The sequence below is a fragment of the Magnetospirillum fulvum genome (genome assembly GCF_900108475.1).
Taxonomy (GTDB): domain Bacteria; phylum Pseudomonadota; class Alphaproteobacteria; order Rhodospirillales; family Magnetospirillaceae; genus Phaeospirillum; species Phaeospirillum fulvum_A.
The window spans coordinates 1-57467 of sequence record NZ_FNWO01000002.1 but is presented as its reverse complement, the minus strand read 5'-3'; the positions used below and the strand labels follow the sequence as shown (position 1 = coordinate 57467).

Genomic DNA, 57467 nt, shown 5'->3' with positions numbered 1-57467 from the left:
AGCCGCCCGAACGGCGGCATCAGCGCGGCCCGGCGCATCTCGGCCTCGCGCTCCATAAAGCCGTCACGGTCGCCCGCGACCAGCGCCCGCATCACCGGATGGTCGGGTTGCCAGGTCTGGAGCAGCACCCGGCCGGGCCGCTCGGCGCGTCCGGCGCGGCCCGACACCTGGGACAATAGTTGAAAGGTCCGTTCGGCGGCGCGCAGGTCGCCGCCCTCTAACCCCAGATCGGCATCGACGATTCCGACCAGGGTCAGGCGGGGGAAGTGATAGCCCTTGGCGACGATCTGGGTGCCGACCAGCAGGTCGAGACGACCCTCGGCCATTGCGCCGACCAAGGCGGCGGCGGCGGTGGGACCGCCGCAGGTATCCGAGGTCATCACCGCCTGACGCAGGTCGGGGAACAGCAGGGAGGCTTCCTCGGCGACCCGCTCGACGCCGGGACCGCAGGCGGTGAAGCCTTCTTCCGAGCCGCATTCGGGGCAGGAGTCCGGCCGTCGCACCGCATAGCCGCAATGGTGGCAGATCAGCCGCCCCGCGCCGCGATGCTCGACCAGCCACGCGGTGCAATTGGGACAGCGCAGTCGGAATCCGCACACCCGGCACAATGTCAGCGGGGCATAGCCGCGCCGGTTCAGATAGAGCATCGCCTGCTCACCGGCGGCGACGGTCTCGGTCAAAGCGGCGACCAGACCGGGGCTGAGCCAGCGGCCGCGCGGCGGCGGATGGCGGCGCAGATCGATTGTGGCGATCGCGGGCAGCGTCGCTCCGGCATGGCGGTCGGGCAGCACCAGCTTGCGATAGCGCCCGGCCTGGACGTTGGTCACCGTCTCCAGCGCCGGGGTGGCCGAGGCCAGAACCACCGGAATTCCCCCCAGCCGCGCCCGCACCACCGCCATGTCGCGGGCGTGGTAGCAGACTCCGTCTTCCTGCTTGAAGGCGCCGTCGTGCTCTTCATCGACGACGATCAGGCCGAGATCGGGAAAGGGCAGGAACAGGGCCGAGCGGGCTCCGACCACGACCGAGGCGCGTCCGCTCGCCACCGCGCGCCAGGTATCGCGGCGGCGGGCGTCGCTCAATTCGGAATGCCATTCCGAGGGGGGGCAGCCGAAGCGGGCGGCGAAGCGGTCGAGCCATTGCGTCGATAAGGCGATTTCCGGCAGCAGCACCAGAACCTGCCGCCCGGCGGCCAGCGCCGCCGCCACCGCCTCGAAATAGACTTCGGTCTTGCCCGATCCGGTGACGCCGTCGAGCAAGGTGACCGAAAAGCCGCCGTTCAGCGATTGGGCCAGCGCCGTCGCCGCCTTGGCCTGATCCGGCGACAGCGACGGTCCCGGCCGCAGGGCGTCGGGGATCGGAACCGGCGGCGGCAGGGCGGAGGGCGCGACGACCAGCGCGCCTGCCTTGATCAGTCCGCTCACCACTCCCGGACTGACCCCGGATTCGCGGGCAAGATCGGTCGCGGTGAGGGGCGGCAGTCGAGCCGCGCAGTCGAGCACTCGGGCGCGGGCGGCGCTGGGGCGCAGCTCGGGCGGGGCAGAGTCGGCCAGATGGCAGAGCAGGGGGCCGCGCACCGGCTCCAGCGCCGCCGGAACGCTCATCGCCATCTTCAGCACCGCGCCGGGTGGGGCCAGGGTATAGGCGGCGACCCAATCAATCAGGGCGCGCAACGGATCGGGCAGCGGGGCCGCCGCCTCCATCCGTCCGGCGATGGCGCGCAGCCGGTCGGGGGCGACGTCGCCGCCGCCCGCTCCCCACACCACGCCGACCGCCTCGCGCTTGCCGAGCGGCACCCGGACGAAATCGCCCGCCGCGACCGGCTCGGCGCCGACGCGGTAATCGTAGGGACCGGCCAGCGGAAGTGGTAGCAGCACCGCGATACGACTGCCGGGCGAAAATTCGGGACGGGGGGGGGTGGCGGAGGCGGCGGGCATAGAGTAGAGTCTAGCCGATCAAGGCTCTGGGCAACAGATGTTGGAGCCTTTGGGGTCTATGCCTTTTATCGTTCCCACAGGTCGAGAAGGGGTTTTCGGCATGGCGCGCAAGCGCGACGATGCGATCGCCGATGTGACACTGCCTGACGAGCGGCAGGTCGATGCGTTTCTGCGGGCTCATCCCGATTATCTGATCCGTCACCCCGATCTGCTGCTGACCTTGTCGCCGCCATCGCGCTGGTCCAGGGACGACGGCATCCTCGATATGCAGATGTTCATGATCGACCGCCTGCACGACGAACTTGACCGGGTTCGCGGTGCCGCCGAACATCTGATCCACACCAGCCGAAGCAACATGTCGATCCAGACCCGCACCCACCGCGCGGTTCTGGCGATTATCGCCGCCGACGATATGGCCGGGCTGGCCGAGGCGGTCAGCGACGATCTGCCCGCCTTGCTCGACGTCGATGTCGCCACCCTTTGTTTCGAGCCGCCCCAGGCTCCGATTCTCGCCCTGACCGCTCCCGGCCTGCTGACCCTGGAACCCGGCACCGTGGTCCGGATGATGGGTGGCAGCGATCGCGATTGCGCCCTGACCGAGGATATGCCGGGCGATCCGGCCTTGTTCGGCGACGGGGCCGGACTGGTCCAATCCTCGGCGGTGGTCCGCATCTCTCCCGGCGGCACCTGTCCCGATGGGATGATGGCGCTGGGCTCGCGCCACAGCCACACCTTCCACGCCGGTCAGGCGACCGAACTGGTCACCTTCCTCGCCCGCGTGCTCGAAGTCTGTGTCGCGCGCCTGATTTAACGGTCCCGCTTTGGTCGGGCTGTCGCCCGAACCCGCTTGCGGGCGAAGCCCGCAAACACCCCTTTTGTTTCTGAATCAATAAATAGGGAGGGTCCGGGAGGCTTGCCTCCCGGTTGGGATTTGGGGCAAGGCCCCAAATCGCATCAAGTCGGTGCGGCCGATCCGGTCAACCGACGCGGCCGATCCGCGACAGCGAGGCGTCGAGGCGGGCGTCGGCCTCGGCGATCTGGCGCAGGGCGTCGCGGGTGAAATCGATATGGGTTTCGGCGGCGGTACGGGCGGCGGCTTCGTCTCCGGCCAGCACCGCTTCGAGGATGGCGCGATGCTGGTCGAGCAGCAGGTCGCGCACCGCCTGGCGGCGATACAGCATCGCCCGGCTGTAGAACACGTCGTGACAGAGCAGGTCCGACAGCGCCCGCATCACATGCAGCATCACCAGATTGTGCGACGCCTCGTAGATGGCGAGATGGAATTCGGCCCCGGCCTCGGCCTCGGCGGCGTGATCGGCGGCGGCGTTGGCGGCTTCCATCGCCTCGAACCGGCGCTTGAGACAGGAATGGTCGATCTCGGTCGCGCGCAACGCGGCCATCCCGGTGGCGGCCCCTTCGACCAGACGGCGGAATTCGAGGTAATCCAGCACCGTCTCGGGCCGGGTATTGAGGATGTCGCGGATCGGCCCGGTGAAAGCCTCGCCCAGCAAGGGGGCGACCCGAGTCGCCCCGCCACGCTCCGACACCAGCAGACCACGGGTTTCCAGCTTGTCGAGCGCCTCGCGCAGCGACGGGCGCGACACGTCGAAGCGGGCGGCCAGTTCCCGTTCCGGCAGCAAGCGCTCTCCCGGACGCAAACTTCCCTCCAGGATCAGCCGTTCAAGATGGTGGGCGATGCTGTCCGCCAGTTTTGGAGGTCTGATCCGCTCTGTCATGCCAGCCTTTGGTGTATCTTGCCCTGCCGAAATCGGCCGAACGATCTAGGTACGCTAAAAGACCTTCGTTAGGCAAGTGCAAGAACCCTGTTTACAAGTGCGGTAAAGAGATTTATCCGTCTCCCCACAGCCGTTCAAAAGGATGACCCATGACCGTCGCCATCCCCTGCCGCCTTCCGCTCCACAAGCTGCTCGTCGCCAATCGCGGCGAGATCGCGATCCGCATCTGCCGGGCCGCGACCGAACTGGGGATGTCGACCGTTGCCGTCTATTCGACCGAGGATCGGTTCGCGCTGCATCGGTTCAAGGCCGACGAATCCTATTTGATCGGCAAGGGCAAGGGGCCGATCGAAGCCTATCTCGCCATCGACGAGATCGTGCGGGTGGCCAAGGAAACCGGCTGCGACGCGGTTCATCCCGGCTATGGCTTCCTGGCGGAAAATCCCGATTTCGCCGATGCGGTGCGTGATGCCGGTCTGGTCTTCGTCGGCCCGTCCTCCGAGGTGATGCGGCTGTTGGGCAACAAGGTTGCCGCCCGCAATCTCGCCATTTCCGCCGGGGTGCCGGTGATGCCCGCGACCGGGCCGCTGCCCGCCGATCCCGAGGAATGCCGCCGTCAGGCCGCCCAGATCGGCTATCCGCTGATGCTGAAGGCCAGCTGGGGCGGCGGCGGGCGTGGGATGCGGGTGGTCGAAGGACCGGACGAACTGCCCGAACTGATCGCGGTGGCAAAGCGCGAGGCCAAGGCCGCGTTCGGCAATGACGAGGTCTATCTCGAAAAGCTGGTCCGCCGCGCCCGCCATGTCGAGGTCCAGATCCTGGGCGATGCCGAGGGCAATCTGATCCATCTGTTCGAGCGCGATTGCTCGGTTCAGCGCCGCAATCAAAAGGTGGTCGAGCGCGCGCCCGCTCCCTATCTCGACGAAGCGGGCCGCGCCTCTCTGTGCGAGTCGGCGCTGATCCTGGCCCGCGCGGCGGGCTACCGCAACGCCGGGACCGTCGAGTTCCTGATGGATGTCGATAGCGGCGCGTTCTATTTCATCGAGGTCAATCCCCGCGTCCAGGTCGAGCATACCGTCACCGAAGTCGTCACCGGGGTCGATATCGTCAAGGCGCAGATCCGCGTCGCCGCCGGGGCGGTGATCGGCGACCGTTGCGCCGAATTGCCGCGCCAGGACGAAGTGCGGCTGAACGGCCACGCCATCCAGTGCCGGATCACCACCGAAGATCCCTCGAACGCCTTCATCCCCGATTACGGCCGGATCACCGCCTATCGCGGCGCGGCCGGGTTCGGCATTCGTCTCGATGGCGGCACCGCTTTCTCGGGGGCGCTGATCACCCGCCATTACGATTCGCTGCTGGAAAAGGTCACCGCCTGGGCGCCCACCCCGGACGAGGCGATCGCCCGGATGGACCGCGCCTTGCGCGAGTTCCGTATCCGCGGCGTCGCCACCAACCTGACCTTCCTCGAATCGGTGATCAGCCATCCCAGCTTCATCGCCTGCGAGTACACCACCCGCTTCATCGACGAGACGCCGGAACTGTTCGCCCGCCAGGAGCGGCGCGACCGCGCCAGCCGCCTGCTTCGCTTCGTCGGCGAGGTGATGGTCAACGGCAATCCGGAAGTCGCCGGTCTGGGGCGGCCGAAGGTGATCGCGATGCCCGAGGCGCCGTCCTATCCGCCGATTGCCCCGCCCGAAGGCTCGAAGCAATTGCTCGAGCGTCTGGGGGCCGAGGGGCTGGCCCAGTGGATGCGCGAGCAGCCGCAGGTTCTGATCACCGACACCACCTTCCGCGACGCCCACCAATCGCTGATCGCGACCCGGATGCGGACCTACGATCTGGCCGCCGCCGCCCCGGCCTATGCCCGCCGTCTGCCCGGCCTGTTCTCGGTCGAATGCTGGGGCGGCGCGACCTTCGACGTCGCGATGCGCTTCTTGAAGGAAGACCCGTGGGAGCGGTTGCGCCTGTTCCGGCGCGAGATGCCGAACCTGCTGCTCCAGATGCTGCTGCGCTCGGCCAACGCCGTCGGCTACACCAATTATCCCGACAATGTGGTGCGCCAGTTCGTCGCCCAGGCGGCGGAAAACGGTGTCGATATCTTCCGGGTGTTCGATTCGCTGAACTGGGTCGATAACATGCGGGTGGCGATCGACGCGGTGCGCGAGACCGGCGCGGTGTGCGAAGGCACCATCTGCTACACCGGCGATATCGACGATCCGGCGCGCTCGAAGTACGACCTTAAATATTATGTCGCGATGGCCCGCGAGCTGGAAGCGGCCGGGGCGCATATTCTGGGGATCAAGGACATGGCCGGTCTGGCCCGGCCCAAGGCGATTGCCCGGCTGGTCACCGCGCTGAAGCAGGAAGTCGGGCTGCCGATCCACTTCCACACCCACGACACCTCGGGTCTGTCGGCGGCCAGCGTGCTGGCGGCGGTCGATGCCGGAGTCGATGCCGTCGATGCGGCGATGGATGCGATGAGCGGCCTGACCTCGCAGCCGCCGTTGGGCTCGATCTGCGCCGCCCTGGCCCATCACCCCCGCGATCCCGGCCTCGACCATGGCGCGCTCAACGACCTGTCGCGCTATTGGGAAGGGGTGCGGGCGCTGTATTCGCCGTTCGAGGCCGATATCCGCTCGGGCACCGCCGACGTCTATCGCCACGAAATGCCGGGCGGCCAGTATACCAACCTGCGCGCCCAGGCCCGTTCGCTCGGTGTCGAACAGCATTGGGACTGGGTCGCTCAGGCCTATGCCGACGTCAATCTGATGTTCGGCGACGTCGTCAAGGTCACCCCCACCAGCAAGGTGGTCGGCGACATGGCGCTGATGATGGTCACCAGCAATCTGACCCCGGCCGACGTGCTTGATCCGGACAAGGAAATCGCCTTCCCCGAATCGGTGGTGTCGTTCTTCAAGGGCGATCTCGGCCAGCCGGTCGGCGGCTTCCCCGAGGCGTTGCAGAAGAAGGTGCTGGGCGGGGCCGAGCCGATCCGGGTCCGTCCCGGCGCGGTGTTGCCGCCCGCCGATCTGGCTGCCGAACGCGCCGCCGCCGAGGCCAAGGCCGGTCGCGCCATCAGCGACGCCGAACTGGCCTCCTACCTGATGTATCCGAAGGTGTTCACCGATTACGCCCTCCACGAGCGCAATTTCGGCGACGTCTCGGCGCTGCCGACCGACGTGTTCTTCTACGGGATGACCCCCGGCCAGGAGATCGCGATCGACCTCGAGCGCGGCAAGAGCCTGATCGTCCGCTTCCTGGCGATCGGCGAGGCCGACGAGGACGGCGAGCGCAAGGTGTTCTTCGAGCTGAACGGCCAGCCGCGCATCGTCCGCATCGCCGACAGCAAGGTCGCTCACGTCCGCGTCGCCCGCCCCAAGGCCGAGCCGGGCAATTCCGCCCATGTCGGCGCGCCGATGCCGGGTCTGGTGGTCAGCGTCGCCGTCCGCCCCGGTCAGGCGGTGGAAAAGGGCGATCTGCTGGTGGCGATCGAGGCGATGAAGATGGAAACGGCGGTGCGGGCCGACCGCGCCGGAACCGTCGCCCAGGTGGCGGTGACCCCCGGCACCCAGGTCGAGGCCAAGGATCTGCTGGTGGTGTTGGATTAGGGAGGGCGCGGGGGCCACGCGTCCGATAGAAGACGCGGCCCCCGCCCAGGGTAAGACGAAGGATAAGAGCGGGCTTTCGGGCCCGCCCCGACCGGGGCCGGAAAAGCCCCGGCTCTCCCCCCCGGCTTTTCCGGGAGGCTTTGCCGGGGGGGAGGCTGCAAATCCCCGCTCTGGCGAGGCTTGCATTCGCCCGGGGGCGGCGGTATAAGCGTCCCCTTCTCCGCGCGGACAAGGCCGTCAGGGCTGCCTTGCCGCGCGCTTATCTATAAACGCTTTAGATCAAGGAAAGCGAAAATGCCCAAGATGAAGACCAAGAGTGCGGCCAAGAAGCGGTTCCGCATCACCGGCAGCGGCAAGGTTAAGGGCAACGTCGCCTTCAAGCGGCACTGCCTCTCCGCCAAGTCCCAGAAGATGAAGCGCCAGGCGCGCGGCACCTTCGTCCTGTTCAAGTCGGACGGGGACAATGTCAAGAAGTTCTACCTGCCGAACGGAGTCTAACCCATGGCGCACGTCAAGAGAGGCGTGACGACCCACGCTCGTCACCGCAAGATTCTGAAGCTCGCCAAGGGCTACCGTGGCCGCGCCAGCACCTGCTTCCGCGTCGCGATCGAAAAGGTCGAGAAGGCGCTGAGTTACGCCTACCGCGACCGTCGCGCCAAGAAGCGCAATTTCCGCGCTTTGTGGATTCAGCGTATCAACGCCGGGTCGCGCGCCTATGGCCTGCCCTATTCGCGCTTCATGGATGGTCTGAAGAAGGCCGGCATCGCCCTTGACCGCAAGGTGCTGTCGGACATCGCCATCCGCGAGCCCGAGGCGTTCCGCTCGCTGGTGGAAAAGGCTCAGGCCGCCCTCCGGTAGGGTTCCCCATGGGGAGCGATGGTTAGGAGAGGGGCCCGCCCATTGGGGTGCGGCCCCTCTTCGCGTCTTAAGCAGAGGAAACGGACCGATGCACGATCTGGATCGACTGCGCGCCGAGGCGCTTGCCGCCATCGCGGCGGCAACGAGCCTGGAGCAGCTTGAGGCCGCCCGCGTCGCGGCGCTCGGCAAGAAAGGCAGCATTTCCGGGCTGATGAAGTCGTTGGGCGCGATGAGCCCGGACGAGCGCAAGACCGCTGGCGCGGTGCTGAACGTCGCCCGCGACGAGGTCGCGGCCGCTCTGGAGAGCGCTCGTGCCGCCCTGGAAGCCCAGGCGCTGAACGAACGGCTGGCGCGGGAACGGATCGACGTCACCCTGCCGCCCCGTCCCGAGAGCCAGGGCCGCGTCCACCCGATCAGCCAGACGATCGAGGAGATCACCCAGATCTTCGCCCAGATGGGCTTCGCGATCGCCGAAGGTCCGGATATCGAGGACGATTTCCACAATTTCACCGCGCTCAACATCCCGCCCGAGCATCCCGCCCGGCAGATGCATGACACCTTCTATTTCGGCGAGCGCGAAGACGGCGGCCGCCATCTGCTGCGGACCCATACCTCGCCGGTGCAGATCCGCACCATGCTGAGCGAGAAGCCGCCGATCCGGGTCATCGTTCCCGGCCGGACCTATCGGTGCGATTCCGATATGACCCACACCCCGATGTTCCATCAGGTCGAGGGTCTGGTGATCGACAAGACCACCCATATGGGCCATCTGAAGGGCTGTCTGATCGAATTCGTCCGCGCCTTCTTCGAGGTCGATGACGTTCCGGTCCGCTTCCGTCCCAGCTTCTTCCCCTTCACCGAGCCGTCGGCCGAGGTCGATATCGGCTGCTCGCGCGAAGGCGGTGAACTTCGGATCGGCCCCGGCGCGGGCTGGCTCGAAGTGCTGGGCAGCGGGATGGTTCATCCCAACGTGCTGCGGAATTGCGGCATCGACCCCGACGAGTACCAGGGCTTCGCCTTCGGCATGGGGGTCGAGCGGCTGGCGATGCTGAAATACGGCATTCCCGATCTGCGCACCTTCTTCGATTCCGATTTGCGCTGGCTGCGCCATTACGGCTTCCTGCCGCTCGACGTTCCCACGCTTTCGGGGGGGCTGACCCGATGAAATTCTCGCTGTCCTGGCTGAAGTCCCATCTCGCGACCGACGCGAGCCTGGATGAGATCGTTGCGACGCTGACCGCGATCGGTCTTGAGGTCGAAGCGGTCGAAGACCCTGCCCGCCGTCTGTCCGGCTTCATCGTCGGCCATATCCTGTCGGCCGAGCGTCATCCCAACGCCGACCGGCTGCAAATCTGCACCGTCGCCACCGGGTCGGCGACGATCCAGGTGGTGTGCGGCGCCCCCAACGCGCGGGCCGGGATCAAGGTGATCCTGGCCCAGCCCGGCATCCTGATTCCGGTCACCGGCGAGCCCTTGAAGAAGGGCAATGTCCGCGGCGTCGAAAGCCAGGGCATGATGTGCTCGTGGCGCGAACTGGCGCTGGGCGAAGAGCATGACGGCATTGCCGAACTCGACGAGGCGTTCGAGGTCGGGGCGGCGCTGCTCGATGTGATGTCGTTCGATCCGGTGATCGACATCTCGGTCACCCCCAACCGGGCCGATTGCCTGGGCGTGCGCGGCATCGCCCGCGATCTCGCCGCCGCCGGTCTGGGGCGGCTGGTGCCGCTGTCGGTCGAGCCGGTGGCGGGCAGCTTCGCCAGCCCGATCGGGGTCAGCCTTGATTTCGCTCCCGAAACGGCTTCGGCCTGCCCGCTGTTCGCCGGTCGCTTTATTCGCGGCGTCACCAATGGCGACAGCCCGCAATGGCTGAAGGATCGTCTGGCCGCGATCGGGATTCGCTCGATCTCGACCCTGGTCGATATCACCAATTTCTTCACCTACGACCTCAACCGGCCGCTGCATGTGTTCGACGCCGACCGGATCAAGGGCAACATCTCGGCCCGGATGGCCCGGCCCGGCGAGACGCTGGCGACGCTGAACGGCAAGACCTATACGCTCGACGAGACGATGACGGTGATCGCCGACGAATCCGGCGCGCTTGGTCTGGCCGGGGTGATCGGCGGCGAGCCGACCGGCTGCGCCGATACCACCAGTTCCGTTTTCCTCGAAGCGGCGTGGTTCGATCCGGCCCGGACCGCGACCACCGGTCGTCGCCTCGACATCCTGTCCGACGCCCGCTTCCGCTTCGAACGCGGGGTCGATCCTGCCTTCGTCGTTCCGGCGATGGAACTCGCCACCCGGATGATTCTCGATCTGTGCGGCGGCGAGGCGTCCGAGCCGGTGATCGCCGGAACCGAGCCCGATTGGCAGAAATCGATCGTGCTGCGTCCCGGCCGCGTTGCCGCCCTGGGCGGGGTCGAGGTCACGATCGAGCGGCAGGAAGCGATCCTGCACGCGCTGGGCTGCGCCGTCGCCGAACATGACGACGGGCTGCTGGTCAATCCGCCGTCCTGGCGGGCCGATATCGGTGGCGAGCAGGATCTGGTCGAGGAAATCGTCCGTATCACCGGCTTCGACTCCATTCCGGCGGTGCCGTTGCCGCGCAACCCGATGCCGAAGCCGATCCTGACCCCGGCCCAGCGCCGGGTCGGTTGGGTGCGGCGTCAGTTGGCCTCGCGCGGGCTGATCGAGACCGTCACCTGGTCGTTCCTGCCCCAGGCCCAGGCCGCCTGGTTCGGTGGTGGCAGCGACGCGCTGCAACTGGCCAATCCGATTTCGGCCGACCTTGACGCGATGCGTCCCTCGGTGCTGCCCAATCTGGTCGCGGCGGTGGGGCGCAACCTCGATCGGGGCTTGCGCGATTTCGGTCTGTTCGAGATCGGGCCGCAATTCGACGGGCCGGAACCGGGTCAGCAGCGGCTGGTCGCGGGCGGCCTGCGGGTCGGCAAAACCGCCGCCCGCCACTGGACCGGCGCGCCGCGCGCGGTCGATGCCTTCGACGCCAAGGCCGATTTGCTGGCGGCGATCGCGGCAACCGGGCTCAGCCCCGACGGCTTCCAGACCATCGCCGAAGCGCCGTCCTGGTATCATCCCGGCCGGGCGGGAACATTACGCCTTGGCAACAAGCCGGTTGGCTTTTTCGGCGAACTGCATCCGGCGGTGTTGGCCGCGCTTGACGTCAAGGGTCCGCTGGTCGGGTTCGAATTGTTCGTCGAGGCGTTGCCGCCCGCCAAGGCCAAGCCCAGCCGGGCGCGGCCTTTGCTGAAGGCGTCGGCGTTCCAGCCGCTCGAGCGCGATTTCGCCTTCATCCTCGACAGCAAAGTCGCCGCCGAGCAGGTGGTTCGCGCCGCCCGCAATGCCGACAAGGCTTTGGTTGCCGACGTGATCGTGTTCGATCTGTACGAAGGGACTCACCTCCCCGAGGGCAAGAAGTCGCTGGCGATCAGCGTCACCTTGCAGCCGACCGAACGGACCCTGACCGACGAGGAGATCGAGGCGGTCTCGACCCGGATCGTCCAGGCCGTCGTCAAGGCCACTGGCGGCGAGTTGCGCGGATGACCAAGGCGGCGGGGCCGACCATCCTGTTGATCCGTCACGGCGAGACTCTGTCCAACCGGGAGGGCCGGGTGCAGGGGCATCGCGATTCGCCCCTGACCCCGGACGGAGTCGAACAGGCCCGCCGGGCCGGTCGCACCATCGCCCGTCTGATCGGCGATGGCACCGGCTGGCGGGTGACCTCAAGTCCGCTTGGGCGTTGCGTCCGGACCACCGGGATCATTGCCGAGATTGCCGGGCTCGATTTCCGCACCATCACCTTCGATCCCCGGCTGGCCGAGATCGATACCGGATCGTTCTCCGGGCTGACCAAGGCCGAACTGACCGCCCGCGATCCCGTTTTGACGCGGGGACGCGGCCTCGATCACTGGGCTTTCAAGGCTCCGGGCGGCGAAACCCACGCCGCCCTGTCGGCCCGGTTGTCCGATTGGTTGGCGTCGGTTGGGCCGGAGGAAAAGGTGGTGGCGATCAGCCACGGCATCGCCGGTCGTGTCCTGCGCGGGCTGTATCTTGGACAGGACCCAGACGAGGCGATGCAGGGCGAATCGCCCCAGAACGCTTTGTTCCGGTTAAGCAACGGAACCGTCGAGCGGATTTCCTGCGGGTAGGGCAGGGTCCGCTTCGGCGGTGCCGCCGGTGTCTAAACCGTCGTTCGTGAAAAAGTCCTTCGGCCTTTGGCCTCAGTGTACTTTTCCCCGGTTCAAAAAGAATCCCCGTGCTCAATCAAGCTTTCCGCGCGGGGATGGATTTGGTTCCCTCCGAGGCCGATGGGCGACGCCCACGGCTTCGGAGGCTGGATTTCACCAGCTTTGCGCGCTTAAGCGGCGCAAGGCTGGTGAAGCAGACAACACGAAAAATGGGCGCTGGGCCGCCCCTAGCCCATTTTTCTCCTTATTAATCCAACGGGAAAAAGTACACCGAGCGATAGCGAGGGACTTTTTCACGGGAGACTAAACCGGCACCGCCAGCGGCAGGAACTCGGCCACCACCTGATCGTACAGCGGCCGCTTGAACGGAACGATCAGGTCGGGAACCTCGCCCAGCGGAATCCAGCGCCACGCGTCGAATTCCGGGTGTTCGGTGGCGAGGTCGATCTCGGCATCGGACCCGGTGAAGCGGGCACAGAACCAGATCTGCTTCTGGCCGCGATACTTGCCCTTCCAGCAACGGTCGGCCAGATCGAACGGCAAGTCATAGCTGATCCATCCGGCAGTCCGGGCGATGATCTTGGCCGAATCGGTGCCGATTTCCTCTTTCATCTCGCGCAGCAGGGTGGTTTCGGGGGCTTCGCCCTCGTCGATGCCGCCTTGGGGGAACTGCCACGAATCCGGGGTGTCCAGTCTGCGGGCGATAAAGGCCAGCCCGGCCCGGTTCAGCAGCACCAGACCGATGCAGGGGCGATAGGGGCGGTCGTGATAGGGGAGCGGCGTCATCGGTTGGGTCTTTCCGTTCGAATCAGGGCTTGGCGGGAGGGGCGGGCGGCGGCGTCACCAGGGCGGAGACGGGGGTCAACACGACGCCGTTGGCGGACAGGGTGCCCAGCCAACCGGCGAGACGCTCGAACGACAGCGGTCGGGGCTGCACCAACGCGACCGCCCGGCCCTGGACGCGGGCGGAGACAACGGCTTGGTTAAGGCGGATGTCGATCGCTTCGCGGTAAAGGTCGCGGTCGATGAGTGTGGTGATGCGGGCCAGCGCCGGGGTGCGGGCCGGAGCGGCGGCTCCGGGGCCAACGAACAGCAATCCGTGTTCGCGGACGGCGGCGAACACGCCCGAGATTTGCGGTGCGGCGGCGAAGGTCTCGCCCATCATCACCAGTCCGGCCGCTCCCGGTCCGCGGGCCATCACCGTTTCCAGGCGACCAAGATTGGCCTCGGGCGTGGCGGCGGCGACCAGACCGAACGGGCCGGGATCGGGCGCGGCGGGCCCTTCGGATTCGGTGGGGACGACCATCAACACTTCGTGGCCGTGGTCGCGGGCCTTTCGGATCCACTTGTCGAGATTGGCGGCATAGGGGCTGAAGGCGAGGGTAACCTCGGGCGGCAGGCGCAAAATCGCCGCGTCGGTGGCAACGCGGTCGAGACCAAGATCAATCACCACCACCGCCACCTTGCCCCGATTGGCGGGATCGGCCCAGGGTCGGGCATAGACCTGCCAGGGCTGGCGGCCATCGGGTCCGGGGACAGGAAGGTCGCCCGCCTGACTTTTCTTCAGCATGTCCCGCAACGGGGCCGAGGCGAGCGGCTTGGGGTCGCCCTTGATTTCCGGCAGCGAATCGTAGCTGGGCGGCTTGTCGGCGGTGCGGGGCGAGGGCTGGGGCGGGATCGCGTTGGGATCGGCTCGGCTGGCGCTGCGACCGGGGGGCGATGACGGGGCCGGGGGTGTCGCGGGCGTGGCAAGCGGAGCCGGGGGCGCTGCCATCGTCGGGGCGGCGGCGGGGGCGGGGACCGAAGCGGTCGGAGGCGGAGCCGAATTCGTTACGGATGCGGACGGATCGGCGGAGGCCGTCTCGTCTCGGGCGGGGGCGCCGGGCGGGGTCAGCAAACCGCCGCCGGAGGGCGCGGGGCGGGGCACCTCGCCCGGTCCGGGCAATTGCATCGACAGACGCGGGCCGGTATCGCCGATATCAAGCAGACCGATCAGGGAGCGGGCGTCGTACTGGTAGGAGGTGAGGAGGTAAAGTCCTGTCCCCAAGCCGCCGCCCAGAGCCAGCACCAGCGATCCGATCAGCAGCGGGCGCAGAGGAAGCCGCCGTCGCGGCGGCGGGGCCGCGACCGGGATGGAGGTCGAGAGAACGTCCTCGTCATCCTCGTCATCCAGATCGTCATAACGGCGTTTGGCCATTGGTGCGTCCGTTCCGTGCGCCTAGGGCGATATCCGACCGCGTCGAATATCGCCCTAGGAATCGTTTGGTCCCTCTGTTTCGGCCGCCGCCGCGGATGGTCAGTCCGGTCGGGTCAAGCGTCCTTACCGCGTGGCGGGGGGACGATAGACCGACAGGCCGCGCAGCAGGTCGAGCGCCCGGGACAATTGGTAATCCTGGGCCGGGTCGCCCAGCTTGACCGGGGCGGGCGGAGTCTCGGGCTTCGCATCCGGCTTGGCATCCGGCTTCGCATCCGGCTTGGCCTCGGGCTTGGTATCCGGCTTGGCGTCGGGCTTCGCTGCGGGCGCGGGCTTGGCGTCCTTCTCCTTGTCTTTCTCTTTGTCCTTGTCGGGCGAGGGGGTGCCGTTGGGGTTGGGCAGCGCCTTGCGCAACGACGCCTCGCTGCGGCGGTCGCGTTCGGCACCGCCGATCGGCTCGACCTTCGAGGGGTAGACCTTGATGTCGGGTTCGATGCCGACCGCCTGGATCGAGCGGCCCGAGGGCGTGTAATAGCGGGCGGTGGTCAGGCGGATCGAGCCATGACCCGGCAGCGGGATCAGGGTCTGGACCGAGCCCTTGCCGAACGAGCGGGTGCCGAGGATCACCGCCCGTTTGTGATCCTGGAGCGCGCCTGCGACGATTTCCGAGGCCGAAGCCGACCCGTCATTGATCAGCACCACCAGCGGCAGGCCGTCGGTGATGTCGCCCGAGCGGGCGTTGTAGCGCTGGGTGTCCTCGGGACGGCGCGACCGGGTCGAGACGATCTCGCCTTGTTCGAGGAAGTCGTCGGAGACCGACACCGCCTGATCGAGCAGACCGCCCGGATTGTTGCGCAGATCAATCACGAAGCCGGTGGCGGGCTTGCCCATTTCCTTGCGGACCTGGGTCAGCACCCGGCGCAGGTCGGATTCGGTGGTGGCGCTGAATTGCGAGATGCGGATATAGCCGATTTCGCCGAACGCCAGTCCCTTGACGGTCTGAACCTTGATCACGGCGCGGGTCAGCTTGACGTCGAACGGGTCGAGCCCGGCGCGGCGAACGGTGACCTTGATATCGGTGCCGGGCGGGCCGCGCATCCGATCGACCGCGTCGGTCAGCGACAGGCCCTGGACCGGCTCGCCGTCGAGATGGGTCAGGAAGTCGCCCGGCTGCAATCCGGCGCGGAAGGCCGGGGTGTCGTCGATCGGCGACACCACCTTGACCCAGCCGTTTTCCATCGTCACTTCCAGCCCGAGCCCGCCGAACTCGCCGCGGGTCTGGATATCCATGTCCTTGGAATTCTTCGGATTGAGATAGCCGGAATGGGGGTCGAGCGACGACAGCATCCCGTTCAGCGCCGCCTCGATCAGTTCCTCGTCATTGACGGGCTCGACATATTCGGTGCGAACTTTGTCGAAGACTTCGGCGAAGAGGTCGAGAAGTCGATAGGTCTCCTTGCGTTCCGCCGCGTCGGCGGCCACCGGAACCAGAGCGGTCGAGGACAGCAGGGCGACGGTTCCCGCCGCCACCAGAATCTTGCGAATCATCCACTAGCCTTATTATTTCGTGCCATGAGCCAAGGCAACGGGTTGACCGGCTGGCCATGGTGGCGCAGCTCGAGATAGAGGGCGGGTTTGGCGTCGTCTTGTCCCATCACGCCGACGGGTTCGCCCGCGGTCAGCCGCTGGCCGACGGTGGAGTCGACCCGGGCCAGTCCCGCGAGCAGGGTATGATAGCCTTCGCTGTGTTCCAGGATCAAGAGCAGGCCATAGCCGCGAAACGGTCCGGCGAACACAACCTGCCCATCGTGGGGGGCGATCACCTGTGCCCCCTTGCGGGTCTGGATCGAAATGCCCTTGGTCTGGTGGCCGACCTCGTTGGTCTGGCCATAGGCTTCGACGACCTTGCCGCGGGCGGGGAAGGGCAGATGCCCCTGCATCTGGCTGAACGGCTTGCCGGTGCGGGTCAGGCGGGAGGCAGCGGCCTCGCGTGAGGCCTGCTCGGCCTCGACCGTCGCTTTTTGCGCCATCAACTGCTTTTCCCGCGCCTCGGCCTGGGCGGCGATCTCGGCCTCGCGGGCGACGCGGGCCTGGGCCTTTTCGCGTTCTTTCGCCTCGGCGGCGGCCTGCTGCTCGGCCCGGCGTGCGGCCAGTTCGGCTTCGCGGGCGGCTTTCTGTGCGGCCAGTTCGGCCTCGCGCGCGGCTTTTTGCGCGGCCAGTTCGGCCTCGCGCGCGGCTTTTTCGGCGGCGGCCTTTTCGGCGGCCTCGACGATGCGGCGCTCGCGCTCCTGCTCCAGCCGGGCCAGCAGGTCGCGCAGATCCTCGGCCTGGGCGGCAAGATCGCGCATCCGCAATTCGGCCGAGCGGCGCTCTTCCTCGGTGGCGCGCTGGACCTGACTTTTGCGCTCGACCATGTCCTTGAGGCGGTCGTGCTCCTGCTCCAGCCGGGTCGCGGTTGCGGCGATCCGCTTTTTCTGTTCGCCGATCTCGGCCCGCAGCCGGGTGACCGAATCGATTTCGCCGCGCAGATCGTGGGCCGATTGCTCGATCTGCGGCACGGCGGCGCGGAGCAGGATCGCCGAGCGGACGGTGTCGGCGGGGCTTTGCGGCTGGGCGATCAGCGCCTCGGTCGGACGCCAGGCCAGCCGTTGGAGCGCGGTCAGCACGCCGACCATCTGCTGCGAGCGCCGCTTCAGCGCTTCGGAGCGGCTTTCCTCGCGCTCGCGCAAATCGTCGAGCTGGAATTCGAGTTCGGACAGCAGATCTTCGCTCTCCTGGGCGGCGCGGGCGGTCTTGACCATGTCGGCGCGCAGCCGCCCGGTTTCCTCGGCCAGATTGGCGGCCTTGGAGCGGATTTCATCATGGGCGGCGCGAGAGCGGTCCAACTCGGCTTCCAACTCGCGCAGGCGCAGGCCGGGGTCGAGGGGAGGAAGGTCTTGCGCCAACGCCGCTCCCGCCCCGGTCAGGAGCAGCAGCAGCGCGGGCGCGAAGGGTGGGCTAGGCCGAAACAAGCAACGACTGCCCGGTCATTTCGGGCGGACGCGGCAAGCCCAGCAGGGCCAGCAGGGTCGGCGCGACGTCGGCCAGCCGTCCATCGACCAGACCGGTGATCCCGGCGGGGGGCGCGACCAGCACCACCGGGACCGGTCCGGTGGTGTGGGCGGTGTGGGGCTGCCCGGTGATGGGATCCTTCATCTGCTCGGCGTTGCCGTGGTCGGCGGTGACGAGAAGGGCACCGCCGGCCGCCTCGATCGCGTGTTCCAGCCGTCCTAGGCAGACATCGACCGCTTCGACCGCGTGGATCGCGGCGTCGAGGAAGCCGGTATGCCCGACCATGTCGCCATTGGCGAAATTGATCACGATCAGGTCGAAGCGGCCGCTGCCGATCGCCTCGACGGCGTGGTCGGCAACGCCGAAGGCCGACATCTCGGGCTTCAGGTCATAGGTGGCGACCTTGGGGCTGGGAACCAGAATCCGTTCCTCGCCGGGGAAGACCAGTTCGCGCCCGCCATTGAAGAAGAAAGTGACGTGGGCGTACTTCTCGGTCTCGGCCAACCGCAACTGGGTCATCCCCGCCGCTGACACCACTTCGCCCAGGATGCCGGTCAGGGTCTCGGGCGGGAACAGCGGGGTCATGAAGGGGGTGAGGTCGGCCGAATATTCGACCATCCCCAGCCGGGCGGAAAAGGCCACCTGACGGGTGCGGGCAAAGCCGTCGAACGCCGGGTCGACCAGGGTGGTCAGAATCTCGCGGGCGCGGTCCGAGCGGAAATTGCCCATCAACAGGGCGTCGCCATCCTTCATCCCGTGATAATCGCCGATGATGGTGGGCAGGACGAATTCGTCGGTTTTGCCGGTGGCGTAGGAGGCGTTGACCGCCGCCAGGGCGTCCGGGGCGGTTTCGCCCTTGGCCTCGACCAGGGCATTCCAGGCCAGGATGACCCGCTCCCACCTCTTGTCGCGGTCCATCGCGTAATAGCGTCCCGACACCGTGGCGATGGTGACGTTCGATCCGGCCACGGCCTCCTGGAAGCGGGCGAGAAAGCCCGGCGCGCTCGATGGCGGGGTGTCGCGACCGTCGAGGAAGGCGTGGACCGCGACCGGAACCCCGGCGGCGGCAACGGTGCGGGCCAGCGCGGCCAGATGATCCTGATGCGAGTGGACGCCGCCCGGGCTCATCAAGCCCATCAGGTGGCAGGTGCCGCCCTTGGCCTTCAGCCCGGCGATCATCGCGGTCAGGGCCGGATTGGCGGCCAGCGAGCCATCGGCGACGGCGGTGTCGATGCGGGGCAGTTCCTGCATCACCACCCGACCGGCCCCCAGATTCATGTGGCCGACCTCGGAATTGCCCATCTGTCCGTCGGGCAGCCCGACCTGAAGTCCCGAGCTTTGCAGCAGCGCGTGGGGGTAGCGCTCAAGGAAGCGGGTCCAGTTGGGCAGGGTGGCTTGGGCGATGGCATTGTCGGGAGTCTTCTCGCGCCAGCCCCAGCCATCGAGAATGCACAAGACAACCGGGCGGGGACGATGCGTCGATGCAGAGGACATGGAATTGAAGCCTATGGGACAGACGGGGAAGAACAGGCGGACACTATACGTAATCGTCCATCGCCGCCAGTTCCAGTGCCCTAATGACCCAATGTCCGCTCGACCAACGGGAACAGTTGGTCGGCGATGATCCGGGCCGTTCCCGGTCGCAAGGTGGGGTCGCGTGCCAGCAGCGCCGATTGAATCGCGTCGCGCGTCTCGGCGGTGCCCAAACCGTCGCGCCGGGCCGAGGAACAGGCCTCGGCAATGATCTGAAATAAGCTTGTTTCCACCGGGCCAGCTTTCCGTTCGAAGGGTTTTGGCCGCGTCATATCCGTAATGATAGCAAAAGTTCGGCGCTGGATCCAGGGTAAACACCCGATGGCCGCGCGGCGAGGCGACACGGCGGCTTGGGCGAGGGCGGCGGCTGTGCTACAACCCGGCCGCACTAAGCCACAGCAGAGGAGAGGCGGTGATGCCGTCCTTCGACGTCGTTTCCAAGACCGATCTGGCCGAGATCGACAACGCCCTGGCCGGGGTCACCCGCGAAATCGCGCAACGCTTCGACTTCAAGGGAGCGAAATGCTCGCTTGAGCGCAAAGACAAGACCATCACCGTCCTCGCCGACGACGATGCCAAGCTGAAGCAGATGCACGAATTGCTGAAGGTGTACTTCACCCGGCGCAGCGTCGATCCCAAGGTGATGGAGTTCAAGACGGTCGAAAAGGCCTCGGGCAACACCGTCCGCCAGCAGATCGACATCAAGGAAGGGATCGACAAGGATCTCGCCAAGCTGCTGGTCAAGGCGATCAAGGACAGCAAGATCAAGGTCCAGGCCGCGATCCAGGGCGAGGAACTGCGGATCACCGGCAAGAAGCGCGACGAGTTGCAGGAAACCATCGCGCTGCTGCGCAAGGTCGAATCCGACCGTCCGCTTCAGTTCGTCAATTTCCGCGACTAATACCAAGCTGCACGGATCGGAACCGATCCGCGCAGGCCCTCAGCCGCCGGGCGCGGCCCATCCGGGCCGCTTGGCTCCGCGCCATGGGGCGCGCGGCCCTTCGGGCCTAACCAAACTGCATGAGTTCCACTCAATGCAGTTTGGTATAAAGTCCGGTCGGCCCCTCCTCTCCCGCCGTCGCGAGGGGAGAGGGGGCGATCCGTCCGCCTAGCTGCCCGGTAGATCGAGCGCCCGCTCGATCGCCGAGCGCAGCCGCCCCGAATCCGGCCCGGTGACGCTGGAATACCAGTCGAGCAGCCGTCCGTCGCGGGCAATCAGGATCTTGTGGAAGTTCCAGCGCGGCACGCCCAGCGGCCCGGTGCGTTCGGCCGCCCAGCGATAGAACGGATGCGCGTTCGATCCCGACACTGTCTGCTTTGACAGCAGCGGGAAATCGACCCCGTAATTGATCTCGCAGAACGAGGCGACCTCGGCATCGTTGCCGGGTTCCTGGCTGCCGAAATCATTCGACGGAACCCCCAGCACGACCAAGCCGCGGTCGCGATATTCGCGCCACAGCGCTTCCAGCCCGGCATATTGGGGGGTGAAGCCGCATTTCGAGGCGGTGTTGACGACGAGGACCACCTTGCCGGTCAGGCTGGCGGGATCAATCGCGCCGCCATCAATCGCGGGCAGCGGCAGCGCGCCCCATTCGATCCGGGCGGGGGCGGGGGAGTCGTCGGCCGAGGCATGCCCGGCCAGTCCCACGGCGGCGGCGGCGGCGGCAAGAACGGTCTTTAGCGAATCACCAAGCATGGGGGGCACTCCTTCTCGCTTCAGATTAGGTTGGGGCGGCCCCGCCGGATCGCAAGAGGGAGGTTCTCCCGGCAGACAGCGGTGGCGAAGCGAGGTAAAGTTACGCCGACGTCGGCGATGATGGCCCAGGCGGAGCATCAATGGACTGTCCCGACCCCACCCGCAGCCCCGGAGTGTCCGCCATGACCACCGATTCCTTTTCTCCCGCCCTGCCGCGCGTCGCTCTGGTTACCGGCGCGGCGCGACGGATTGGCCGGGCGATCGCGTTCGATCTGGCCCGGGCCGGGTTTGCCGTCGCGGTGCACCACGCCCGTTCCGGCCCCGAGGCCGAGGCGGTGGTCGCCGCGATCACGGCGCAAGGCGGGCGGGCGGTGGCGGTTGCCGCCGACCTTGCCCGCGAGAGCGAGGTGGCGACCCTGATCGACCATGTTGCCGCCCGATTGGGGCCGGTGGGCGTGCTGGTCAACAACGCCTCGACCTTCGAACGCGACGAGGCGCTGGACGCCACCCGCGAGAGCTGGGACCTTCATATGGAGGTCAATCTGCGCGCCCCCTTCGTGCTGACCCAATCGCTGGCCCATCACCTGCCGCCGATGGCCGAGGCGGTGGTGGTCAATCTGATCGACCAGCGGGTCTGGAACCTGACCCCCCATTTCACCACCTACACCCTCAGCAAGGCCGGTCTGTGGACCCTGACCCAGACGCTGGCGCTGGCACTGGCACCCCGCATCCGCGTCGTCGCGATCGGCCCCGGCCCGGCCCTGCCATCGGTGCGGCAAAGCGCCGAAGCCTTTGCCGCCCAGGCGTCGTCGCTGCCGCTCCATCGCGGCACCGGTCCCGACGAGATTTGCGCCGCTTTGCGCTTCTTGTTATCGACTCCGTCGATCACCGGCCAGATGATCGCGCTCGACGGCGGCCAGCATCTCGGCTGGGGCGTCGGCGGCGACAGCTTCGAAGAGTGACCGCAGTCACGTTGCGCGAGTACTTGTGCACAGGAGCGATTTCGAGAGCAACGTGACACCAAAACGCCTTATTTCTTGGAAATCGAACAAACGGCGTGCTCCCGTGTCTCGCCATGCCAAGCTAAGTCCATGATAAATAACGATATCACTCCGGTGCCCACAAATGTGGCAAACCGAAGAATCCGAGGGACTCCTTGGCTCGGCGTGGTCCATCCGCAGCTTTCCAACAGATTTATCCACAGAGTCCGTGGATATTTCCGCTGGCGGGTCGAAAAGACACAATCGATCAAGGGTCTATCGGTTTTCCACGATGCGGCGCGCTCCCCAGCGGGCCGGTCCGCGACGGTCGGATCGAGTGAACCGTTAAGTTGTGCACACCGCGTCTGCCGCCCTGAACGCGTCCCAACCGACGGGTCCAGAGGAAAAATATCGGGTCGAGTCCCGATCAGATCGGGTTGGACTCGGGCTAATGCCTTGGAAAATGGGAATTTCGGTTTTGTGCCTAGAAATCGGGCAGGGCGCACAACCCTAGAGAGTTCCTCGCTGCCCCCAGCCTCCCCACACCTTTCCAACAAAGTTATCCACAGAGTCCGTGGATATCCGGAGGCGGCGGGCGGGGACTGCCCTTGCCCGACTCCGGTCGGGCCGATCAGGACGACGAGGATCGCATCCTCGGCCGCGGCGGCGGTTCGTGCCACCCTGTCGCCGCGTTGGGCCGCACCGAGGGAGTTGTGCACAGGAGGCGTTCAGCGCCGGTCAGGTCATCGAATCGACGCATTTCCGCGAAAAATCGAGCGCGGCCGGATCGCTAAAAAGATAACGTATTGAATTAAAACGCTTTCGCCGATATGCCTACAAAAGAGGCAAACCGGTGGAGTCGAGGAAGATCCTTGGTACCCCCATGCGATCCCGAACTTTCCAACAAACTTATCCACATGATTCGTGGATATCCTGAACCGCAAGAGGAAAAGGTGGACCCATACCAAACGGATATTCCTGCGGCGGTGGATGACCCGGCGACGGCGACAACGGCACGGCCGCTTGCGGCCGGGGTGACGGTGATCCTGGGCTTTCTCGCGACGTTGGGCGATAGCCCCGGGGTCTATCGGATGCTGAACGGGCGCGGCGACGTGCTCTATGTCGGCAAGGCCAAGAATCTGAAGAAGCGGGTGGCGGCCTATACCAAGCCCGAGCGCCAGGTCCTGCGGATTCAGCGGATGATCGCCGAGACCGCCGGGATGGAGGTGGTGACCACCCGCACCGAGGTCGAGGCGCTGTTGCTGGAAAGCACCCTGATCAAGTCGCTGGGGCCGCGCTATAACATCCTGCTGAAGGACGACAAGACCTTCCCCCACATCCTGATCACCGCCGACCATGACTGGCCGCAGGTGCTCAAGCATCGCGGTGCCCGCACCCGGCCGGGGGAATATTTCGGTCCGTTCGCCTCGGCCGGATCGGTCAATCAGGCCCTGGCGGCGCTGCAACGGGCCTTCCTGCTACGCTCTTGCACCGATTCGGTGTTTGCCGCCCGCACCCGTCCCTGTCTGCTGTTTCAGATCAAGCGGTGCAGTGCGCCCTGTGCCGACCGCATCACCCCCGAGGCTTATCGCGCGCTGGTCGAGGGGGCGCGGTCGTTCCTGTCCGGCCACAGCCAGGCGATCCGCCACGATCTGACCGCGCGGATGGAAGCGGCCAGCGAGGCGCTGGAGTTCGAAGAGGCGGCGCTGTACCGCGACCGGCTGCGGGCGCTGGCCCGGGTCCGGGCCAGCCCGGAAAGCGGGGCGGAGGGGCTGGAGAACGCCGACGTCGTCGCGCTGCATCAGGCGGGCGGGGCCAGTTCGGTCCAGGTGTTCTTCTTCCGCGCCGGATGTCATTGCGGCAACCGCGCCTATTTCCCCAGCCACGGCCGCGATGCCGAGGCGCCCGAGGTGATGGCCGCCTTCCTGGGCCAGTTCTACGCCGATCGGCCGCCGCCGCCGGAGATTCTGCTCAACCTCGCGCCCGCCGAGGCGGGGATCGTCGCCGAGGCGCTCAGTGAGAAGGCGAAGCACAAGGTCACCCTGCTGCTGCCCAAGCGCGGCGACCGCAAGCGTCTGATCGATCACGCCACCGACAATGCCCGCGACGCCCTGGCGCGGCGGCTGGCCGAAAGCGGGGCGTGGCGTCAGCTGCTGGACGGCGTCGCTACCGCGCTGGGGCTGGAGGCGGCTCCGCAGCGGATCGAGGTCTACGATAACAGCCACATCCAGGGCAGCGACGCCGTCGGCGCGATGATCGTCGCCGGGCCGGAGGGGCTGCTGAAATCGGCGTGGCGCAAGTACAACATCCGCTCGACCACTCTGACCCCGGGCGACGATTTCGGGATGATGCGCGAGGTGCTGACCCGCCGCCTGTCCCGCGCCCAGAAGGAAGACCCCGACCGCGAGCGCGGCCATTGGCCCGATCTGATTCTGATCGATGGCGGCCAGGGCCAGTTGACCAGCGTCTTGGCGGTGCTGGAGGAGTTGGGGATCGACGACCTTGCCATCGTCGGCATTGCCAAGGGGCCGGACCGCGACGCCGGGCGCGAGCGGTTCTTTATTCCCGGCCGCGAGCCGTTCATGCTGCCGCCGCGCGATCCGGTGCTGTATTTCCTCCAGCGCCTGCGCGACGAAGCCCACCGCTTCGCCATCGGCACCCACCGCGCCCGCCGCTCCCAGGGTCTGGTGCGCTCGACGCTGGACGAGGTGGCGGGAATCGGCGCCCGGCGCAAGAAGGCGTTGCTGACCCATTTCGGCTCGGCCCGCGCCGTCGCCGAGGCGTCATTGCCGGAATTGGAGGCGGTCGAGGGAATCAGCCGGACGATGGCGAAGAAACTGCACGACCATTTCCATCCCGAAGAAAGGGAAATTCGCCCGGAATAACCGATGTCGGGATCGTGACAGGGTGATGATTCCGGTCTAGTATCGCCGCGCCGCGCCCCGGCCCGGGGGGCGCCAGACGGACGTGAGCGATGGTGACCAGCCTACCCAACCTTTTGACGTTGTCGCGTATCGTGGTGATTCCGGTGATGGTCGCCCTGTTCTATGTCGATGGCTCGACCGCCCGCTGGGCCGCCTGTGCCCTGTTCGTCGCCGCCGCGATCACCGACTGGTTCGACGGATACGTCGCCCGCTCGCGCAATCAGGTTTCGACCTTCGGCCGCTTCCTCGACCCGATCGCCGACAAGCTGCTGGTGGTCTCGGTGCTGTTCATGCTGGTGGCGTTCAACCGGGTCAGCGAGCTGTCGATCCTGTCGGCGCTGGTGATCGTGCTGCGCGAGATCATGGTGTCGGGCCTGCGCGAGTTCCTGGCCGAGGTCCGGGTCGGCCTGCCGGTCAGTCGGTTGGCGAAGTGGAAGACCGGAATCCAGATGGTGGCGATCCCGGTTCTGCTGGTCGGCGATGCCCTGACCATCCTGCCGACCCGCCAAATCGGCGAGGCTGGGCTGTCGGTGGCGGCGGCGCTGACCCTGGTCACCGGCTGGGATTACCTTCAGTCCGGGTTGCGCCACATCCGGGCCAACCCGGTTCCGGTCGATCCGGCATCGCCCCGGGACTGAGCGCGGCCGTCCGGCCGCCGTTTTCGCCCTTGCCGCGCGGGCTGCTCTCGTTGCATGCTCGGGGCCGTTCTCGGCCCCGGCCTTGTCCGGGGCTTTCGGTTTGCCAACAGGCCGCACGGCCCTTCGTGCGGCGGAATGAAGGCGCGACATGATTAGATACAGATACGCGGTTCGCTTCGCCGTTCCGGTCGCTTTTCTTGCCGGTCTGCTGCTGTCCGCCTGCGAGAATTCCCAAGCGGTCTATCCGACCCGCGACAAGGGGGACAGCGCGCCGCGCATGTCCAACGAGAAGCAGGAAACCATCTTCGGCCCCGAAGGGATGTTCGGCAAGAGCAAGCCCGACAATGCCGGGTCGGGGATCGGCGTCAATGCCTTCCTGTGGCGGGCGTCGCTCGACACCATCTCGTTCATGCCGATCACCACCGCCGACGCCTTCGGCGGAACCATTTTCACCGACTGGTATCAGCTGCCCGAGACGCCGACCGAGCGCTATAAGGTCAATGTCTTCATCCTCGACCGCACCTTGCGGTCGGACGGGGTCAAGGTGTCGCTGTTCAAGCAGACCCGCGACCTGTCGGGTTCCTGGGTCGATGCCCGGGTCGATCCCAAGATGGCGACCGATCTCGAAAACTCGATCCTGACCCGGGCGCGCCAGCTTCGCCTCGTCTCGCAGGACTAACCGTTTCTTATTTAGCCGCTAACCGGAAAGACAGACGACGAAATGTCGCGCCCCGATTCTCTTATTGCCGATCGCTATAACGTCAAGGACACCGAGGCCCGGTGGCAGAAGGTCTGGGAAGACCGGGGCTGCTTCATCGCGCGCGAGGAATCCGACCGCCCGAAATATTATGTGCTGGAGATGTTCCCCTATCCGTCGGGGCGCATCCACATGGGCCATGTCCGCAATTACACGCTGGGCGACGTCGTTGCCCGCTACAAGCGGGCGCGGGGCCACAATGTGCTGCATCCGATGGGGTGGGACGCCTTTGGCCTTCCGGCGGAGAACGCGGCGATCCAGCACGGGGTGCATCCGGCGAAGTGGACCCGCGAGAATATCGCGGCGATGCGCGAGCAATTGAAGTCGATGGGCCTGTCCTACGATTGGGCCCGCGAAGTCGCCACCTGCGAGCCCGATTATTACCGCCACGAACAGAAGATGTTCCTGGATTTCCTCAAGGCCGGGCTGGTCTATCGCAAGGAATCCTGGGTCAATTGGGACCCGGTCGAGAACACCGTTCTCGCCAACGAGCAGGTGATCGACGGACGCGGCTGGCGCTCGGGCGCGCTGGTCGAGAAGCGGCTGCTGTCGCAATGGTTCCTCAAGATCACCGCCTTTGCCCAGGATCTGCTCGACAGCTTAAAGACGCTGGAGCGCTGGCCCGAACGGGTGCGGCTGATGCAGGAGAACTGGATCGGACGCTCCGAAGGGGCGCGGCTGCTGTTCCAGGTCGAAGGCCGTGCCACCGGGCTCGAGATTTTCACCACCCGTCCCGACACCTTGTACGGGGCTCGTTTCGTCGCCATCGCCGCCAACCACCCGTTGGCCGCCGAACTGGCGGCGGGCAATCCGGCGCTGGCCGAGTTCATCGCCGAATGCAACCGGATGGGCACCTCCGAGGCGGCGATCGAAACGGCGGAGAAAAAGGGCTTCGATACCGGGTTGAAGGCGGTGCATCCGTTCGACCCGTCGCGGACCCTGCCGATCCATGTCGCCAATTTCGTGCTGATGGATTATGGCACCGGGGCGATTTTCGGCTGCCCGGCGCATGACCAGCGCGATCTCGATTTCGCCAATAAATACGGGCTGGGCTATACCCAGGTGGTCGAACCGGCCGCCGACCGCGAGGCGGTGGCCGCCCAGATCGCCGCCGGAACCGCCTATACCGGCGACGGTGTCTTGATCAATTCCGCTTTCCTCGACGGTCTTGCCGTCGAGGCGGCCAAGGCTGCGGCAATCGACCGGATCGAGGCCGAGGGATTGGGGGCGCGCACCGTCAATTTCCGTCTGCGCGATTGGGGCGTGTCGCGGCAGCGTTATTGGGGCTGCCCGATCCCGATCATCCATTGCGAGTCCTGCGGCGCGGTGCCGGTGCCGGAAGCCGAGTTGCCGGTCCAATTGCCCGAGGATGTCCGCTTTGACATTCCCGGCAATCCGCTGGCCCATCACCCGACCTGGAAGGATGTCGCCTGCCCGGTCTGCGGCAAGCCGGCCCGGCGCGAGACCGACACCTTCGATACCTTCTTCGAATCCTCGTGGTACTTCGCCCGCTATACCTCGCCCACCAGCACCACGATCGGCTTCGACCGCGCCGCCGCCGATTACTGGATGCCGGTCGATCAATATATCGGCGGGATCGAGCATGCCGTGCTGCATCTGCTCTATTCGCGCTTCTTCACCCGGGCGCTGCGCCAGTGCGGCTATCTGAACGTCGCCGAGCCGTTCGCCGGTCTGCTGACCCAGGGGATGATCTGCCACGAGACCTATAAGGACGAGGCCGGGGCCTGGCTGTTCCCGACCGATGTCGCCGACGGTCCCGATGGCCGCCCGGTCCATGCCGTGACCGGCCAGCCGGTGACGGTCGGCCGTTCGGAAAAGATGAGCAAGTCGAAGAAGAACGTCGTCGATCCCGCCGGGATCATCGACGGCTACGGGGCCGATACCGCCCGGCTGTTCATGTTGTCGGACAGCCCGCCCGACCGCGATCTCGACTGGACCGAAGCCGGGATCGACGGGGCGTGGCGCTATGTCAACCGGCTGTGGCGGATGGCGGCGACCGCCGATCTGCCCGCGATCGATGCTCCGATGCCGGAATTGGGGGTCGAGGCGGCCAAGCTGCGCCGTCTTGTTCACAAGACCATCGCCGTGGTCGGCGACGATCTCGACCGCTTCCAGTTCAACAAGGCGGTGGCCCATATCCGCGAGATGACCAACGCGCTGGCCGAACTGGGGGCTCCCGCCGTCGATAGCGATGCCGCCTGGGTCCTGCGCGAGGGTCTGGAGGCCGCCGCCCGGCTGATCGGACCGATGATGCCGCATCTGGCCGAGGAAATGTGGTCGGCGCTGGGCCAGGACAGCCTGATCGCCGAGACGGCGTGGCCCGAGGCCGATCCCGCTTTGCTGGTCGAGGACAGCGTCACCGTCGCGGTCCAGGTCAACGGCAAGCTGCGCGCGACGATCGAACTGCCCAAGAACGCCGAGGCGGCCCTGGCCGAGCGAACCGCGCTCGACCAGCCGCAGGTGATCGCCGCCCTGGCGGGCAAGCCGCCGCGCAAGGTGGTGGTCGTGCCTAACAGGATCGTCAATGTTGTGGCCTAGACTCCTTCTGGTCGCCATGCTGGCGGGGCTTGGCCCCGTCGGCTGCGGCTTCCGTGCCATTCATGCCACGGCGGGCAGCACCGCCGACGACAGTCCGGTCGGGGTCGATCTGGCCCGCGTCCGGGTCGATCCGATCAGCAACCGGGTCGGCCAGCAGGTCCGCAACGCGCTGGTCCAGCGGCTTAGTCCGCGGGGCGAGCCGGCCGATCCGCTTTATAATCTCCAGGTCGAACTGACCGAATCGACCACCGATGTCGGCTATCGCAAGGACGGGTACGCGACGCTGGGCAATCTGACTTTGATCGCAACGATTCGCTTGCAGCGTGAGGGGGTGTTTCTGCTGAGCGAGTCCGCGACCACGGTGGCCAGCTTCGATTATCTTGGCCCGCGCTATGCCAGCGTGGTGATGGAACGCGATGCCCGCGAACGGGCGGCGACCCAGATCGCCGACGATATTCGCGGCCGGGTCGCCGCCGCGATCGAGCGTTATCAGGCCAATCCCAACGATCCCCGCTTCCGTCGCCGGAGCAAAGGATGGTCCCTCGGGGATGACCCCTCGCCCTTTACCCAGCCGTGAAGATCGCGGCGGCGCGGATCGAGGCCTTCCTGCGCCAGCCCGATCCGGCGGTTCGCGCCGTTCTGGTGTACGGTCCCGACCAGGGGCTGGTGCGCGAACGGGTCGAGCGGCTGATGCGCGGGGTGGTGGCGGATTTGTCCGATCCGTTCCGCGTCGCCGAACTCCGCGCCGCCCAACTGAAAGAAAGCCCGGCCGCGCTGGCCGACGAAGCCGCCGCGATTGCGATGGGGGGCGGGCGGCGGGTGGTGGTGCTGCGCGAGGCCGCCGACGGTCAAAGCGCGTCGCTGGCCTCGTTCCTGGCCAATCCGCGCGGCGATTCGCTGGTGGTGGTCGAAGCGGGCGAGTTGGGACCGCGCTCGTCGCTGCGCAAGCTGGTCGAAGGGGCCGACAACGCCGCCGCTCTGGCCTGCTATGGCGACGAGGCGGGGACGCTGGAAGCGGTGATCGTCGCCGAACTGAAAGTCGCCGGGCTGCTGGCCGAGCCGGACGCGATGGCCTATCTGGTCGAGAATCTTGGCGGCGACCGCCGTCTGACCCGGTCCGAACTGACCAAGCTGGCGCTGTATATGGGCGGACCCGGCCGGGTCCGGCTTGAGGACGCGGCGGCCTGCGTCGGCGACAGCGCCGCGCGCGGGCTGGACGATCTGGCGCTATCGACCGCCGATGGCGACCATGCCGGGGCGCAGCGGGTGCTCGACAAGCTGCTGAACGAAGGGGCGCAGCCGGTCGCGATGCTGCGCTCGGTGTCGCGACACTTCATCCGTCTCCATCTCGTCGCCGGGCTGGTCGCCCAGGGCAAGTCGGTCGAACAGGCGATGACGGCGTTGAAGCCGCCGGTGATCTTCAAGCAGGCCGACCGCTTTCGCCGTCAGGTGTCGCGCTGGCCGGTCGATCGGCTGGGCCGCGCGCTGGAATTGCTGACCGAGGCCGAACTCGATTGCAAGACCACCGGGCTGCCCGCGCCCGAGATCACCGCCCGCGCCCTGATGATGATTGCCCGCGCCGCCTCGCGGCGCTAAGCGGATTGTCCCGCCGCGTCGCGGCGCTAAGCGGATTGTCCCGCCGCGTTGCGGCGCTGAACGGATTGTCTCGCCGCCTCGCGGCGCTGAACCGGCGATTCCGCGTCTCCGTATCTTTGCCCAATCGCCGGGCGGCGATTGACGGAGCGGGCGGGCGACACTAGATTTTCGCGACAGAGGATAAAGGTCACCAGGACGGATGGTACGCGGCACCGCGCCAGTCATCACCGAGCTTAACGAGCGCTCGCGGGAAATTTTCCGCCGGGTGGTCGAATCCTATGTCGAAACCGGCGAGCCGGTGGGATCGCGCACCCTGTCGCGCCTGCCCAACCTGTCGCTGTCGGCGGCGACGATCCGCAACGTGATGGCCGATCTCGAAGAATGCGGCTTGCTCTACGCCCCTCATACCTCGGCCGGGCGGCTGCCGACCCAGGCGGGGATGCGGCTGTTCGTCAACGGCCTGTTGGAAATCGGGCGGCTGGCCGAGGACGAGCGCACCCATATCGACCTGCAATGTCGGGCCTCGGGCCGCAGCGTCGAGCAATTGCTGGCCGAGGCGCTGACCACCTTGTCGGGTCTGTCGCGCTGCGCCGGAATGGTGGTGGCACCGCGGATTCAGCGCTCGCTGAAACATGTCGAGTTCGTCTGGCTGGGGCCGCGCCGCGCCCTGGTGGTGCTGGTCACCGAAGACGGGGTGGTCGAAAACCGCATTCTCGACCTGCCCGAGGGGGTCGATCGCTCGACCCTGGTCGAAGCGGGAAACTATCTCACCGCCCGCCTGGCCGGCCGCTCGCTCGACGCGATGCGCGAAGAGATTACCGACGAACTGGAACAGCAGCGGACCACGCTCGATTCGCTGACCCGCCGCGTTGTCGAAGCCGGTCTGGCCACCTGGGCCGGGGGCGAAAGCCCGGCGCCGCTGATCGTGCGCGGCCAGTCGCATCTGCTGGAAGACGTCACCGCCGTCGAGGATCTGGAACGGATTCGCGCTCTGTTCGAGGCGCTGGAAACCTCGGAACAATTCCTGCGGCTGGTCGATTTGACCCGCGAGGCCGACGGCGTCCAGATTTTCATCGGGGCGGAGAACGAGCTGTTCGGGGTCACCGGCTGCTCGATGATCGTTGCCCCCTATCGCGATTCGCGTGAATGCATCGTGGGTGCCATCGGCGTGATCGGCCCCCAACGCATCAATTACGCCCGGATCATCCCCATGGTCGATTACACTGCAAAGGTGATCGGCCGCCTTATCGGACAACCTTGAGGATCGAGGACAGAGCATGACCCAGGACCAGACCAGCGAACAGCCGGTGGATACCAGCCCGGTTGACGGAGCCGAGGCGGCCCCGTCCGAGGCTCCGGTCGCCGAGGCCGCTGAGCCGGCCCCCGCCGATCGAATCGCCGAACTCGAAGCCCAGGTGGCGAAGCTGAAGAACGACGTTCTGTACGCCCGCGCCGACACCGAGAACGTCCGTCGCCGCCTGGAACAGCAGGCCGAGGATCGCGGCAAGTACGCGGTTTCGACCCTGGCCAAGGACGTGCTGTCGGTCGCCGACAATCTGCGTCGCGCTCTCGACGCCGTCCCCCCCGGCGCGCGCGAAGCCGACGAGGCGGTCAATTCCCTGACCGTCGGCGTCGAGATGACCGAGCGCGAACTGATCGCCACCTTCGAGCGCTATGGCATCCGCAAGGTTCCGGCGATGGGTGAACGGTTCGATCCCAACCTGCATCAGGCGATGATGGAAATCGAAGATGCCGCCAAGCTGGAAGGCACCGTGGTGCTGGAAATGCAGTCGGGTTACACCCTGCACGACCGCCTGCTGCGCCCGGCCCTGGTCGGTATCGCCAAGGGCGGCCCGAAATCGGGCGGCGGCAATCTCGACACCTCGGCCTAGGCTGACGTTGCATTAAAGACGGAAAAGCCCCTCTCCGATCGGAGAGGGGCTTTTTTTATCGGGCTTTTGAAAGCCCTCCGCTACGCGGCCGGGCGACCGCCCAGACCCGTTCGGGGGCAAACGCCCCCGACCTCCGTTCGATCCTGGGGTTACACCAGATCGGCCCCGACCGAGCGGCCGTTGATCAGCAACCCGCCCTCGGCCGCCGCGACGCGGACGGTGTCGCCGTCCTTGATCGCGCCTTCGAGGATCAGACCGGCCAGCGGGGTTTGCAAGGTGCGCTGGATCACCCGCTTCAGCGGCCGGGCCCCATAGACCGGGTCGTAGCCGCGTTCGGCCAGCCAGACCTGGGCGGTCGGGTCAAGGTCGAGGGTGACATGGCGGTCGGTCAGCAGCTTGCGCAGCCGGGCCAACTGGATATCGACGATCCCGGTCATGTCGGACCGGCCGAGGCGACGGAACAGCAGGATTTCGTCGAGACGGTTAAGGAATTCCGGCCGGAACGCACTGCGGACGATCTCCATCACCGCGCCGCGCACCGCCTCGGTCTCCTGCCCCTCGTCCTGGTTGGCGAGGATGTCGGCCCCGAGATTCGAGGTCAGCACGATCAGGGTGTTGCGGAAATCGACGACGCGGCCCTGGCCGTCGGTCAGGCGGCCGTCGTCGAGCACCTGGAGCAGGACGTTGAACACATCGGGGTGGGCCTTTTCGATCTCGTCGAACAAGATCACCTGATAGGGCCGCCGCCGCACCGCTTCGGTCAGCGCGCCGCCCTCCTCATAGCCGACATAGCCCGGAGGCGCGCCGATCAGGCGGGCGACCGAATGCTTTTCCATATATTCGGACATGTCGATCCGCAGCAGAGCGGCTTCGTCGTCGAACAGGAACTCGGCCAGCGCCTTGGTCAGTTCGGTCTTGCCGACGCCGGTCGGCCCCAGGAACAGGAACGACCCGATCGGGCGCGACGGATCCTGCAACCCGGCCCGAGCCCGGCGCACCGCGTCAGACACTGACTTCAACGCCTCGTCCTGGCCGACGACGCGGGTCTTCAGCCGGTCTTCCATCGCCAGCAGCTTGTCGCGCTCGCCCGCCAGCATCTTCTCGACCGGAATGCCGGTCCAGCGCGATACCACCTGGGCGATATGCTCCTCGGTGACGGATTCGGTCACCATCCGCTTTTCTCCGCCGATTCCGCCTTCGATCTGGCGCTCAAGCTGGGGGATCACCCCGAATTTCAACTCTCCGGCCCGGCCCCAATCGGCGGCGCGTTCGGCATTGGCCAGTTCGATCCGGGCTTCCTCCAGCCGTTCCTTGACCTTGGTCGAGGAGGCAAGCTGATCCTTTTCCGCCCGCCAGCGCTCGGTCAGGTCGAACGATTGCTGTTCCAGCTTGGGCAGGTCGTCCTCCAGTTTGGTGAGGCGTTCGCGTGAGGCGAGGTCGGTTTCCTTGCGCAGCGCCTCGCGTTCGATCTTCAACTGGATGACGCGGCGGTCGATCTCGTCGAGCGCCTCGGGCTTGGAATCGATCTGCATCCGCAGCCGCGACCCAGCCTCATCGACCAGATCAATCGCCTTATCGGGCAGGAAGCGGTCGGTGATATAGCGGTTCGACAGCGTCGCCGCCGCCACCAGGGCGCTGTCGGCGATGCGGACGCCGTGGTGCAGTTCGTACTTCTCTTTCAGTCCGCGCAGGATCGAGACGGTATCCTCGACCCCCGGCTCGGAGACGAACACCGGCTGGAACCGCCGGGCCAGGGCGGCGTCTTTCTCGACATGCTTGCGGTACTCGTTCAGCGTCGTCGCGCCGACGCAATGCAACTCGCCGCGCGCCAAGGCCGGTTTCAGCAGGTTCGAGGCATCCATCGAGCCTTCGGCCGCGCCCGCGCCGATCAGGGTGTGCATTTCGTCGATGAACAAGATCACCTCGCCGTTGGCGGCGGTCATCTCGGCCAGCACCGCCTTCAGCCGTTCCTCGAACTCGCCCCTGAACTTCGCGCCCGCCACCAGCGCGCCCAGATCGAGCGCCATCAGGCGCTTGTTTTTCAGCGCCTCGGGAACGTCGCCATTGATGATGCGGGTGGCCAGACCCTCGACGATCGCGGTCTTGCCGACGCCGGGTTCGCCGATCAGCACCGGGTTGTTCTTGGTCCGGCGCGACAGCACCTGAATGGTGCGGCGGATTTCCTCGTCGCGGCCGATCACCGGGTCAAGCTTGCCGTCGCGGGCGGCCTGGGTCAGGTCGCGGGCGTATTTCTTCAGGGCGTCATAGCCGTCTTCGGCGGCCGGGCTTTCGGCCTTGCGGCCCTTTCTGATCTGCTCGATCGCGTGGTTCAGCCCTTGGGGCGTGACCCCGGCCTCGGCCAGCGCCTTCGCCGCCGGGCTCCCCGTCGCCAGGGCCAGGGCCAGCAACAGCCGCTCGGCGGTGACATAACTGTCCCCGGCCTTTTCGGCCAACTGGACCGCCTGATCGAGCAGCCGGGCCAGCTCGTTCGACAGGTGCATGCCCGCCCCGGAGCCGCCGACCTTGGGCAGCTTGGCCAGCGCCTCCTCGATCCCGTTCAGCGCCTTGGCCGGGTTGCCCCCGGCGGCGCGAATCAGGTTGGCGGCCAGCCCTTCCTTATCGGCGAGAAGAACCTGGGTGAGATGCTCGGGGGTCAGGAATTGGTGATTGGACCGCAAGGCCAGCGTCTGCGCCGCCTGGATGAATCCCTTGCAGCGTTCGGTGAATTTTTCGAAATCCATGGATGCTCTCCGACTCGACCGGATATCCCCCCCCGGATCGGCGGCAGGGATTATCCTTCGCTTGACCGGAAAGATATGGAGGGTATTTCCGACCCTCGCAAGGCAGGTACAGCTACGCTCCCCCGCGCCCCTTCGGGCCTAACCTTGCGCTGCAATGAGGTCCATTCAATGCCGCTTGGTATTACCAGCGCATCTGGCCGCCGATCGGTTTTGCTTTCAGCGCACCGCGGCGGGTGACCAGAACCCAATCGTTGAACTGCATGTAGCGGGGAGCGAGGAACTGGTAGATGTCGCGGATTTTATTGGTGTTGTCGTCGGAGCGGACGACGAACACTGTCTTCCAGATCTGGATGAAATCTTCCCACGGCAGCAGGCGACAATGCAGGGCGTCGCGAACCTGACGGATATAGCCGATCTGATTGTCGATATTCTTTAGCATCGACAGGATTTCGCCGGTCTGGGCGTCGATCTGGTCGAAATAATCGCGAAACAGCTTGATCGCCCGCTGCGACAGGCGGGCGACCTGATCGACCGTTTCGATCATCGAGCGTTCGGCCCCGTAGATGCGGCGTAGCGCCTGAAGCTTATCGTCGATCCGCTCGACCTCGGCGAAGGTGTCGCGCAACGCCTCGATATAGGCCAGTTCGCGGGCCAGGGTCTCGATATACTGCACCACCTCGTCGCGGCGGTCGCGTCCCAGCCCCAGTTCCTCCGCCGCCTCGGTAAAGGCGAGTTGGACGTTCTTCTTGACCTGCGGGTCTTCGGCGACCTGGGCCAGTTCGGTGATGTTGCTGATGACGTTCTCGTTGCCGGTCAGCCAGGTGACCAGCTGCATCGTCAGGCGCTGATAGGCGATGCGGCGGTGGCGGTCCTGCGGCTCCCACGATGCTTCGCGCGAGGTGACTTCCTTGGGCAGGCGGTCGCCGGGGCGCAGGCCGCGGACGAATTGCAGACCTTCGGCGACGCGGTCGAGCATTCGAAAGTCTAGGCTGTCTTCCTTCAGCATGAATTCTCGTTTCAGTCCATCAAAGGACAGAACCGCCTCGTTATTAGCGAGTTTGAGGACCGCGACGGGTTCGCCGGAATCGGTCATTCGGAAATACAGGTCTTCGAAAGAGGTGAAAAATTTGTGCTCGAAGCCGATATCGTCGTCGCCCGTGGTGGCGCTGTCGTTCTTATCCGCTGCCATGTTCTTCCACCCGACCTTAATGCATAAGCCGAAGGTAACCATTTCATTATGCCGAGGCGGATCGCGCCGGACAAGTGTCGGGTGGTGCCCCGACGTGACGCATTGGTTTGACTCGGTCTTCGCTGCAAGGTAAGAACTAAACCGTTCAGTACAATTTGTTCCCTTGTCCCCCGGATCGCCATGAAAAAGCCCGCCGCCATCACCCTTGCCCTGATTGCCACCCTCGCCGGGAGTTGGGCGGCCTATCGCTGGGCCACCGAATGGCGCTGGATCGAGACGACCGACGACGCCTATGTCGAGGGCGACATCACGCAAATTCAGCCTAAAGTCCCCGGCCACGTTGTGCAACTTATTGCTGAGGACAACCACGCGGTGGCCAAGGGCGACGTCCTGGTCCGGATCGACGACCGCGATTATCGCGCCCGCGTCGATGAGGCCCGCGCCGTCCTGGCGGCAAAGCGGGCCAGTCTGGTCCAACTCGACCAGAAGATCGCGGTGCAGGAAACGGTGATCACCCAGTCCGGCGCCTCGGTCGCCTCGGCCCGCGCCGAAGTCGCCCGCGCCCGGGCCGATCACGAACGGACCTCCCGGCTGGTGCGCGAGGATTTCGTCAGCCGCCAGCGCTTCGACGTGACCCAGGCCGACGCCGCCAAGGCCGAGGCCGGGCTGGCCGGATCGGGGGCGCAGGCCCAGGGGGCGCGGCGTCAACTCGGGGTGCTGATCAGCGAACGGGCGATTGCCGAAGCCGAGGCCGATCAGGCCAAGGCGGCGCTGGATCTGGCCGAAATCGATCTGGAGGCGACGGTGATCCGGGCTCCCGTCGATGGGATCGTCGGTAACCGCGCCGTCCGCGACGGACAATATGTCCGCACCGGGCAAAATCTGCTGTCGGTGGTGCCGCTGGCCTCGGTGTGGGTCGATGCCAATTACAAGGAAACCCAATTGAGCCGGATCCGGCCGGGTCAAAAGGCGACGATTGCCGTCGATGCCTTTGGCGGGCGCGAGATCGAGGGGCGGGTCGACAGCTTCGCTCCCGCCTCGGGGGCGCGGTTCAGCCTGTTGCCGCCCGAGAACGCGACCGGCAACTTCACCAAGGTGGTGCAGCGGGTTCCGGTTCGCATCCGTCTGGCCGAAGGGAACCCGCTGGCCGGGCAATTGCGTCCCGGCCTGTCGGTGACCGCCCAGATCGACACCAGCGAGCCGGGACGGTGAGCTCCGCCGACCCGGCCGAGATCCGTCCCGAGGACCGCACCGTCTCGGTCCGCGACTGGATCGGCTTCATGGCGATGGTGGTGGGGATGTTCATGGCGATTCTGGATATCCAGATCGTCGCCAGTTCGATCGCCCAGATTCAGTCGGGGATCGCCGCCTCGGCCGACGAGGCGACCTGGGTCCAGACCTCGTACCTTGTCGCCGAAGTGGTGATGATCCCGCTGTCGGGCTGGCTGTCGCGGGTGTTTAGCACCCGCTGGCTGTTCTTCGTTTCGGCCTCGTCCTTCACCCTGGCCAGCGCGCTGTGCGCGATGTCGTGGAGCATCGAATCGATGATCGTGTTTCGCGCCCTCCAGGGCTTCCTGGGCGGCGCGATGATCCCCACCGTGTTCACCACCTCGTTTACCCTGTTCCCGCCCAAGCGCCAGCCGTCGGTGTCGGTGCTGATCGGGCTGGTGGCGACGATGGCCCCGACGCTGGGGCCGACCCTGGGCGGCTGGCTGACCGAAAGCACCAGTTGGCATTGGCTGTTCCTGGTCAATATCGTGCCCGGTGCGCTGGTCGCCGTCACGGTTCTGCTGTTCGCCCGCCGCGTGCCGATGCGTCTCGACATGCTGAAAGGCTTCGACCTGACCGGGATCGTGCTGGTGGCGCTGTTCCTCGGCACGCTGCAATACGTGCTGGAGGAGGGCAACCGCAACGACTGGCTCAACGACCACACCATCGCGACCCTGACCGTGGTGACGGTTGCCGCCGGGATCGGGTTTCTGTGGCGCGAGCTGGCCGCCAAGCATCCGGTGGTCGATCTGCGTGCCTTCGCCGACAGCAATTTCGCCGTCGGCTGCTTTTACAGCTTCGTCATCGGCGTCGGTCTTTATGGCTCGGTCTATGTCGTGCCGCTGTTCCTGGGGCAGGTGCGGGGCTATTCGGCGCTGGAGATCGGCATCACGATGATGGTGACCGGCGCGTTCCAGTTCCTGTCGGCGCCGCTGGCCGGGAATCTGATTCGCGTCCTCGATCCCCGGATGATGCTGGGGATCGGGCTGGCTCTGTTCGGCGGCGGATTGTGGCTGAACAGCGCGCTAACCTCGGCGTGGGGCTATTGGGAGATGTTCCTGCCCCAGGCGGTGCGCGGGCTGTCGCTGATGTTCTGCTTTGTGCCGATCAACGCGGTGGCGCTCGGCCATCTGCCCCCGGCACGGGTGCCCAACGCCTCGGGCCTTTATAATCTGATGCGTAATCTGGGCGGCGCGGTCGGGCTGGCGGCGATCAATACCGCGCTGACCCACCGGCTCGACCATCACATGCTGCGGCTGTCGGAACGGTTGACGGCGGCGCGCGGCAACGCGACCGCGATGGTCGATGGATTGACCAGCCGGTTCGAGCCGACCCTGGGCAGCGGGGCCGAGATGGCGGCGCTGAAGACGCTGTGGCAACTGACCCGGCGCGAGGCGCTGACCCTGGCCTTTTCCGACATCCTGATGCTGATGGCCGGGGTGTTCGCGATCAGCCTGCTGCTGCTGCCGCTGCTTCAGCCGGTGGCGCGCGGCGGCGGCGGTGGCGATCATTAAGGCCGATCCGTTCCCGGTCCTTGACTTCGACGCCACCGGTGTCCTAGCCTTCTCCTTTGTATGACCGGCGGATCCCCCGCCCGCGAACGACCGTGGCAAAACGACTTTTCATCAAGACTTTCGGCTGCCAGATGAACGTCTATGATTCCGCCCGCATGGCGGATGTCTTGGCGCCGCTGGGGTATGGCCCGACCGATCGGCCCGACGACGCCGACATGGTGATCCTCAACACCTGCCATATTCGCGAGAAGGCGGCCGAGAAAGTGTTCTCGGACCTGGGGCGGCTGCGCAAGATCAAGGAGGCGCGTGCCGCCGACGGCTTGCCGATGGTGCTGGCGGTGGCCGGGTGCGTCGCCCAGGCCGAGGGCGAGGAAGTGCTGCGCCGGGCGCCTTTCGTCGATATCGTGCTGGGGCCGCAGACCTATCATCGCCTGCCCGAGATGGTGGCCCAGGCGGCCCGGGCGGGCGGCGCGGTGCTCGACACCGAGTTCCCCACCGAACCGAAATTCGACTTCCTGCCCGAAGCCTCGGCCTCGGGCACCAACGCTTTTCTGGCGATTCAGGAAGGGTGCGACCGCTTCTGCACCTTCTGCGTCGTCCCCTATACCCGGGGTGCGGAATATTCACGCCCGGCGGCGGCGGTGCTGGCCGAGGCCGCGTCGCTGGCGGCGCAAGGGGTGCGCGAGATCACCGTGATCGGTCAGAACGTCAACGCCTGGCACGGCGAACCCGGCTGGGATCTGGGGACGCTGCTGACCGCGCTGGCCAAAATCGACGGGATCGAGCGGCTGCGCTACACCACCTCGCATCCGCGCGACATGAGCGAGTCGCTGATCGCCGCCCATCGCGATCTGCCCGAACTGATGCCGTTCCTTCACCTGCCGGTCCAGTCGGGGTCGAACCGCATTCTGACCGCGATGAATCGCGGCCATGACCGCGACCAATACCGCCGTCTGGCCGACCGCCTGCGCGCGGCCCAGCCCGATCTGGCCCTGTCGTCGGATTTCATCGTCGGCTTCCCCGGCGAGACCGATGCCGATTTCGCCGACACCCTGGCCCTGGTGGCCGAGATCGGCTTCGTCCAGACCTATTCCTTCAAATACAGTTCGCGACCGGGCACCCCCGCCGCCGCGATGGAGGGTCAGGTTCCCGAAGCGGTCAAGGAGGCCCGGCTGGCCGAGCTTCAGGCCCTGCTGTACCGCCAGACCGAGGCGTTCAACCAATCTTGTGTCGGACGCGAAATGACCGTGCTGCTCGACCGTCCCGGTCGCTATGCCGATCAGTTGCTGGGGCGCAGTCCCTATATGCAGCCGGTGCATGTGCGTGCTCCCGGCCAGCGGATCGGCGATGTGGTGCGGCTGCGGATTGCCGCCGTCCACCCCAACAGCCTGGAAGCGGTTCCGGCGTGAGCGCGCCGTCTCCGGAGATGACCGTCCAGGTCCGCGAATTTCCCGACAATTCCCTGGCCCGGATGCTGTTCGGCCCGCATAACGAGAATCTCAACCGCATCGAGGCGGGAATGGGGGTCGCGCTCAATCCGCTTGGCAACACCGTCACCCTGACCGGCGGGGCCGGTCCGGTGGCCGAAACCGCCGAAGTGCTGGACGGGCTGTACGATCTGGCCCGCCGCCAGGGCTATCTCGAATCCGCCGATGTCGAGACCGCGATCCGGATGGTCGGGTCGGGGGCCGCCGGGTCCGAGGCGGTGATCCGCACCCGCAAGCGGACGATCACCCCGCGCACGCCGACCCAGACCGAGTATATCCGGGCGCTGGACCAAGTGCCGCTGACCTTCGGGCTTGGCCCGGCCGGGACCGGCAAGACCTATCTGGCGGTGGCCAAGGCGGTGGCGATGATGAGCGCGGGCGAGGTCGATCGCATCATCTTGTCGCGTCCGGCGGTCGAGGCGGGGGAGCGGCTGGGCTTCCTCCCCGGCGATCTGAAGGACAAGGTCGATCCCTATCTGCGCCCGCTCTATGACGCGCTGTACGACATGCTGCCGGGCGATCTGGTGGCGAAGAAGCTGCTGGCGGGCGAGATCGAGGTGGCGCCACTGGCCTTCATGCGCGGCCGCACCCTGGCCAACGCCTTCGTCATCCTCGACGAGGCCCAGAACACCACGCCGATGCAGATGAAGATGTTTCTGACCCGGATGGGCGAACATTCGCGCATGGCGATTACCGGCGATCCGAGCCAGACCGACCTGCCGTCGGGTGTGCGCTCGGGCCTGACCGACGCCCTCTCCGTGCTGACCGGCATGGAGGGCGTCCGCTTCGTCCGTTTCACCGACCGTGACGTGGTTCGCCACGATCTGGTCTCCCGCATCGTCCGCGCCTATGACCGGGCCGGGCGGGCCGACAAGGAAACCCCACCATCATGACCGCCCCCGTTGCCGAGATTGCCGTCAGTCTCGAAAGCCCCGCCTGGGTCGAGGCCCTGCCCGACATCGAGGCGCGGGTGCAAAGCCTGGTCCAACTGGCTTTGGCTGGCGTGCCCGACGACGTCCCCGACGGGCCGCTGGAATTGTCGGTGGTGCTGGCCGACGACGAAACGGTGCGGGCGCTCAACCGCGACTGGCGCGGCAAGGATGCGCCCACCAACGTGCTGTCGTTCGCCGCGCTCGACGACGAGGAGGCTCCGCTGGTCGAGGGCGCGCCGCTGCTGCTGGGCGACGTGATCCTGGCCTGGGAGACGGTGGCGGCCGAGGCCGCGGAAAGCGGCCGTCCGCTGGCCGACCATTTTTCCCATCTGGTGATCCACGGAGTGCTCCATCTTCTCGGCTTCGACCATCAAGACGAGGACGAAGCCGCCGAAATGGAAGGGCTGGAAACCCGCCTGCTGGCGAGCCTGGGCATCTCCGATCCCTATCAGGACGAGGATGACCGGCGATGAACGACCCTGGTGGCAGTCCCAGCCAGCGCGAGTCCGAGGCCCGGGATTCGTTGCTGCGGTCGGTTCGGGGCTGGTTGGGTCTGAGGCGTCGGGCGCGGGGCGGGGAAACCGTCCGCGAGGCGCTGGAGGAACTGATCGAGGATCGCGACGATTCCGAGACGCCGATCGACGATCACGAGCGGCAATTGCTCGGCAACATTCTGCATCTGCGCGGCGTTACCGCCGCCGACGTCAAGGTTCCCCGCGCCGACATCGTCGCGGTCGAATCCCGCACCACCCAGGAAGAGCTGATCCGGCTGTTCATCGCCTGCGGCCACTCGCGTCTGCCGGTCTATCGCCGCACCCTCGACGACGTCATCGGCATGGTCCACATCAAGGATCTGCTGGAAATCCTGGGCCAGGGCAAGCCGTTCAGCCTGCCCCGGATGGTGCGCCGCGTCCAGTTCGTCGCCCCCAGCATGCGCGCCACCGACCTGTTGCTGGAAATGCGGCTGCGCCGCAACCACCTTGCCCTGGTGGTCGATGAATATGGTGGCATCGACGGTCTGGTGACGATCGAGGATCTGGTCGAGCAGATCGTCGGCGAGATCGCCGACGAGCACGACCATATCGAGGATGCCGATATGACCGAGCTGGCCGACGGCACCCTGGAGGCCGACGCCCGCACCGCGATCGAGGATTTCGAGGAGCGGATGGGCGAGGTTCTGACCGACGAGGAGCGCGAGGAGGTCGAGACCCTGGGCGGTCTGGTTTCCTTCGTCGCCGGACGGGTGCCGGGCCGGGGCGAACTGATCAACCATTCCGCCGGTCTGGAATTCGAGGTGATGGACGCCGATCCGCGCCGGGTCAAGCGGGTGCGGGTGCGGCGGATGCCGCAGGACCGGCTGTCCGCTCCCCAGCCGGACTGACCCACTTTCCCCAAGGAAGCCGTGATGAACACCGCCCGCGTCTTTACCGCCGCTCGCGTCCTGGCCGACCGTCTGGCCGCTTTGTCGGGCTGGCGGCGGCGGCTGACCCTGGTCGGGCTGGGGGCGTTCGGCGCGCTGGCCCTGCCGCCGCTGTCGCTGTTGCCGGTGCTGCTGCTGTCGCTGCCCGCTTTGGTGTGGCTGTTTGATGCCGCCCCCACCCGCCGCGCCGCCTTTGGCGTCGGCTGGTGGTGGGGCTGTGGCTGGTTCATCGTCGGGCTGTATTGGATTTCCTATGCCCTGCTGGTCGATGCCGCCAAATTCGGCTGGATGATTCCGTTCGCGGTGTTCGGCCTGTCCGGTCTGCTTGCCGTCTTCCTGGGGGCCGCCACCCTGGCGACGCGGCTGATCGGCGCGCGCGGGACCGGGCGGGTTGCGGTGCTGGCAGGGCTGTGGACGCTGGCGGAGTGGCTGCGCTCGTGGATGCTGACCGGCTTTCCGTGGAATTCGCTGGGCTCGGTGTGGGATGTCAGCTTGCCGGTGCTGCAACTGGGCGCAATCGGCGGGTTGTGGGGGCTGGGGCTGCTGACCGCTTTGGCGGCGATGGCTCCGGCGCTGCTGGCGGATCGGCCGTCGCCCCGGCGGCTGGCCCTGGTCGCGCTGCTGACCATCGGGCTTCCGCTGGTGGCGTGGGGTGGCGGGGCGCTGCGGCTGGCGTTGGTGCCGCCCGCCGAGACCGGGCTGACGCTGCGGGTGGTCCAGCCCCACATTCCCCAGGGGACCAAATGGCTGGAGGACCGGCGCGACGGCCATCTGTTCGACGCGGTGGCGTTGTCGCGGGGGACGTCGCTGGACGGCATCGCGGCGGTGGTCTGGCCCGAGGCGGCGGCGCCGTTCTTCCTTAATCTCGACGATGCCCACCGGGCCTATGCGGCGCTGGCGGCCCCGCCCGGCGGGCTGTTGTTGACCGGAGCGTTGCGGATCACTCCGCGCGGGGAGATTCCGTTCCGGCTGTGGAATAGTCTTTATGCCATCGCTCCCGGCGGCGCGATTGTCGCTTTGTTCGACAAAGCCCATCTGGTGCCGTTCGGCGAGTATGTGCCGCTGCGCTGGCTGTTGCCGATCGACAAGGTCACCAACGGCTCGACCGATTTCTCTCCCGGACCGGGGCCGCAAACGCTGACGCTGCCCGGATTGCCCCCGGTCGCGCCGCTGATCTGTTACGAGGCGATCTTCCCCGGTCAGGTGCTCGGACGCGGCCAGCCTCGGCCGGACTGGATTCTCAACATCACCGACGACGGCTGGTTCGGCCTGTCGGCGGGTCCGTACCAGCATTTGGCGGCGGCCCGGTTGCGCGCGGTCGAAGAGGGATTGCCGCTGGCTCGCGCCGCCAATACCGGCATCTCGGCGATGTTCGATCCGCTGGGGCGCGAGGTGGCGCGGCTGGGTCTGGGCGAACGCGGCAGCTTCGACGCGGTGCTGCCCCGGCCGGTCGCGATCACGCCCTATGGCCGTTTTGGCGATTCGCTGCCGCTGGCGCTGGCACTGGCCTCAATCGCTGCCGGATTGGCCGGGCGCGAGGGGAGGCGGGGCTGACGCTCCGATCTGGGGTGGTTCTAAGCCCACCCGCAAGACGTGTTGACTTGTCTCAGGTCATCGCCCTAATCTGAGCCCGATAACCTCCACCCAGCGGGACTGATCATGGCCCCCCCCAAGAGCCGCGACGATACAACCGGCCTGACACCTGCTCCGCGCCGCAAGGCCAATCGGGGCCGCACCGAAGACGGTGATCCCAACCCGATTGATATCCATGTCGGCGCGCGGGTTCGTCTGCGCCGCACCCTGCTGGGGATGAGTCAGGAAAAGCTGGGCGAGGCGATCGGTCTGACCTTTCAGCAGGTCCAGAAGTACGAACGCGGCGCGAACCGGATCGGCGCGTCGCGGCTGTTCGATTTGTCCCAGGTGCTCGACGTGCCGGTGTCGTTCTTTTACGACGACATGCCCGAGGCGTTGGCTCAGGCCAGCCCGGCGGAATATTCCAGCCGCTCGTTCGGTCTGGCCGAAGAGCCGACCGGGTTCGATTCCGATCTACTCAGCCGCCACGAGACGCTGAATCTGATCCGGGCCTATTTCGCCATTCCCGACCCGAATGTGCGCAAGCGGGTCTATGAACTGGCCAAGGCGCTGGCGGCGACGGGCGAAAACCGCGACTGATCCCGCCCCAGACGGGCACGAACTGCCCGATTCGGTCAAAATCCTCCTCTTCGTTGCGACCGGCTGTGCTATATAGCCGCGGATCACACGCCCTTATTCTGCCCATTCCCCCCGGAGGTCCTTGACCCATGTCCGCTTCGCTTCCCATTCGCCGCGCCCTGATCTCGGTCTCGGACAAGACCGGGTTGCTTGATTTCGCCCGATTTCTTGCCGATCGCGGCGTCGATATCCTATCGACCGGCGGCTCGGCCAAGGCGATGCGCGACGCGGGGCTGACGGTTACCGAGGTCGCCGACCATACCGGCTTTCCCGAGATGCTCGACGGGCGGGTCAAGACCCTGCACCCCAAGATTCACGGCGGCCTGCTCGGCATTCGCGGCAATGCCGTCCACGAGGCGGCGATGGCCGAGCACGAGATCGCTCCGATCGACCTGCTGGTGGTCAATCTCTATCCGTTCGAAGCGACGGTGGCGCGCGGGGCCGATTTCGAGACCTGTGTCGAGAATATCGACATCGGCGGTCCGGCGCTGATCCGGGGTGCCGCGAAGAACCATGACGGCGTTACCGTTCTGGTCGATGTCGAGGATTACGCCGCGGTGATGGCCGAGATGGAGGCCCACAACGGCGCCACCACGCTGGAACTGCGCCGTCGCCTTGCCGCGACCGCCTATGCCCGGACCGGGGCCTATGATGCCGCGATCTCGCGCTGGTTCGCCGGTCAGGTCGGCGAGACCTTCCCCCGTCGCGTCGTCGTCGCGGGCGAATTGCGCCAGGGTCTGCGCTATGGCGAGAACCCGCACCAGCAGGCGGCGTTCTATGCCGGCGGCGCGGCCCGGCCCGGCATCGCCACCGCCCGTCAGGTCCAGGGCAAGGAACTGAGCTACAACAATCTGAACGACACTGACGCCGCCTTTGAACTGGCGGCCGAATTCGACCGTCCCGCCGTCGCGATCATCAAGCACGCCAATCCGTGCGGCGTGTCGGTCGGCGACGATCTGGTCTCGGCCTATCGCGCCGCTTTGGCCTGCGACCCGGTGTCGGCGTTCGGCGGCATCGTCGCGGTCAACCGTCGCCTTGACGGGGCCACCGCCGCCGAGATCGCCCATTTGTTCACCGAAGTGGTGATCGCCCCCGACGCCGATGACGATGCCGTCGCCGCCTTTGCCGCGAAGAAGAACCTGCGTCTGCTGCTGACCGGGGCGATGCCGGACCCGGCGGCGACCGGTTTCACCCTGCGCACCGTCGCCGGTGGCCAATTGTTCCAGACCCGCGACAATGGCCGCATCGCCCTGTCCGATCTGAAGGTTGTCACCAAGCGGACTCCGACCGAGCACGAACTGGCCGACCTGCTGTTCGCCTTCCGTGTCTGCAAGCACGTCAAGTCGAACGCGATCGTCTATGCCAAGGACGGCGCGACGGTGGGGATCGGGGCCGGTCAGATGAGCCGGGTCGATTCCTCGCGGATCGCCGCCTGGAAATCGCGCGAGGCCGCCGAGGCCGCCGGTCTGTCCGAGCCCGCGACGGTGGGGTCGGTGGTGGCGTCCGACGCCTTCTTCCCCTTCGCTGACGGTTTGCTGGCCGCCGCCGCCGCCGGGGCGACCGCGGTGATCCAGCCGGGCGGTTCGGTCCGTGACGCCGAGGTGATCGCGGCCGCCGACGAAGCCGGTCTGGCGATGGTGTTTACCGGGATGCGTCACTTCCGGCACTAAAGGCGAAGAGGGGCGGCGCGATGCCGCCCCTTGCCTTTGGCGGCGGTCTTGGCCATCCTCGGTCGCAAGCGGCGGGGATGGAAAAGCATGAGCCGACTGATCGAGGACTGGCGCGACCGCAAGGGGCACGAAGACGACGGGCTGCACGAAAAGTTGCGCGTCGGGCTCGAGGTCGGCCGGATCCAGCTTTATACCGATGCCCGCATGATTGATTTCGACGGGTCGCCGGTCCATTGCCATTGGGACCATCTGTTGCCGCTGACCGGGTTGATGACCCTGGCGCTGGTTATCCTGCTGGCGGGCGGGCTCGCCCTTGGCATCATCGCGATGACCTTGTTCGTGATGGTCTATCTGCTCGGCAATCGCTATTACGTCGCTTGGCGACTGCGGACCCGGACGGTGGCCTATCTGTGCCAGGACGTCGCCCATGTCCAGGCGCTGTGGCGGCTGGGTGGGATCGCCTTGGTGGTGCCGGGCACCGGCGAGCCGCCCTGTGTCGCGCCCAAGGGCGATTGGCGCAAATTCATCCGCCGCCATTTCGGCGAGGCTGTTCCGGCACCGGAACGGATTCCGCTGGTCCCGGTGCCGGTATCGACCCCGGTATCGGCACCGCCGAGTCCCGAGCCTGAGGTGATCCCCCCGCCACCGCCTGTTCAGCCGCCACCGCCGCCTCCGCCACCGCCACCGCCGGTTCAGCCTCCGCCGCCTCCGCCGGTGATCGAGATGGCCCCGCCCCGGGTCGTGCCGCCACCGCCGCCGCCACCCGCCGATGTGGTCGAGCCGCCTGAACCGGCCGGATACGAATCGCCACGCCCCGGCGCGCGCTGGGACTCGATCCTCGACGACGAAAAACCGCCGCGCGACGAGGTGTTGCCATGATTCTGGACCCGCGCCGGGCCGAATGGTGAAGCTGTTCGAACCGCGTCAGCCGCGCCGCCGTCCGGTGACGACCGACGAAGTCCATCTGTGGCGGACGGTCGTCGGCGACGTTCATCCCTTGCCCGGTCGCGCCCGTCCCGATCCCGCCACCGCCGTCGCTGCGCCGACTCCGATCGCCTCCGCCCCGCCGCCGCCCGGACTCGCTCCGGCCCGGCCGTCCAATCCGCCGCCGCCGCCGCGTCGTCCCACCGGCGGTCTGCCCGCGCTTGATCACGGCCACGCGCCCGGACTTGACCGCCGCACCGCCGAACGGATGAAGCGGGGCGAACTGGCGATCGAAGCGGTGCTCGACCTGCACGGTCACGTCCAGGACCGCGCCCACGCCGAGTTGCACAGTTTCATCGACCGGGCCTGGGCCAGCGGTCGCCGTCTCGTTCTGGTGGTGACCGGAAAAGGGCAGGGCGGCGATGGCGTGCTGCGCCGTCAGGTGCCGCGCTGGCTGAACCAGAGTCCGCTGCGCGAGCGGGTGATCGGGTTCAGCCATGCCCGCCAGCATCACGGCGGCGAGGGCGCCCTGTACGTCCTGGTCCGCCGCCGCCGCGAGTCGCGCTAGCAGAGTGTGGCCCCCCTTCGGGGGCGTTTGCCCCCGTACCCCCAACCGGGAAGCACGGCTTCCCGGACCTTTTTCTTTTTTAAGTCATTGAAATAAAGAGAAACTGGAGGTTCGGAGGCTGGCCTCCGAACGGGTCCGGGCGGTAGCCCGGCCGCGAAAGCGGAGCTTTTCTACACCCTGTCAGGCCCCGCGTGCCGCCGCGATGAAGGCGCGGATCAGCTCGGGCGATTTCACCCCCGGCGCGGTTTCGACCCCGGACGAGACATCGACCGCCTTGGCCCCGGAAATGCGGATCGCCTCGGCGACATTGGTGGGGGTCAGACCGCCAGCCAGGAACCATTGCAGCGGCCAGCGCCGCCCGGTCAGCACCGACCAATCGAAGCTGACGGCATTGCCGCCGGGCAGGCTCGACCCCTTGGGCGGGCGGGCGTCGAACAGCAGCCGGTCGGCGACGCCGAGATAGGAATCGGCGGCGGCGAGATCGTCGGGACCGGCGATCGGGATCATCTTCATCACCGGCACGCCATATTCGAGACGGATCGCCTCGACCCGCTCGGGGCTCTCGTTGCCGTGAAGCTGCAACAGGTCGAGCCGCACGCCGCCGATGACGGCATCGAGCAGGGCATCGTCGGGATCGACCAGAAGGCCGACCCGCGAGACCGGGCGTTCCAGATAAGACAGCAGTTCGGTCGCCCGCTCGGGCGTCACCGCGCGCGGGCTTTTCGGATAGAACACCAGTCCGACATGATCGGCGCCCGCCTCGATCGCCGCCTCCATCGCGTCTTCGTCGGTGATTCCGCAGATCTTGACCTCGACCGTCACGAGCCGTTCCTTTCGATTTCCTGTCGCGGGCGGCCTTGTCCAAAGCCCCCGAAATGTGCATTCTTGCGCCGAATTGCCCGCCGATCCAACGGGAAGCCGGGCCGAGTGTCAACCCCTTGAGATCGAGACCAGAGCCATGGCGGAAGCCGATATCGAAGGCAACAGATTCCAAGCCGACCAGCCCCAGATCGCCCCCGATTATTTCGTCAAGGGTGCCAGCCAGTACGATTGGGGCATGAAGAACCGGCTGGCCCGCGTCTTCAATCCGGCCTCGGGTCGGACGGTGATGCTGGCGATCGATCACGGCTATTTCCAGGGTCCGACCACCGGGCTGGAGCGGATCGACCTCAACATCCTGCCGCTGCTGCCCGATTGCGACGCGTTGTTCTGTACCCGTGGCGTGCTGCGCTCGATGGTGCCCGCGGCCTCGCACAAGCCGATGGTGCTGCGCGCCAGCGGCGGCCCCAGCATCCTGAAGGAGCTGTCGGACGAGCAGATCGCGATGGACATGGAAGATGCGGTTCGCCTCAACGCGGCGGGCGTCGGCATCCAGGTCTTCATCGGCGGCGAGCATGAAACCCGCTCGATCCACAACATGACCCGGCTGGTCGATGCCGGTCTGCGCGTCGGCATTCCGGTGATGGGCGTCACCGCCGTCGGTAAGGACATGGTGCGCGACGCCAAGTACTTCCGCCTCGCCTGCCGGATGATCGCCGAACTGGGCGCGCAATACGTCAAGACCTACTACGTCGCCGAAGGGTTCGAGACGATCACCTCGTGCTGCCCGGTGCCGATCGTGATGGCTGGCGGCAAGAAGCTGCCCGAACTCGACGCGCTGACGATGGCCTATAACGCCGTCCAGCAGGGCGCGGCCGGTGTCGATATGGGCCGCAACATCTTCCAGTCGGATTGCCCGCAGGGAATGATGGCGGCGATCAACGCCGTGATCCACCAGAACCTGCCCCCGGCCCAGGCGCTCGACCTGTACCGGACGATCAAGGCGGAAACCGCCACGGTCTAAACCGGGGCTGCCCTCCGGATCAACCCTCTCCCACCCGGTGGGGGAGGGTTTTTTCGTGGCCGGGCAAATTGCCGCGATCTTGTCCCGCGCTTCGTGACAGCGGGAAAAATCCCTTTATACTGCGGCCCGTTTCATCCCCCCATCACGGAGAGGCGTTGCCATGAAGGGCGAAGTCAAGAAGGTGGTGCTGGCCTATTCCGGCGGCCTCGACACCTCGATCATTCTGCGCTGGTTGCAGGATCAGTATGGCTGCGAGGTGGTGACCTTCACCGCCGATCTCGGCCAGGGCGAAGAGCTGGAGCCCGCCCGCCAGAAGGCTCTGTTGATGGGCATCAAGCCCGAGAACATCTTCATCGACGATCTGCGCGAGGAATTCGTCCGCGACTTCGTCTTCCCGATGTTCCGCGCCAACGCGCTGTATGAAGGTGTCTATCTGCTGGGCACCTCGATCGCCCGGCCGCTGATTTCGAAGCGCCAGATCGAGATCGCCAATCAGGTCGGGGCCGACGCCGTCGCCCATGGCGCCACCGGCAAGGGCAACGATCAGGTTCGCTTCGAACTGGGCTATTACGCCCTGAAGCCCGACATCAAGGTGATCGCGCCTTGGCGGCTGTGGGATCTGACCAGCCGCACCCGTCTGCTCGACTTCGCCGAGAAGCACCAGATTCCGATCGCGAAGGACAAGCGCGGCGAAGCGCCCTATTCGACCGACGCCAACCTGCTCCACATCTCCTATGAGGGGAAGGCGCTGGAAGATCCGTGGGTCGAGCCGTTCGACGACATGTTCACCCGCTCGGTCAGCCCGGAACAGGCTCCGGACAAGGCGACCTATGTCGAGATCGAGTTCGAGAAGGGCGACGCCGTCGCCATCGACGGCGAGCGTCTGTCGCCCGCCGCTCTGCTGACCCGGCTGAACGCCTTGGGCGGGGCCAACGGCATCGGCCGCCTCGATCTGGTCGAGAACCGCTTTGTCGGCATGAAGTCGCGCGGCGTCTACGAGACCCCCGGCGGCTCGATCCTGATCGTCGCCCATCGCGGTATCGAAAGCCTGACCCTTGATCGCGGCGAAGCGCATCTGAAGGACGAGCTGATGCCGCGCTATGCCGAGTTGATCTATAACGGCTTCTGGTTCGCCCCCGAGCGGATCGCGATCCAGACGATGATCGATCAGGTGTCCGAGAACGTCTGTGGCACCGTCCGGCTCAAGCTCTACAAGGGCTCGGTCAGCGTCGTCGGCCGCAAATCGCCGAAATCGCTCTATCGCATGGATTATGTCACCTTCGAGGAAGACAGCGTCTATGACCAGCGCGATGCTCAGGGCTTCATCAAGCTGAACGCGCTCCGGATGCGTCTGGCCAAGATGGCGCGCGGCTAAGAGGACTGGGTCCGGTCGGGGCGGCAATCCCGCCTCGACCGGAAGCGGACGATAAACGGGGGAAGACGACATGAGACGGAGAAGTCGGGGCCAGTCCGACGGGAGTCGGGTGGCGGGCAGTCTGGCGGCGGGGGTGGTCCTGTTGGCCGTGGCGGGGCTGGTCGCCGAAGGCGCGGCCCGGATCGCTTTTCCCCGATGGAAGGAATTTAACGCCGACCGGGTCCAGGACAAGACCGACATCGCCGGTCTTGGCGCGGTGACGATCGGACGCGCCGGATTCGACGGCTGGATCGCCCAGCCCAACGGCGATTTCCGCACCCATATCCAGATCAACGCCGCCGGATGGCGCGCCGATGAACCGGCAGAGGCCGCCGATGGCCGCCTGTGGGTATTGGGCGAGTCCTTTGCCTTTGGCTGGGGCGTCGAGGCCGAGGAAACCTTTGGCGCGGTCGCCGCCCGCACGCTGGGTCTGCCGGTCTATGGGGTTGCCAGTCCGGCGGCCGATCTGGCGGTCGATCGGGCCTTGCTGGCGCGGATGCCCGCCACCGTTCATCCCCGCGCCGTCGTGCTGGGCCTGTCGGTCGAAACCGATCTGCGCGACTACGATCATGCCGTCACCGCCGAGCCGCCGCGGACTCTGGCGACCCGGTTGCACGACGCCCGCGAGACGGTCGCGAAGCGCTCGGCGCTCTATACCCTGGTGTCTCAGTTGGTCGCCCGGGTCGATGGTTCGAACAACGCTCCGGCCGCCGCCCCTGTCGCCGCGTTGCCCCAGACCGTTGACGAGGGGCGGATCGCCGCGATTCTCGAATCCAGCCTGGCCCGGATCGGGCAGATTCGCGCCGCTCTTCCCGCCGAGGTGCCGCTGGTGGTGCTGGTGATCCCGGCGCGTGACGACGTGCGCACGGGCGATGCGACCTATCGGGCGTTGCGGCTGGGCGTGGTCGAGCGGCTGACGGCGCAGGGCATCGCGGTGGTCGATCCGTTCGACGCCCTGGCGGCGGTGGGCGAGGCCAAGGTGCATTTCCCCCATGACGGCCATTGGTCGGCCCAGGGCCATCGGCTGGCCGGTGAGGCACTGGCGCGGACGCTGGCTCCGCTGGTTCCGGCTCCGGCCCCGGCCGCGATTCCGGTCGTGGTTCCGGTCCCGGTTGCCGCCCCGGTTGCCGCCCCGGCTCCGGCTCCGGCTCCGGTCGAGGCTCCGGCGGCCCCGGTTACCGCCCCGGCTCCGGTTGTGACTCCGGCTCCGGCTGCCGCCCCGGCCCCGGACGCGAAGCCGTAAAAACGGCGGGGGGTGGGGGCATCGCCCCGCACCCCCCAAGCCCTTGCTCGATGCTGTCAGAGTTTAGCGGAACACCACCGTGCGCGAGCCGTTCAGCAGCACGCGGTGTTCGGTATGCCAGCGCACGGCGCGAGCCAGCACCACGCTTTCGATATCGCGCCCCATCGCCACCAGCTCTTCCGGGGTATGGGTGTGATCGACACGTTCGACGCCTTGTTCGATGATCGGGCCTTCGTCGAGGTCGGCGGTGACATAGTGAGCGGTGGCACCGATGATCTTGACGCCGCGGGCGTGGGCCTGGTGGTAGGGCTTCGCCCCCTTGAAGCTGGGCAGGAAGGAATGGTGGATGTTGATCGCCTTGCCTTGCAGCCGCACGCACATTTCGGTCGATAGAATCTGCATATAGCGGGCCAGCACCACCAGATCGGCCCCGGCCTCGTCGATCACCTGGAGCACCTTGGCTTCCTGGGCGGCCTTGTCGTCCTTGTCCGAGGGGAAATAATGGTAGGGGATGCCGTGCCACTCGACGATGCCCTGCATGTCGGGATGGTTCGAGATCACCGCCGGAATCTGGATCGGCAGCGAACCGGCGTGATAGCGGTGCAGCAGATCGTTGAGGCAGTGGCCGAACTTCGAGACCAGGATCACCACCTTGGCCTTGCGGGTGGCGTCGTGGATGTGCCAGATCATCTGGAAGCGCGAGGCGACCAGGGTGAACAGCTTCCGGAGTTCCGGAATATGCGGGGTCATCGCCCCGGTCTGGAACACGACGCGGAGGAAAAAGCGCCGCGACAGCGGGTCGCCATATTGCGATGCTTCGGTGATGAAGCAATCGTACTGGCTGAGGAAGCCCGCGACGGTGGAGACGATGCCCACCGTATCCGGGCAGGTAATGGTCAGCACCCAGGCTTTTTTCTCGGCCATGATCGAATCCTCCAGGCGTCCGTGCGATCCGAGGATGGTCTTATCCGACCCGGAGTGGGACGCCAAGACGGCAATCGGCCCCTTGCGTTTTTTTCCCAAATCGCCCAAGGTCCGACGTGGTCGGCACCGACGCCCGCGTCGGCCCGGCCATGCTTCGGTCCCGGACTATGGCGAGGAAACAGCCCGATGATTACTGTCTATTACAAATCGGGCGACGCCCAATGGAAGTACGAGCTTGAAGAGTCGGAACACGAATACATCATCAAGAACGTGCTTGAGGACAATCCCGATCTGACCGAGATGTTCGACGATTCGCTGGAAATTCTCCGCGATATCTCGGCGATGGACGAAGATGAGATGGACGAAGAGGACGAGATCGATCAGACGATCGCCGTCGCGTACATCTGGCACTATTTCAACCATCTCGCCGAAGGCGACGACCGTATCGAGGGCGATATCGTCCTGATCGAGGAAGACGACGGTTCGGGCGTCACCGTGCTGCCCGCCGACGCGCTGGGCGACGAAGAAGACGACGAAGCCGCGAAATAAACCGGCGATCGGTTTTTAGACCTCTCCTCCGGAAAACCGCCGTAAGGCGGGGATGTCGGCCAGGATCACCTCGCGCCCGCGGGCTTCGACCCCGTGGGCGCGCAGTCGTGCCAGGGCGCGGGACAGACTTTCCGGCGCGATGCCGATCCGGCTGGCCAGGACGGTTTTGCTGAGCGGCAGCCGGACCCGCCCGTCCGCCTCGCCCGCCGGAGCCAGCCCGAGCAGGAACGCCGCCAGCCGTTGCGCGGGCGAGCGGCTTTTCAGCCCGGCGATTTCGTCGGCCAGCCGTCCGCGCCAGCGGGCCAGACCGGACAGCAGGGTCAGGCCCAGCACCGGGCGCTCTTCCAGGCGGCGCAGGAACAATGCCGCCGGAATGTGGACCAGCCGCGATCCGGCCGACACCTCGCAATGGAGCGGGAACAGGCCCGACGACAAGATCGCTGCCTCGGCGAACGAGCAAATCGGGTCGAACAATTCGATCACCGATTTCTCGCCTGTTTCGGTGAGAAGGAACAGCGTCGCCCGTCCCGCCAGCACGATGAAAAAGCGGTCGGCGGGGTCGCCCTGGGTGAACAGCGGCGCGGCCTCGGGATAGGACACGGCGCGGGACTCGCCCAGCAGCAGGGCAAGGTCATCGCCGCTTAACCCTGTCAGCAGGGGGGCGCGGGCGCTCTCGGCAAGGTCGTCGGGGCCAAGGCTCATGCATCGTCCTCTTCGGCGCAAAAGGCGCGCAGCCGGACCAGATCCTCGACCTCCAGACATCCGTCGTCGGCGGCGGTGACGCCGACCGCCTCCAGCCGGGTCAGGGCGCGCGACAGGCTTTCCGGCTGCATTCCCAATTGCTCGGCCACCAATCGCTTGTCGTAGGGCAGCCGCAGCCGGGCCGGGCCGTCATCGTCGGCGGTGAGGGTCAGCAAAAAGCCGCCCAGTCGTTGCGCCGTGGTCTTCAGCTTAAGCTCGGCGATCTGGCGCAGCATTCCCCGCAGCCGCAGCGACATCGTCGCCAGCAACTGGCGCATCAGATCGGGCCGTTCGGCCAGTCGGGTGCGGAACGGCCCGGCCGGAATCGCCAGCACGGTCGCTCCGGCCAGCACCCGCGCTCCGGTGCCGTGGCGACCGTCGCCGAACACCGCCTCGTCGCCGAGCAGGGCGTCGAGACCGGCAACCTCGACCACCGAGCGGCGGCCCCCGGTCTGACGCGACAGCTCGACATGGCCGTCGAGAACGATGTGCAGGGTATCGGCGCTTTGGTCGGGGCGGAACAGGGTATGGCGGTGGGGCAGGCGCAGCAGCGCCGCGCCGTCGAGCAGACCGGCCAGATCGGCCCGGTCAAGCTCGGCGAACAGCGGCACGCGCTGCACCCGCCGTAACAGTTCGGTTCGCAGCGGTGGGATCATTGCCCCTCGACCGCGTTGGCGCCACCGCGTCCCTCGGCCGCCAAGGGGGCTCCGGCAAAGGCGGCATCGCCGGGCAGGGTCACCACGATCCGGTCAAGCTGGGAGATCGCGGCGCGGCCCGAGCCGGTGACCAGCTTCAGGACATGGCCGCCCTGGCTGCGGCTGGCATCAATGAAGTGGAAGTGAAAGCCCGGCGCGTTCATTCCCTTGACGTAGCCGGGGAGGCGAAAGCCGAGCAAGGTGCCGCTGACGTCCTGGTGGACGAAGGTGACCTGGCCCTTCAGCGCCTCGAGCAGCGGCGGATAAGGCGGGGTCTGGCGCGGCACCGAGCGCAGGGTGAGGGCGGAGAAGGTGCCGTCGAGGCGGATCGCCTGGGGATGGTTGGCGGGCGGCAGCAGCCGGTCGAGCCAGGCTTCGAGCCCGGGCAGGTCCAGGCCCGCCGGAACCTCGGCGCTGATTGTCGGGGTGAAGGGGGTGACCATCGCGAACGGCGTCGCCATCTCGGGGGACAGCGCTACCGCCCGCCCGTCGGTGCCGACGCGGAAGAAGCGGCCATCGACCGCCACCATCTCGCCGTCGAGGCCGTTGACGGTGCCCAGACCCAGGGTGCCGTGACGCGACAACTCGCCGATGGTGACTTCGCCGTCATTGACGCCCTGCATCAGCGCGGTCAGCAACGAGACCTGATACAATTCGGCCGCACTGGCCGGGCCGGTATATGTCATGCAGACGGCAAAGATTGCGGCCAGAAAACGCTTCATGATCCTACTTCCCTCCCCGATGGTGGCGAGACGCCCGGACACAAGCTTATACTGTCCGAAGAGACGGAGCCAGAAACCGCAGATGAGCTTTTCCTCGATCGCCTTTGTCGCCGCCGACTCCGAGGCCGCAACGGCGGCACTGGCCCGATTGTGTCGGCTGTACCCCCACGTTCCCCCCGAGCAGGCCGAGGTGATCGTCGCCCTGGGCGGTGACGGCTTCATGCTCGAAACGCTGCACCGCTTCCGCGAGTTGCGGGTGCCGATCTATGGGATGAACCGGGGCAGCGTCGGCTTTCTGATGAACATTTACAACGAAGCGAACCTGCAACAGCGGCTCGACCGCGCCCAGCCGGTGGTGCTGAACCCGCTGAAGATGCGCGCCCGCACCGCCGATGGCGGCCTGTCCGAGGCGCTGGCGATGAACGAGGTGTCGCTGCTGCGCCAGACCCGTCAGGCCGCCAAGCTGCGGATTCGGATCGACGGCAAGGTTCGGCTCGACGAACTGGTTTGCGACGGGGTGCTGATTTCGACTCCGGCCGGCAGCACCGCCTATAATCTGTCGGCACACGGTCCGATTTTGCCGCTGGGGGCGGGGATCAACGCGCTGACTCCGATCTCGGCCTTTCGCCCGAGGCGGTGGCGTGGCGCGTTGCTGCCTCAATCGGCCTGCGTGCTGTTCGAGATTCTCGAGGCCGACAAGCGCCCGGTCAGCGCCGTCGCCGACTTTACCGAGGTCCGCGACGTCGTCGAGGTCGAGGTCCGTCAGGACCGCGACACCGATCTCGAATTGCTGTTCGATCCCGAGCACAATCTCGAAGAACGCATCCTGGCCGAACAATTCATGCCGTAGCGTTTGTTCGGGTGAAGGGACAACACCGTTCCCGTCCTGGCTGGCCCCCGGGTCAAGCCCACGGCTGTCCGGTTTAAATTTCTGGACTAAGTGCACGGCGTTGATTCTACTCGTGTTCAGACGTTGGCGCGTCTCCTGGACACGAAATTGGAGCCAACACCGTGCGACACAAGAATAGCGTTCTTCACGACCTTTTGAAGCATGTTCCGTGGGGTGAGTTCGACCGTCTGGTCAGCGAGCACAGGGCGGACAAGCATGTCCGTCGTCTTTCGACGAAGAGTCAGTTTGTCGCGCTTTTGTACGGCCAGCTTTCGGGAGCAACCAGCCTCCGCGAGATCGTCGGCGGCTTGGAGAGCCACGCGGCCCGTCTCTACCATGTGGGCGGGCGCACGGTGTCACG

At 66.6% G+C, this 57467-nt stretch carries 50 protein-coding genes (1 of these 50 running past the window's edge); 34 read left to right on the top strand and 16 right to left on the bottom strand.

Translation table 11 applies throughout. The annotated features are described in order from the left end of the window. Positions 1-1934, bottom strand: partial view of a primosomal protein N' gene (locus tag BLW40_RS02380; RefSeq protein ID WP_074765195.1) — the 5' portion only. The gene continues 274 nt to the left of window position 1, outside the view; the window shows 1934 of its 2208 coding nt (coding positions 1-1934); its start codon is at positions 1932-1934; its stop codon lies off the left edge, out of view. 100 nt (positions 1935-2034) lie between these two features. Between BLW40_RS02380 and BLW40_RS02375 the strand changes: the two genes are divergently transcribed. Beyond that, entirely contained in the window at positions 2035-2745 is a 711-nt protein-coding gene (locus tag BLW40_RS02375) for a DUF484 family protein (RefSeq protein ID WP_074765194.1), read from the top strand. Between the two features lie 166 nt (positions 2746-2911). On the opposite strand, the gene BLW40_RS02370 is transcribed toward BLW40_RS02375, so the two are convergent. Beyond that, positions 2912-3670 carry an FCD domain-containing protein gene (locus tag BLW40_RS02370; RefSeq protein ID WP_074765192.1) on the bottom strand — a complete coding sequence of 253 codons (759 nt, stop codon included), beginning with the start codon at positions 3668-3670 and terminating at the stop codon, positions 2912-2914. Positions 3671-3819: 149 nt separating this feature from the next. Here BLW40_RS02370 and BLW40_RS02365 point away from each other — a divergent pair, with 149 nt between their 5' ends. From BLW40_RS02365 to BLW40_RS02340, 6 genes are all read left to right on the top strand, one after another. After that, on the top strand, positions 3820-7281 hold the full coding sequence (locus BLW40_RS02365; RefSeq protein ID WP_074765190.1) for a pyruvate carboxylase: 3462 nt from the start codon (positions 3820-3822) through the stop codon (positions 7279-7281). Between the two features lie 294 nt (positions 7282-7575). Beyond that, the gene (gene rpmI / locus BLW40_RS02360) at positions 7576-7779 is read left to right on the top strand and encodes a 50S ribosomal protein L35 (RefSeq protein ID WP_074765188.1); all 204 of its coding nucleotides are present in this window, start codon (positions 7576-7578) and stop codon (positions 7777-7779) included. Between the two features lie 3 nt (positions 7780-7782). After that, a complete protein-coding gene (gene rplT, locus BLW40_RS02355; RefSeq protein ID WP_074765186.1) occupies positions 7783-8139 on the top strand; it encodes a 50S ribosomal protein L20 in 357 nt (118 codons plus the stop codon). An 88-nt stretch (positions 8140-8227) separates the two neighbouring features. Then, positions 8228-9304, top strand: coding sequence for a phenylalanine--tRNA ligase subunit alpha (gene pheS / locus BLW40_RS02350; RefSeq protein ID WP_074765184.1), 1077 nt, complete (start codon positions 8228-8230; stop codon positions 9302-9304). Beyond that, positions 9301-11697, top strand: coding sequence for a phenylalanine--tRNA ligase subunit beta (pheT, locus tag BLW40_RS02345; protein WP_074765182.1), 2397 nt, complete (start codon positions 9301-9303; stop codon positions 11695-11697). Before pheS ends, pheT begins: the two co-directional genes overlap by 4 nt. Further along, a complete protein-coding gene (locus BLW40_RS02340) occupies positions 11694-12302 on the top strand; it encodes a histidine phosphatase family protein (protein WP_074765180.1) in 609 nt (202 codons plus the stop codon). Before pheT ends, BLW40_RS02340 begins: the two co-directional genes overlap by 4 nt. Positions 12303-12644: 342 nt before the next feature. Here the strand turns inward: BLW40_RS02340 and BLW40_RS02335 are convergent, their stop codons facing one another. From BLW40_RS02335 to BLW40_RS02310, 6 genes are all read right to left on the bottom strand, one after another. Beyond that, positions 12645-13127 carry an RNA pyrophosphohydrolase gene (locus BLW40_RS02335; protein WP_074765178.1) on the bottom strand — a complete coding sequence of 161 codons (483 nt, stop codon included), beginning with the start codon at positions 13125-13127 and terminating at the stop codon, positions 12645-12647. A 22-nt stretch (positions 13128-13149) separates the two neighbouring features. Beyond that, on the bottom strand, positions 13150-14538 hold the full coding sequence (locus BLW40_RS02330; RefSeq protein ID WP_074765176.1) for a divergent polysaccharide deacetylase family protein: 1389 nt from the start codon (positions 14536-14538) through the stop codon (positions 13150-13152). Positions 14539-14661: 123 nt separating this feature from the next. After that, entirely contained in the window at positions 14662-16083 is a 1422-nt protein-coding gene (locus BLW40_RS02325; protein WP_074765174.1) for a S41 family peptidase, read from the bottom strand. After that, positions 16080-17546: a murein hydrolase activator EnvC family protein gene (locus tag BLW40_RS02320; protein WP_244511024.1), complete on the bottom strand. Its 1467-nt coding sequence runs from the start codon at positions 17544-17546 to the stop codon at positions 16080-16082. The genes BLW40_RS02325 and BLW40_RS02320 overlap by 4 nt, the downstream gene beginning before the upstream one ends. Further along, the gene (gene gpmI, locus BLW40_RS02315; protein WP_074765172.1) at positions 17533-19080 is read right to left on the bottom strand and encodes a 2,3-bisphosphoglycerate-independent phosphoglycerate mutase; all 1548 of its coding nucleotides are present in this window, start codon (positions 19078-19080) and stop codon (positions 17533-17535) included. The genes BLW40_RS02320 and gpmI overlap by 14 nt, the downstream gene beginning before the upstream one ends. A gap of 80 nt (positions 19081-19160) precedes the next feature. Then, positions 19161-19352: a hypothetical protein gene (locus BLW40_RS02310; RefSeq protein WP_139305463.1), complete on the bottom strand. Its 192-nt coding sequence runs from the start codon at positions 19350-19352 to the stop codon at positions 19161-19163. A gap of 182 nt (positions 19353-19534) precedes the next feature. Between BLW40_RS02310 and BLW40_RS02305 the strand changes: the two genes are divergently transcribed. Beyond that, a complete protein-coding gene (locus tag BLW40_RS02305; protein ID WP_074765168.1) occupies positions 19535-20020 on the top strand; it encodes a YajQ family cyclic di-GMP-binding protein in 486 nt (161 codons plus the stop codon). Between the two features lie 207 nt (positions 20021-20227). Here BLW40_RS02305 and BLW40_RS02300 read toward each other — a convergent pair whose 3' ends face one another. Next, positions 20228-20815: a glutathione peroxidase gene (locus BLW40_RS02300; RefSeq protein WP_074765166.1), complete on the bottom strand. Its 588-nt coding sequence runs from the start codon at positions 20813-20815 to the stop codon at positions 20228-20230. 182 nt (positions 20816-20997) lie between these two features. On the opposite strand from BLW40_RS02300, the gene BLW40_RS02295 reads away from it, so the two are divergent. The 9 genes from BLW40_RS02295 to grpE all read left to right on the top strand — a co-directional run bounded on the left by BLW40_RS02295 (position 20998) and on the right by grpE (position 32161). Further along, positions 20998-21777, top strand: coding sequence for an SDR family oxidoreductase (locus BLW40_RS02295; protein ID WP_074765766.1), 780 nt, complete (start codon positions 20998-21000; stop codon positions 21775-21777). Between the two features lie 935 nt (positions 21778-22712). Further along, on the top strand, positions 22713-24680 hold the full coding sequence (gene uvrC, locus BLW40_RS02290) for an excinuclease ABC subunit UvrC (protein WP_083386587.1): 1968 nt from the start codon (positions 22713-22715) through the stop codon (positions 24678-24680). Between the two features lie 89 nt (positions 24681-24769). Further along, positions 24770-25357, top strand: a complete 588-nt coding sequence (gene pgsA / locus BLW40_RS02285) for a CDP-diacylglycerol--glycerol-3-phosphate 3-phosphatidyltransferase (RefSeq protein WP_074765162.1) — start codon at positions 24770-24772, stop codon at positions 25355-25357. Positions 25358-25505: 148 nt separating this feature from the next. Further along, positions 25506-26036 (top strand): DUF3576 domain-containing protein, encoded by a 531-nt coding sequence (locus tag BLW40_RS02280; protein WP_074765160.1) that lies wholly within the window; start codon positions 25506-25508, stop codon positions 26034-26036. Between the two features lie 42 nt (positions 26037-26078). Further along, complete coding sequence (gene leuS / locus BLW40_RS02275; RefSeq protein WP_074765158.1) at positions 26079-28673, top strand: leucine--tRNA ligase; 2595 nt, start codon at positions 26079-26081, stop codon at positions 28671-28673. After that, on the top strand, positions 28660-29250 hold the full coding sequence (lptE, locus tag BLW40_RS02270) for an LPS assembly lipoprotein LptE (protein WP_074765156.1): 591 nt from the start codon (positions 28660-28662) through the stop codon (positions 29248-29250). The genes leuS and lptE overlap by 14 nt, the downstream gene beginning before the upstream one ends. Then, entirely contained in the window at positions 29247-30269 is a 1023-nt protein-coding gene (holA, locus tag BLW40_RS02265) for a DNA polymerase III subunit delta (RefSeq protein WP_074765154.1), read from the top strand. The genes lptE and holA overlap by 4 nt, the downstream gene beginning before the upstream one ends. A 199-nt stretch (positions 30270-30468) precedes the next feature. After that, positions 30469-31530 (top strand): heat-inducible transcriptional repressor HrcA, encoded by a 1062-nt coding sequence (gene hrcA, locus BLW40_RS02260; RefSeq protein ID WP_074765152.1) that lies wholly within the window; start codon positions 30469-30471, stop codon positions 31528-31530. 16 nt (positions 31531-31546) lie between these two features. Continuing rightward, a complete protein-coding gene (grpE, locus tag BLW40_RS02255) occupies positions 31547-32161 on the top strand; it encodes a nucleotide exchange factor GrpE (RefSeq protein WP_074765150.1) in 615 nt (204 codons plus the stop codon). Between the two features lie 149 nt (positions 32162-32310). Here the strand turns inward: grpE and clpB are convergent, their stop codons facing one another. Together clpB and BLW40_RS02245 are read right to left on the bottom strand one after the other, a co-directional pair. After that, on the bottom strand, positions 32311-34902 hold the full coding sequence (gene clpB / locus BLW40_RS02250; protein WP_074765148.1) for an ATP-dependent chaperone ClpB: 2592 nt from the start codon (positions 34900-34902) through the stop codon (positions 32311-32313). 181 nt (positions 34903-35083) lie between these two features. Beyond that, positions 35084-36091: a hypothetical protein gene (locus BLW40_RS02245; RefSeq protein WP_074765764.1), complete on the bottom strand. Its 1008-nt coding sequence runs from the start codon at positions 36089-36091 to the stop codon at positions 35084-35086. A 180-nt stretch (positions 36092-36271) separates the two neighbouring features. Between BLW40_RS02245 and BLW40_RS02240 the strand changes: the two genes are divergently transcribed. The 11 genes from BLW40_RS02240 (at position 36272) to BLW40_RS02190 (ending at position 48086) form a co-directional block, all read left to right on the top strand. After that, entirely contained in the window at positions 36272-37303 is a 1032-nt protein-coding gene (locus BLW40_RS02240; protein ID WP_074765146.1) for an HlyD family secretion protein, read from the top strand. Beyond that, complete coding sequence (locus BLW40_RS02235; RefSeq protein WP_083386586.1) at positions 37300-38874, top strand: DHA2 family efflux MFS transporter permease subunit; 1575 nt, start codon at positions 37300-37302, stop codon at positions 38872-38874. Before BLW40_RS02240 ends, BLW40_RS02235 begins: the two co-directional genes overlap by 4 nt. Before the next feature lie 92 nt (positions 38875-38966). After that, the gene (miaB, locus tag BLW40_RS02230; protein ID WP_074765144.1) at positions 38967-40283 is read left to right on the top strand and encodes a tRNA (N6-isopentenyl adenosine(37)-C2)-methylthiotransferase MiaB; all 1317 of its coding nucleotides are present in this window, start codon (positions 38967-38969) and stop codon (positions 40281-40283) included. Positions 40284-40300: 17 nt separating this feature from the next. After that, the gene (locus tag BLW40_RS02225; protein ID WP_074765142.1) at positions 40301-41254 is read left to right on the top strand and encodes a PhoH family protein; all 954 of its coding nucleotides are present in this window, start codon (positions 40301-40303) and stop codon (positions 41252-41254) included. Continuing rightward, positions 41251-41766 carry an rRNA maturation RNase YbeY gene (gene ybeY / locus BLW40_RS02220; protein WP_074765140.1) on the top strand — a complete coding sequence of 172 codons (516 nt, stop codon included), beginning with the start codon at positions 41251-41253 and terminating at the stop codon, positions 41764-41766. Before BLW40_RS02225 ends, ybeY begins: the two co-directional genes overlap by 4 nt. Then, on the top strand, positions 41763-42674 hold the full coding sequence (locus BLW40_RS02215; protein ID WP_074765138.1) for a hemolysin family protein: 912 nt from the start codon (positions 41763-41765) through the stop codon (positions 42672-42674). Before ybeY ends, BLW40_RS02215 begins: the two co-directional genes overlap by 4 nt. A 24-nt stretch (positions 42675-42698) precedes the next feature. Continuing rightward, the gene (lnt, locus tag BLW40_RS02210) at positions 42699-44267 is read left to right on the top strand and encodes an apolipoprotein N-acyltransferase (protein WP_074765136.1); all 1569 of its coding nucleotides are present in this window, start codon (positions 42699-42701) and stop codon (positions 44265-44267) included. 105 nt (positions 44268-44372) lie between these two features. Continuing rightward, positions 44373-44885, top strand: coding sequence for a helix-turn-helix domain-containing protein (locus BLW40_RS02205; RefSeq protein ID WP_074765134.1), 513 nt, complete (start codon positions 44373-44375; stop codon positions 44883-44885). A 128-nt stretch (positions 44886-45013) separates the two neighbouring features. Next, positions 45014-46594, top strand: coding sequence for a bifunctional phosphoribosylaminoimidazolecarboxamide formyltransferase/IMP cyclohydrolase (gene purH / locus BLW40_RS02200; protein ID WP_074765132.1), 1581 nt, complete (start codon positions 45014-45016; stop codon positions 46592-46594). A gap of 87 nt (positions 46595-46681) precedes the next feature. Continuing rightward, on the top strand, positions 46682-47473 hold the full coding sequence (locus BLW40_RS02195) for a hypothetical protein (RefSeq protein WP_074765130.1): 792 nt from the start codon (positions 46682-46684) through the stop codon (positions 47471-47473). Positions 47474-47495: 22 nt separating this feature from the next. Next, positions 47496-48086 (top strand): Smr/MutS family protein, encoded by a 591-nt coding sequence (locus BLW40_RS02190; protein ID WP_074765128.1) that lies wholly within the window; start codon positions 47496-47498, stop codon positions 48084-48086. Between the two features lie 180 nt (positions 48087-48266). Here BLW40_RS02190 and BLW40_RS02185 read toward each other — a convergent pair whose 3' ends face one another. After that, positions 48267-48908 (bottom strand): phosphoribosylanthranilate isomerase, encoded by a 642-nt coding sequence (locus BLW40_RS02185; RefSeq protein WP_074765126.1) that lies wholly within the window; start codon positions 48906-48908, stop codon positions 48267-48269. A gap of 136 nt (positions 48909-49044) precedes the next feature. On the opposite strand from BLW40_RS02185, the gene lsrF reads away from it, so the two are divergent. From lsrF to BLW40_RS17770, 3 genes are all read left to right on the top strand, one after another. Continuing rightward, positions 49045-49929: a 3-hydroxy-5-phosphonooxypentane-2,4-dione thiolase gene (lsrF, locus tag BLW40_RS02180; RefSeq protein WP_074765124.1), complete on the top strand. Its 885-nt coding sequence runs from the start codon at positions 49045-49047 to the stop codon at positions 49927-49929. A 160-nt stretch (positions 49930-50089) separates the two neighbouring features. Then, positions 50090-51304 (top strand): argininosuccinate synthase, encoded by a 1215-nt coding sequence (locus tag BLW40_RS02175; RefSeq protein ID WP_074765122.1) that lies wholly within the window; start codon positions 50090-50092, stop codon positions 51302-51304. Positions 51305-51374: 70 nt separating this feature from the next. Beyond that, positions 51375-52586, top strand: a complete 1212-nt coding sequence (locus BLW40_RS17770; RefSeq protein ID WP_211656704.1) for an alginate O-acetyltransferase AlgX-related protein — start codon at positions 51375-51377, stop codon at positions 52584-52586. 63 nt (positions 52587-52649) lie between these two features. On the opposite strand, the gene purU is transcribed toward BLW40_RS17770, so the two are convergent. Next, the gene (gene purU, locus BLW40_RS02165) at positions 52650-53510 is read right to left on the bottom strand and encodes a formyltetrahydrofolate deformylase (protein WP_074765760.1); all 861 of its coding nucleotides are present in this window, start codon (positions 53508-53510) and stop codon (positions 52650-52652) included. Between the two features lie 186 nt (positions 53511-53696). Here purU and BLW40_RS02160 point away from each other — a divergent pair, with 186 nt between their 5' ends. Further along, positions 53697-54059: a hypothetical protein gene (locus BLW40_RS02160; protein WP_074765117.1), complete on the top strand. Its 363-nt coding sequence runs from the start codon at positions 53697-53699 to the stop codon at positions 54057-54059. A gap of 15 nt (positions 54060-54074) precedes the next feature. On the opposite strand, the gene BLW40_RS02155 is transcribed toward BLW40_RS02160, so the two are convergent. The 3 genes from BLW40_RS02155 to budA are packed head-to-tail and all read right to left on the bottom strand — an operon-like array spanning position 54075 to position 56217. Beyond that, a complete protein-coding gene (locus BLW40_RS02155; RefSeq protein WP_074765115.1) occupies positions 54075-54761 on the bottom strand; it encodes a Crp/Fnr family transcriptional regulator in 687 nt (228 codons plus the stop codon). After that, entirely contained in the window at positions 54758-55456 is a 699-nt protein-coding gene (locus BLW40_RS02150) for a helix-turn-helix domain-containing protein (RefSeq protein ID WP_074765114.1), read from the bottom strand. The genes BLW40_RS02155 and BLW40_RS02150 overlap by 4 nt, the downstream gene beginning before the upstream one ends. Beyond that, positions 55453-56217, bottom strand: coding sequence for an acetolactate decarboxylase (budA, locus tag BLW40_RS02145; protein ID WP_074765112.1), 765 nt, complete (start codon positions 56215-56217; stop codon positions 55453-55455). Before budA ends, BLW40_RS02150 begins: the two co-directional genes overlap by 4 nt. A gap of 82 nt (positions 56218-56299) precedes the next feature. Here budA and BLW40_RS02140 point away from each other — a divergent pair, with 82 nt between their 5' ends. Together BLW40_RS02140 and BLW40_RS02135 are read left to right on the top strand one after the other, a co-directional pair. Further along, positions 56300-57067: an NAD kinase gene (locus BLW40_RS02140; RefSeq protein ID WP_074765110.1), complete on the top strand. Its 768-nt coding sequence runs from the start codon at positions 56300-56302 to the stop codon at positions 57065-57067. Between the two features lie 161 nt (positions 57068-57228). Continuing rightward, on the top strand, positions 57229-57467 hold a 239-nt coding region (locus BLW40_RS02135), incomplete at its 3' end, for a DUF4372 domain-containing protein (protein WP_139305461.1).

Bases quoted from the DNA above. Each gene is read 5' to 3' on its own strand.
- BLW40_RS02375 (WP_074765194.1), top strand. From the start codon at position 2,035: ATGGCGCGCAAGCGCGACGATGCGATCGCCGATGTGACACTGCCTGAC.
- BLW40_RS02370 (WP_074765192.1), bottom strand. From the start codon at position 3,670: ATGACAGAGCGGATCAGACCTCCAAAACTGGCGGACAGCATCGCCCAC.
- BLW40_RS02365 (WP_074765190.1), top strand. From the start codon at position 3,820: ATGACCGTCGCCATCCCCTGCCGCCTTCCGCTCCACAAGCTGCTCGTC.
- rpmI (WP_074765188.1), top strand. From the start codon at position 7,576: ATGCCCAAGATGAAGACCAAGAGTGCGGCCAAGAAGCGGTTCCGCATC.
- rplT (WP_074765186.1), top strand. From the start codon at position 7,783: ATGGCGCACGTCAAGAGAGGCGTGACGACCCACGCTCGTCACCGCAAG.
- pheS (WP_074765184.1), top strand. From the start codon at position 8,228: ATGCACGATCTGGATCGACTGCGCGCCGAGGCGCTTGCCGCCATCGCG.
- pheT (WP_074765182.1), top strand. From the start codon at position 9,301: ATGAAATTCTCGCTGTCCTGGCTGAAGTCCCATCTCGCGACCGACGCG.
- BLW40_RS02340 (WP_074765180.1), top strand. From the start codon at position 11,694: ATGACCAAGGCGGCGGGGCCGACCATCCTGTTGATCCGTCACGGCGAG.
- BLW40_RS02335 (WP_074765178.1), bottom strand. From the start codon at position 13,127: ATGACGCCGCTCCCCTATCACGACCGCCCCTATCGCCCCTGCATCGGT.
- BLW40_RS02330 (WP_074765176.1), bottom strand. From the start codon at position 14,538: ATGGCCAAACGCCGTTATGACGATCTGGATGACGAGGATGACGAGGAC.
- BLW40_RS02325 (WP_074765174.1), bottom strand. From the start codon at position 16,083: ATGATTCGCAAGATTCTGGTGGCGGCGGGAACCGTCGCCCTGCTGTCC.
- gpmI (WP_074765172.1), bottom strand. From the start codon at position 19,080: ATGTCCTCTGCATCGACGCATCGTCCCCGCCCGGTTGTCTTGTGCATT.
- BLW40_RS02305 (WP_074765168.1), top strand. From the start codon at position 19,535: ATGCCGTCCTTCGACGTCGTTTCCAAGACCGATCTGGCCGAGATCGAC.
- BLW40_RS02300 (WP_074765166.1), bottom strand. From the start codon at position 20,815: ATGCTTGGTGATTCGCTAAAGACCGTTCTTGCCGCCGCCGCCGCCGCC.
- BLW40_RS02295 (WP_074765766.1), top strand. From the start codon at position 20,998: ATGACCACCGATTCCTTTTCTCCCGCCCTGCCGCGCGTCGCTCTGGTT.
- uvrC (WP_083386587.1), top strand. From the start codon at position 22,713: ATGATTCGTGGATATCCTGAACCGCAAGAGGAAAAGGTGGACCCATAC.
- pgsA (WP_074765162.1), top strand. From the start codon at position 24,770: ATGGTGACCAGCCTACCCAACCTTTTGACGTTGTCGCGTATCGTGGTG.
- BLW40_RS02280 (WP_074765160.1), top strand. From the start codon at position 25,506: ATGATTAGATACAGATACGCGGTTCGCTTCGCCGTTCCGGTCGCTTTT.
- leuS (WP_074765158.1), top strand. From the start codon at position 26,079: ATGTCGCGCCCCGATTCTCTTATTGCCGATCGCTATAACGTCAAGGAC.
- lptE (WP_074765156.1), top strand. From the start codon at position 28,660: ATGTTGTGGCCTAGACTCCTTCTGGTCGCCATGCTGGCGGGGCTTGGC.
- hrcA (WP_074765152.1), top strand. From the start codon at position 30,469: ATGGTACGCGGCACCGCGCCAGTCATCACCGAGCTTAACGAGCGCTCG.
- grpE (WP_074765150.1), top strand. From the start codon at position 31,547: ATGACCCAGGACCAGACCAGCGAACAGCCGGTGGATACCAGCCCGGTT.
- clpB (WP_074765148.1), bottom strand. From the start codon at position 34,902: ATGGATTTCGAAAAATTCACCGAACGCTGCAAGGGATTCATCCAGGCG.
- BLW40_RS02245 (WP_074765764.1), bottom strand. From the start codon at position 36,091: ATGGCAGCGGATAAGAACGACAGCGCCACCACGGGCGACGACGATATC.
- BLW40_RS02240 (WP_074765146.1), top strand. From the start codon at position 36,272: ATGAAAAAGCCCGCCGCCATCACCCTTGCCCTGATTGCCACCCTCGCC.
- BLW40_RS02225 (WP_074765142.1), top strand. From the start codon at position 40,301: ATGACCGTCCAGGTCCGCGAATTTCCCGACAATTCCCTGGCCCGGATG.
- ybeY (WP_074765140.1), top strand. From the start codon at position 41,251: ATGACCGCCCCCGTTGCCGAGATTGCCGTCAGTCTCGAAAGCCCCGCC.
- BLW40_RS02215 (WP_074765138.1), top strand. From the start codon at position 41,763: ATGAACGACCCTGGTGGCAGTCCCAGCCAGCGCGAGTCCGAGGCCCGG.
- lnt (WP_074765136.1), top strand. From the start codon at position 42,699: ATGAACACCGCCCGCGTCTTTACCGCCGCTCGCGTCCTGGCCGACCGT.
- BLW40_RS02205 (WP_074765134.1), top strand. From the start codon at position 44,373: ATGGCCCCCCCCAAGAGCCGCGACGATACAACCGGCCTGACACCTGCT.
- purH (WP_074765132.1), top strand. From the start codon at position 45,014: ATGTCCGCTTCGCTTCCCATTCGCCGCGCCCTGATCTCGGTCTCGGAC.
- BLW40_RS02195 (WP_074765130.1), top strand. From the start codon at position 46,682: ATGAGCCGACTGATCGAGGACTGGCGCGACCGCAAGGGGCACGAAGAC.
- BLW40_RS02190 (WP_074765128.1), top strand. From the start codon at position 47,496: ATGGTGAAGCTGTTCGAACCGCGTCAGCCGCGCCGCCGTCCGGTGACG.
- lsrF (WP_074765124.1), top strand. From the start codon at position 49,045: ATGGCGGAAGCCGATATCGAAGGCAACAGATTCCAAGCCGACCAGCCC.
- BLW40_RS02175 (WP_074765122.1), top strand. From the start codon at position 50,090: ATGAAGGGCGAAGTCAAGAAGGTGGTGCTGGCCTATTCCGGCGGCCTC.
- BLW40_RS17770 (WP_211656704.1), top strand. From the start codon at position 51,375: ATGAGACGGAGAAGTCGGGGCCAGTCCGACGGGAGTCGGGTGGCGGGC.
- purU (WP_074765760.1), bottom strand. From the start codon at position 53,510: ATGGCCGAGAAAAAAGCCTGGGTGCTGACCATTACCTGCCCGGATACG.
- BLW40_RS02160 (WP_074765117.1), top strand. From the start codon at position 53,697: ATGATTACTGTCTATTACAAATCGGGCGACGCCCAATGGAAGTACGAG.
- BLW40_RS02155 (WP_074765115.1), bottom strand. From the start codon at position 54,761: ATGAGCCTTGGCCCCGACGACCTTGCCGAGAGCGCCCGCGCCCCCCTG.
- BLW40_RS02150 (WP_074765114.1), bottom strand. From the start codon at position 55,456: ATGATCCCACCGCTGCGAACCGAACTGTTACGGCGGGTGCAGCGCGTG.
- budA (WP_074765112.1), bottom strand. From the start codon at position 56,217: ATGAAGCGTTTTCTGGCCGCAATCTTTGCCGTCTGCATGACATATACC.
- BLW40_RS02140 (WP_074765110.1), top strand. From the start codon at position 56,300: ATGAGCTTTTCCTCGATCGCCTTTGTCGCCGCCGACTCCGAGGCCGCA.